Origin of the sequence: uncultured Methylovirgula sp., assembly GCF_947646745.1 — a bacterium.
In the GTDB taxonomy this organism is placed as follows: Bacteria; Pseudomonadota; Alphaproteobacteria; order Rhizobiales; family Beijerinckiaceae; genus Methylovirgula.
This window is the reverse complement of the sequence record NZ_CANSHK010000005.1, coordinates 1-56,486: the sequence shown is the minus strand read 5'-3', so window position 1 is coordinate 56,486 and position 56,486 is coordinate 1. Positions and strand designations below refer to the sequence as shown.

At 62.7% G+C, this 56,486-nt stretch carries 56 protein-coding genes; 27 read left to right on the top strand and 29 right to left on the bottom strand.

Annotated elements, in window-relative coordinates; genetic code table 11:
• Positions 1-139: 139 nt before the first annotated feature.
• The 3 genes from Q0025_RS02590 to fabD form a co-directional block, all read right to left on the bottom strand.
• A complete protein-coding gene (locus Q0025_RS02590; RefSeq protein WP_297295728.1) occupies positions 140-382 on the bottom strand; it encodes an acyl carrier protein in 243 nt (80 codons plus the stop codon).
• Positions 383-643: 261 nt separating this feature from the next.
• Positions 644-1,381 carry a 3-oxoacyl-[acyl-carrier-protein] reductase gene (fabG, locus tag Q0025_RS02585; protein ID WP_297295726.1) on the bottom strand — a complete coding sequence of 246 codons (738 nt, stop codon included), beginning with the start codon at positions 1,379-1,381 and terminating at the stop codon, positions 644-646.
• Positions 1,382-1,397: 16 nt separating this feature from the next.
• A complete protein-coding gene (fabD, locus tag Q0025_RS02580; protein ID WP_297295723.1) occupies positions 1,398-2,348 on the bottom strand; it encodes an ACP S-malonyltransferase in 951 nt (316 codons plus the stop codon).
• Between the two features lie 156 nt (positions 2,349-2,504).
• On the opposite strand from fabD, the gene Q0025_RS02575 reads away from it, so the two are divergent.
• Both Q0025_RS02575 and Q0025_RS02570 read left to right on the top strand, forming a co-directional pair.
• The gene (locus tag Q0025_RS02575; RefSeq protein WP_297295790.1) at positions 2,505-2,921 is read left to right on the top strand and encodes a hypothetical protein; all 417 of its coding nucleotides are present in this window, start codon (positions 2,505-2,507) and stop codon (positions 2,919-2,921) included.
• A gap of 132 nt (positions 2,922-3,053) precedes the next feature.
• Positions 3,054-3,302, top strand: a complete 249-nt coding sequence (locus Q0025_RS02570) for a PsiF family protein (protein WP_297295721.1) — start codon at positions 3,054-3,056, stop codon at positions 3,300-3,302.
• Between the two features lie 87 nt (positions 3,303-3,389).
• On the opposite strand, the gene Q0025_RS02565 is transcribed toward Q0025_RS02570, so the two are convergent.
• Positions 3,390-3,716 carry a hypothetical protein gene (locus Q0025_RS02565; protein WP_297295719.1) on the bottom strand — a complete coding sequence of 109 codons (327 nt, stop codon included), beginning with the start codon at positions 3,714-3,716 and terminating at the stop codon, positions 3,390-3,392.
• Between the two features lie 316 nt (positions 3,717-4,032).
• Here Q0025_RS02565 and rpsF point away from each other — a divergent pair, with 316 nt between their 5' ends.
• The 9 genes from rpsF to Q0025_RS02520 all read left to right on the top strand — a co-directional run bounded on the left by rpsF (position 4,033) and on the right by Q0025_RS02520 (position 13,039).
• Positions 4,033-4,482 (top strand): 30S ribosomal protein S6, encoded by a 450-nt coding sequence (rpsF, locus tag Q0025_RS02560; protein WP_297295717.1) that lies wholly within the window; start codon positions 4,033-4,035, stop codon positions 4,480-4,482.
• A complete protein-coding gene (gene rpsR, locus Q0025_RS02555; protein ID WP_297295715.1) occupies positions 4,482-4,727 on the top strand; it encodes a 30S ribosomal protein S18 in 246 nt (81 codons plus the stop codon). The genes rpsF and rpsR overlap by 1 nt, the downstream gene beginning before the upstream one ends.
• Positions 4,728-4,813: 86 nt before the next feature.
• Positions 4,814-5,872 (top strand): hypothetical protein, encoded by a 1,059-nt coding sequence (locus Q0025_RS02550; protein ID WP_297295713.1) that lies wholly within the window; start codon positions 4,814-4,816, stop codon positions 5,870-5,872.
• Between the two features lie 17 nt (positions 5,873-5,889).
• Positions 5,890-6,453: a 50S ribosomal protein L9 gene (gene rplI, locus Q0025_RS02545; RefSeq protein ID WP_297295711.1), complete on the top strand. Its 564-nt coding sequence runs from the start codon at positions 5,890-5,892 to the stop codon at positions 6,451-6,453.
• Between the two features lie 233 nt (positions 6,454-6,686).
• The gene (locus Q0025_RS02540; RefSeq protein ID WP_297295788.1) at positions 6,687-8,177 is read left to right on the top strand and encodes a replicative DNA helicase; all 1,491 of its coding nucleotides are present in this window, start codon (positions 6,687-6,689) and stop codon (positions 8,175-8,177) included.
• 110 nt (positions 8,178-8,287) lie between these two features.
• Positions 8,288-9,688 (top strand): DNA repair protein RadA, encoded by a 1,401-nt coding sequence (gene radA / locus Q0025_RS02535; protein ID WP_297295709.1) that lies wholly within the window; start codon positions 8,288-8,290, stop codon positions 9,686-9,688.
• A gap of 55 nt (positions 9,689-9,743) precedes the next feature.
• Positions 9,744-10,427: a CvpA family protein gene (locus Q0025_RS02530; RefSeq protein ID WP_297295708.1), complete on the top strand. Its 684-nt coding sequence runs from the start codon at positions 9,744-9,746 to the stop codon at positions 10,425-10,427.
• A 228-nt stretch (positions 10,428-10,655) separates the two neighbouring features.
• Positions 10,656-12,146, top strand: coding sequence for an amidophosphoribosyltransferase (gene purF / locus Q0025_RS02525; RefSeq protein ID WP_297295706.1), 1,491 nt, complete (start codon positions 10,656-10,658; stop codon positions 12,144-12,146).
• Between the two features lie 170 nt (positions 12,147-12,316).
• Complete coding sequence (locus Q0025_RS02520; protein ID WP_297295786.1) at positions 12,317-13,039, top strand: SDR family NAD(P)-dependent oxidoreductase; 723 nt, start codon at positions 12,317-12,319, stop codon at positions 13,037-13,039.
• On the opposite strand, the gene Q0025_RS02515 is transcribed toward Q0025_RS02520, so the two are convergent.
• On the bottom strand, positions 12,988-13,425 hold the full coding sequence (locus tag Q0025_RS02515; RefSeq protein ID WP_297295704.1) for a hypothetical protein: 438 nt from the start codon (positions 13,423-13,425) through the stop codon (positions 12,988-12,990). The genes Q0025_RS02520 and Q0025_RS02515 overlap by 52 nt on opposite strands.
• Positions 13,426-13,675: 250 nt before the next feature.
• Here Q0025_RS02515 and phaC point away from each other — a divergent pair, with 250 nt between their 5' ends.
• The gene (gene phaC / locus Q0025_RS02510; protein WP_297295702.1) at positions 13,676-15,511 is read left to right on the top strand and encodes a class I poly(R)-hydroxyalkanoic acid synthase; all 1,836 of its coding nucleotides are present in this window, start codon (positions 13,676-13,678) and stop codon (positions 15,509-15,511) included.
• A 9-nt stretch (positions 15,512-15,520) separates the two neighbouring features.
• On the opposite strand, the gene Q0025_RS02505 is transcribed toward phaC, so the two are convergent.
• Positions 15,521-15,997 carry a hypothetical protein gene (locus tag Q0025_RS02505; protein ID WP_297295701.1) on the bottom strand — a complete coding sequence of 159 codons (477 nt, stop codon included), beginning with the start codon at positions 15,995-15,997 and terminating at the stop codon, positions 15,521-15,523.
• A 72-nt stretch (positions 15,998-16,069) separates the two neighbouring features.
• Positions 16,070-16,894, bottom strand: coding sequence for an alpha/beta hydrolase (locus Q0025_RS02500; RefSeq protein WP_297295699.1), 825 nt, complete (start codon positions 16,892-16,894; stop codon positions 16,070-16,072).
• 168 nt (positions 16,895-17,062) lie between these two features.
• Here Q0025_RS02500 and Q0025_RS02495 point away from each other — a divergent pair, with 168 nt between their 5' ends.
• Positions 17,063-17,920, top strand: a complete 858-nt coding sequence (locus Q0025_RS02495) for a fumarylacetoacetate hydrolase family protein (protein ID WP_297295697.1) — start codon at positions 17,063-17,065, stop codon at positions 17,918-17,920.
• A 4-nt stretch (positions 17,921-17,924) separates the two neighbouring features.
• Here Q0025_RS02495 and Q0025_RS02490 read toward each other — a convergent pair whose 3' ends face one another.
• The 5 genes from Q0025_RS02490 to rplM form a co-directional block, all read right to left on the bottom strand.
• Positions 17,925-18,500, bottom strand: a complete 576-nt coding sequence (locus Q0025_RS02490; protein ID WP_297295695.1) for a YbhB/YbcL family Raf kinase inhibitor-like protein — start codon at positions 18,498-18,500, stop codon at positions 17,925-17,927.
• On the bottom strand, positions 18,484-19,602 hold the full coding sequence (locus Q0025_RS02485) for an AbrB family transcriptional regulator (RefSeq protein ID WP_297295693.1): 1,119 nt from the start codon (positions 19,600-19,602) through the stop codon (positions 18,484-18,486). Before Q0025_RS02485 ends, Q0025_RS02490 begins: the two co-directional genes overlap by 17 nt.
• A 110-nt stretch (positions 19,603-19,712) precedes the next feature.
• Positions 19,713-20,633 carry an N-acetyl-gamma-glutamyl-phosphate reductase gene (gene argC, locus Q0025_RS02480; protein ID WP_297295691.1) on the bottom strand — a complete coding sequence of 307 codons (921 nt, stop codon included), beginning with the start codon at positions 20,631-20,633 and terminating at the stop codon, positions 19,713-19,715.
• Positions 20,634-20,706: 73 nt separating this feature from the next.
• Complete coding sequence (gene rpsI / locus Q0025_RS02475) at positions 20,707-21,186, bottom strand: 30S ribosomal protein S9 (protein ID WP_297295689.1); 480 nt, start codon at positions 21,184-21,186, stop codon at positions 20,707-20,709.
• A gap of 2 nt (positions 21,187-21,188) precedes the next feature.
• Positions 21,189-21,659, bottom strand: coding sequence for a 50S ribosomal protein L13 (rplM, locus tag Q0025_RS02470; protein WP_297295687.1), 471 nt, complete (start codon positions 21,657-21,659; stop codon positions 21,189-21,191).
• Between the two features lie 182 nt (positions 21,660-21,841).
• Here rplM and Q0025_RS02465 point away from each other — a divergent pair, with 182 nt between their 5' ends.
• On the top strand, positions 21,842-22,282 hold the full coding sequence (locus Q0025_RS02465; RefSeq protein WP_297295685.1) for a CoA-binding protein: 441 nt from the start codon (positions 21,842-21,844) through the stop codon (positions 22,280-22,282).
• Here Q0025_RS02465 and Q0025_RS02460 read toward each other — a convergent pair.
• On the bottom strand, positions 22,279-23,358 hold the full coding sequence (locus tag Q0025_RS02460) for a COX15/CtaA family protein (RefSeq protein ID WP_297295683.1): 1,080 nt from the start codon (positions 23,356-23,358) through the stop codon (positions 22,279-22,281). The two genes, Q0025_RS02465 and Q0025_RS02460, sit on opposite strands and share 4 nt — an antisense overlap.
• Before the next feature lie 27 nt (positions 23,359-23,385).
• Between Q0025_RS02460 and Q0025_RS02455 the strand changes: the two genes are divergently transcribed.
• Positions 23,386-23,589, top strand: coding sequence for a DUF2842 domain-containing protein (locus tag Q0025_RS02455; RefSeq protein WP_297295681.1), 204 nt, complete (start codon positions 23,386-23,388; stop codon positions 23,587-23,589).
• Between the two features lie 13 nt (positions 23,590-23,602).
• On the opposite strand, the gene Q0025_RS02450 is transcribed toward Q0025_RS02455, so the two are convergent.
• Positions 23,603-24,544, bottom strand: coding sequence for a glycosyltransferase (locus Q0025_RS02450; protein WP_297295679.1), 942 nt, complete (start codon positions 24,542-24,544; stop codon positions 23,603-23,605).
• Between the two features lie 173 nt (positions 24,545-24,717).
• Positions 24,718-25,644: a polysaccharide deacetylase family protein gene (locus tag Q0025_RS02445; protein WP_297295677.1), complete on the bottom strand. Its 927-nt coding sequence runs from the start codon at positions 25,642-25,644 to the stop codon at positions 24,718-24,720.
• 200 nt (positions 25,645-25,844) lie between these two features.
• Here Q0025_RS02445 and Q0025_RS02440 point away from each other — a divergent pair, with 200 nt between their 5' ends.
• The 4 genes from Q0025_RS02440 to Q0025_RS02425 all read left to right on the top strand — a co-directional run bounded on the left by Q0025_RS02440 (position 25,845) and on the right by Q0025_RS02425 (position 29,174).
• Positions 25,845-27,116, top strand: coding sequence for a GNAT family N-acetyltransferase (locus Q0025_RS02440; RefSeq protein WP_297295675.1), 1,272 nt, complete (start codon positions 25,845-25,847; stop codon positions 27,114-27,116).
• 149 nt (positions 27,117-27,265) lie between these two features.
• Positions 27,266-28,144: an NAD(P)-dependent oxidoreductase gene (locus Q0025_RS02435; protein WP_297295673.1), complete on the top strand. Its 879-nt coding sequence runs from the start codon at positions 27,266-27,268 to the stop codon at positions 28,142-28,144.
• 103 nt (positions 28,145-28,247) lie between these two features.
• Entirely contained in the window at positions 28,248-28,496 is a 249-nt protein-coding gene (locus Q0025_RS02430) for a PsiF family protein (protein ID WP_297295671.1), read from the top strand.
• Between the two features lie 111 nt (positions 28,497-28,607).
• Positions 28,608-29,174, top strand: a complete 567-nt coding sequence (locus Q0025_RS02425; protein ID WP_297295669.1) for a hypothetical protein — start codon at positions 28,608-28,610, stop codon at positions 29,172-29,174.
• Positions 29,175-29,246: 72 nt separating this feature from the next.
• Here Q0025_RS02425 and Q0025_RS02420 read toward each other — a convergent pair whose 3' ends face one another.
• Positions 29,247-30,215, bottom strand: a complete 969-nt coding sequence (locus Q0025_RS02420; protein ID WP_297295667.1) for a quinone oxidoreductase — start codon at positions 30,213-30,215, stop codon at positions 29,247-29,249.
• A 257-nt stretch (positions 30,216-30,472) separates the two neighbouring features.
• On the opposite strand from Q0025_RS02420, the gene Q0025_RS02415 reads away from it, so the two are divergent.
• Positions 30,473-31,096, top strand: a complete 624-nt coding sequence (locus Q0025_RS02415) for a transglutaminase-like cysteine peptidase (protein ID WP_297295666.1) — start codon at positions 30,473-30,475, stop codon at positions 31,094-31,096.
• A gap of 32 nt (positions 31,097-31,128) precedes the next feature.
• Here Q0025_RS02415 and fabZ read toward each other — a convergent pair whose 3' ends face one another.
• The 9 genes from fabZ to pyrH all read right to left on the bottom strand — a co-directional run bounded on the left by fabZ (position 31,129) and on the right by pyrH (position 41,533).
• Positions 31,129-31,611: a 3-hydroxyacyl-ACP dehydratase FabZ gene (fabZ, locus tag Q0025_RS02410; protein ID WP_297295663.1), complete on the bottom strand. Its 483-nt coding sequence runs from the start codon at positions 31,609-31,611 to the stop codon at positions 31,129-31,131.
• Positions 31,604-32,680 (bottom strand): UDP-3-O-(3-hydroxymyristoyl)glucosamine N-acyltransferase, encoded by a 1,077-nt coding sequence (lpxD, locus tag Q0025_RS02405; RefSeq protein ID WP_297295661.1) that lies wholly within the window; start codon positions 32,678-32,680, stop codon positions 31,604-31,606. The genes fabZ and lpxD overlap by 8 nt, the downstream gene beginning before the upstream one ends.
• Positions 32,681-32,765: 85 nt before the next feature.
• Positions 32,766-35,174: an outer membrane protein assembly factor BamA gene (gene bamA, locus Q0025_RS02400; protein ID WP_366939376.1), complete on the bottom strand. Its 2,409-nt coding sequence runs from the start codon at positions 35,172-35,174 to the stop codon at positions 32,766-32,768.
• Positions 35,175-35,664: 490 nt separating this feature from the next.
• A complete protein-coding gene (gene rseP, locus Q0025_RS02395) occupies positions 35,665-36,792 on the bottom strand; it encodes an RIP metalloprotease RseP (RefSeq protein ID WP_297295657.1) in 1,128 nt (375 codons plus the stop codon).
• A gap of 78 nt (positions 36,793-36,870) precedes the next feature.
• A complete protein-coding gene (gene dxr, locus Q0025_RS02390; protein ID WP_297295655.1) occupies positions 36,871-38,115 on the bottom strand; it encodes a 1-deoxy-D-xylulose-5-phosphate reductoisomerase in 1,245 nt (414 codons plus the stop codon).
• A gap of 5 nt (positions 38,116-38,120) precedes the next feature.
• The gene (locus Q0025_RS02385; protein WP_297295653.1) at positions 38,121-39,023 is read right to left on the bottom strand and encodes a phosphatidate cytidylyltransferase; all 903 of its coding nucleotides are present in this window, start codon (positions 39,021-39,023) and stop codon (positions 38,121-38,123) included.
• A complete protein-coding gene (locus tag Q0025_RS02380) occupies positions 39,020-39,850 on the bottom strand; it encodes an isoprenyl transferase (RefSeq protein ID WP_297295651.1) in 831 nt (276 codons plus the stop codon). The genes Q0025_RS02385 and Q0025_RS02380 overlap by 4 nt, the downstream gene beginning before the upstream one ends.
• A gap of 88 nt (positions 39,851-39,938) precedes the next feature.
• Positions 39,939-40,499, bottom strand: a complete 561-nt coding sequence (gene frr / locus Q0025_RS02375; RefSeq protein WP_297295650.1) for a ribosome recycling factor — start codon at positions 40,497-40,499, stop codon at positions 39,939-39,941.
• Positions 40,500-40,810: 311 nt separating this feature from the next.
• On the bottom strand, positions 40,811-41,533 hold the full coding sequence (pyrH, locus tag Q0025_RS02370; protein ID WP_297295648.1) for a UMP kinase: 723 nt from the start codon (positions 41,531-41,533) through the stop codon (positions 40,811-40,813).
• Between the two features lie 360 nt (positions 41,534-41,893).
• On the opposite strand from pyrH, the gene Q0025_RS02365 reads away from it, so the two are divergent.
• A complete protein-coding gene (locus Q0025_RS02365; protein ID WP_297295646.1) occupies positions 41,894-44,227 on the top strand; it encodes a TonB-dependent receptor in 2,334 nt (777 codons plus the stop codon).
• Between the two features lie 77 nt (positions 44,228-44,304).
• On the top strand, positions 44,305-44,937 hold the full coding sequence (locus tag Q0025_RS02360; protein WP_366939375.1) for a metallophosphoesterase: 633 nt from the start codon (positions 44,305-44,307) through the stop codon (positions 44,935-44,937).
• A gap of 18 nt (positions 44,938-44,955) precedes the next feature.
• On the opposite strand, the gene tsf is transcribed toward Q0025_RS02360, so the two are convergent.
• The 3 genes from tsf to katG form a co-directional block, all read right to left on the bottom strand.
• The gene (gene tsf, locus Q0025_RS02355; protein WP_297295644.1) at positions 44,956-45,885 is read right to left on the bottom strand and encodes a translation elongation factor Ts; all 930 of its coding nucleotides are present in this window, start codon (positions 45,883-45,885) and stop codon (positions 44,956-44,958) included.
• A gap of 100 nt (positions 45,886-45,985) precedes the next feature.
• The gene (locus tag Q0025_RS02350; RefSeq protein WP_297295643.1) at positions 45,986-46,999 is read right to left on the bottom strand and encodes a 30S ribosomal protein S2; all 1,014 of its coding nucleotides are present in this window, start codon (positions 46,997-46,999) and stop codon (positions 45,986-45,988) included.
• A gap of 317 nt (positions 47,000-47,316) precedes the next feature.
• Positions 47,317-49,497, bottom strand: a complete 2,181-nt coding sequence (katG, locus tag Q0025_RS02345) for a catalase/peroxidase HPI (protein ID WP_297295641.1) — start codon at positions 49,495-49,497, stop codon at positions 47,317-47,319.
• A gap of 136 nt (positions 49,498-49,633) precedes the next feature.
• On the opposite strand from katG, the gene Q0025_RS02340 reads away from it, so the two are divergent.
• Positions 49,634-50,560, top strand: a complete 927-nt coding sequence (locus Q0025_RS02340) for a LysR substrate-binding domain-containing protein (protein ID WP_297295639.1) — start codon at positions 49,634-49,636, stop codon at positions 50,558-50,560.
• Positions 50,561-50,725: 165 nt separating this feature from the next.
• Here the strand turns inward: Q0025_RS02340 and Q0025_RS02335 are convergent, their stop codons facing one another.
• Positions 50,726-51,877 (bottom strand): choloylglycine hydrolase family protein, encoded by a 1,152-nt coding sequence (locus tag Q0025_RS02335; RefSeq protein WP_297295636.1) that lies wholly within the window; start codon positions 51,875-51,877, stop codon positions 50,726-50,728.
• Between the two features lie 431 nt (positions 51,878-52,308).
• Between Q0025_RS02335 and Q0025_RS02330 the strand changes: the two genes are divergently transcribed.
• The 4 genes from Q0025_RS02330 (at position 52,309) to Q0025_RS02315 (ending at position 56,296) form a co-directional block, all read left to right on the top strand.
• Positions 52,309-52,746 carry a DUF2214 family protein gene (locus Q0025_RS02330; protein WP_297295633.1) on the top strand — a complete coding sequence of 146 codons (438 nt, stop codon included), beginning with the start codon at positions 52,309-52,311 and terminating at the stop codon, positions 52,744-52,746.
• Positions 52,747-52,867: 121 nt separating this feature from the next.
• Entirely contained in the window at positions 52,868-53,863 is a 996-nt protein-coding gene (locus Q0025_RS02325; protein WP_297295632.1) for an aldo/keto reductase, read from the top strand.
• 520 nt (positions 53,864-54,383) lie between these two features.
• Positions 54,384-55,523, top strand: a complete 1,140-nt coding sequence (locus Q0025_RS02320; protein ID WP_297295631.1) for a hypothetical protein — start codon at positions 54,384-54,386, stop codon at positions 55,521-55,523.
• Entirely contained in the window at positions 55,523-56,296 is a 774-nt protein-coding gene (locus tag Q0025_RS02315) for an Imm52 family immunity protein (protein WP_297295629.1), read from the top strand. The genes Q0025_RS02320 and Q0025_RS02315 overlap by 1 nt, the downstream gene beginning before the upstream one ends.
• Positions 56,297-56,486: the final 190 nt, after the last annotated feature.

The window sequence follows — 56,486 nt, the reverse complement described above, 5'->3', positions numbered from 1 at the left end:
GAGATCGTCCACTCCTTCGGGCGCCTGCCCGCGTGGCCTTCTATTCCATTGCCGCGGCCGATTTGCAAATTGCACAAGCGGCCCGGCAAAACTTGGGGAAATCGCCGCCGTCAGAATCGCGGCGGCTGACGTGTGGCGATCAGCTCGCCGCGGTCGCCTTGTCGAGGAAGCGGATCGCGTCGCCCACCGTCACGATCGATTCGGCCGCATCGTCGGGAATCTCGACCCCGAATTCTTCCTCGAACGCCATAACGAGTTCAACCGTGTCGAGCGAGTCGGCTCCGAGGTCTTCAATGAAATTCGCGTCGTCGGTGACCTTGTCGGCGTCGACGCCGAGATGTTCGATGACAATCTTTTTCACACGCTCGGCGACATCGCTCATATTGTTCAACCCTTCGTCCTTAAACTTTAAAGCTGGCGCCAGCCGTTACCAAAAGTACATCTGAAATCAAGCCCCCCGAAAGCCGGCGCCTTCGTCGCCTGATCACATTCCCACGGGAATCCCATAGGACTGCATGAACTCTTTTGCGGCGCGGCGCCGCGATTTGACCGGCTGCCCCGCAAGCTGACCTGCGGTTGGTAACACACTTCATTCGGGTTGGCGAGAGCCGGGCAGCGGTCCTCCCATCACCTTATAACGGCTTCAAATCATTGCCATTCCGCCGTTTACATGAAGAGTCTCGCCAGTCACATAGGCGGCCTCGGAACTGGCCAGATAGACCACTGCCGCGCCGATGTCCGTGCCCGCGCCGAGCCGGCCCGCCGGCACGGTCGAAAGGATCGCCGCCTTCTGCGCCTCGGTCAGCACATCGGTCATCGGGCTTTCGATAAAGCCGGGCGCGACACAATTCACCGTCACGTTGCGGGCTGCGACTTCACGCGCGAGGCTCTTCGAAAAGCCGATCATTCCGGCCTTTGAAGCTGCGTAATTGGCCTGGCCGGCATTGCCGGTGACGCCGACGACCGACGTGATGCCGATGATCCGGCCATAGCGACGCTTCAGCATCGATTTCAACGCCGCGCGGGCGAGCCGGAAGGCGGCGGTCAGATTGACCGCGAGCACGAGGTCCCAATCGGCATCCTTCATCCGCATGGCGAGGCCGTCGCGCGTCAGGCCGGCATTGTTGACAAGAATGTCGAGGCTGCCCATCGCCGCTTCGGCGCCCGGCACCAATTGCTCGACGGCGGCGGTGTCGGCGAGATCGCAGGGCACGACATGCACGCGCTCGCCCAATTCTCCCGCCAATGCGTCGAGCGCCTCTTTGCGCGTGCCGGAAAGCGTCACCACCGCACCTTGCTGATGCAGAGCGCGGGCGATCGCCGTGCCGAGGCCGCCGCTGGCGCCTGTGACAAGGGCCGTGCGGCCGGAAAGGTCAAACATGACGGACCTCAAACTTTCATGCGGGGATGGATTGATAGGCGGTGATTTCGTCGGGCGTGCCAATCGCAAATCCTTGCGCTTCGGCGACGATGCGCTTCAGCAGCCCGGTCAGGACTTTGCCGGCGCCAAGCTCGATAAAAACATTGGCGCCATGCGCGGCCATGTAGACGACGCACTCGCGCCAGCGCACCGTGCCCGTGACCTGCTCGACGAGGCGTTGACGAATGTCCTGCGGGTCGGTGAGCGGCGCCGCCAGGACATTGGCGACGAGCGGCACCTTCGGCGGCGCGATCGCCACCTCGGACAAGGCGGCCGCCATAGCCTCGGCAGCAGGCTGCATCAACGGACAATGAAACGGCGCTGAAACGGCGAGCGGCACGGCGCGCCGCACGCCGTTGCCTTTGGCGATCTCGATCGCCGCGTCGACAGCGACCTTGGCGCCGGAAATCACCACCTGGCCGCCGCCATTGTCATTCGCCACGGCACAGACCGCGCCGGTCTCGTTCGCGGCAGCCTGCGCAACGGCTCGGGCACCGTCGAGATCAAGGCCGATCAGCGCCGCCATCGCTCCGGCGCCGACCGGCACCGCCTGTTGCATGGCCTCGCCGCGTTTGCGCAGCAGGCGCGCCGCGTCCGTCACCGAGAGCGAGCCAGCCGCGGCCAGAGCCGAATATTCGCCGAGCGAATGGCCGGCGACAAAGGCAGCATCGACGACAAGGTCGAGGCCGGCTTCCGCTTCCAGCACGCGCAGGACCGCAAGGCTCGTCGCCATCAGCGCCGGCTGCGCATTGGCGGTCAAAGTCAGCTCGGCCTCGGGCCCCTCGAACATCAAAACCGAAAGCCTTTGCTGCAAGGCTTCGTCCACTTCGGCAAAAACGTCCCGTGCCGGGGCAAAATTTTCGGCCAGGGCCTTGCCCATGCCGACCGTCTGCGATCCCTGCCCCGGAAAGACAAATGCCTTGGCCATGCGCGCGTTTCATCCTCTGCTTCGGGGCTGCGACTCGCATTGCCGGCGCGGCGCTGTCAAGTTTCCCGCGAAGATCGGGCAACCGCTCAATTTCTGTTGCCTCGGCGCTGCGACGCGGCATGATGCCGAATCTGCGGCGCATTGCTGCACGGAGAGATCATGGACATTCCAGGCAAGGCCTGCGGCACGTGCAACATGTGCTGCAAAGTGCTCGAAATCGAAGAAATCAAAAAGCCGGCGGGACCCTATTGCCCGAATTGCAATGTCGGCGCGGGCTGCGCCATCTATGCCACGCGCCCGACGGTCTGCCGGGATTACGAATGCCTGTGGAAGGGCGATCGCGGCATGAGCGTTCAAATGCGGCCGGATCGCATCGGCACCATCCTCATGGAGGATGAGGATTCCGAGGAATATCGCGCCGTCTGCGATCCCGAGAAGCCCTTTGCATGGCGCAATCCGCTGGTCTTCAAACATCTGGTCGCCATCGCCAAGACCGGCCGCGTCGTCGTCGCCAAAGCCGGGCTTAAGTCCTGGCGCATTCGCGAGACCGGCGAATGGGGGCCGTGCATCTAAGCGCAAGCAGCGCCGCGGGCGTATCGATTACGCCAGCCGCGCGCCTGCAATTTCATGATGCGTTCATTTGCGAAGGTGGATTCTCCGCCTCCCGATCCGTGGCGAAAAATGCCACTCAACGAGGAGGTTCGCGTGAAAAAGATTTCCATGCTGGCGCTTTGCGCCGCGTTGGCCGGTTTCGGCGTGTCGCCGGTTCTGGCGCAAAGTTCCGGCTCTTCGGCATCGACGACAATGACGGCAAAGCCGGCGCATACGGCGAAATCGCTCGAATGCTCGAAGGAAGCCGACGCCAAGGGCCTGCATGGCAAGGCGCGCAAGAAGTTCCGCTCCGCCTGCAAGCACGGCAAAATGGCGCCCGCGGGCAGCATGGACAAGAATTGATCGATCCTGGCGGCGGCCAAGCGCCGCCGCGTCAATATTTGGAGCGGGATCGAGCGAAAATAGCGAACTGCGTTTTCGCGTCCCGCTCTAGTGCCGAATCGTGCTGTCGATCATCACCGCGCCGGCGGCGTGGATGCTGAACGCGGGCCCACCGTTCGGCTTGAAGGGGCGCGGCGCGCCATCCGCCTGCGGTTTTTGCGAACGGATTACCCGGGCAAGGCCATTGGCCGGCGGGGCCGTCACCGCAGCCTCGTAAGGCTTGAGTTTGGTCAGCCCATAGGCGTCCTGAGCCAGAGACGGGCCGGCGGCGAGGCCGCAGGACAGCCCGCCAAGGCCAAGAGCCAGAAACGACGCGACGGATTTCCTCGGACGGGCCATTGCGCGAACATACCGGCGCGCGAAAATGCCGGCCATCGCTTTTGGCAGGGGCCCGGCGCAAGATTTCTTGATTTCAGCGCAATTCTCCGTATAAAGCCCGCTTCCCGCGGGCATGGGCTCGCGGCCAGCGGCCTCGGCCGGGGGCTGAACGGAAGACGTATCGCACATCGTGCCGAAAAGCTGCAAAGCTCCGGGCCGAATGCAAAAAGCGATATGGTGAATTCTCGAAATTGAATTCTTCGAATTGAATTCTCGAAAATTTCGCCTTCCCGTGTCTCCGCCTTCGTTCATTCGAGCCTTTCCGAGGGCTCGAAGGGCTTTGCGCCGACCGCACAACAGGAAAGGCAAGATCATGGCTCTTTACGAGCATGTATTTCTTGCTCGCCAGGACGCCTCGCCGCAACAGGTCGAGGCTTTGGCCGAGCAATTCAAGGGCGTCATCGAGGCGCACGGCGGCAAAGTCGAGAAGACTGAATATTGGGGCGTGAAATCCGTCGCCTACCGGATCAAGAAGAACCGCAAGGCGCATTTCACGCTGCTCAACATCGACGCGCCGCCGGCCGCGCTGACCGAGGTTGAGCGTCAGGAAAGCATCAATGAAGACGTGCTGCGCTTCCTGACGGTTCGCGTCGAGGAACTGGAAGCAGGCCCCTCCGCCATGCTGCGCAAGCGCGATGACGACGACCGAGGCGAGCGTGGCGACCGCGGCGACCGCGGTGGCCGTGGCCCCCGGCCGGATCGCGGTGATCGTGGCCCGCGCCGGCCACGCGACGAAGCCGGCCTTGATGAGGGAGCTCTGTGATGACGACCGCTGCGACGCCAGCCCGGCGCCCCTTCTTCCGCCGCCGCAAGACCTGCCCGTTCTCCGGCCCCAACGCGCCGAAGATCGACTACAAGGACACGCGGCTGCTCTCGCGCTATATCTCCGAGCGCGGCAAGATCGTTCCCTCGCGCATCACCGCTGTTTCGGCCAAGAAGCAGCGCGAATTGGCGAAGGCAATCAAGCGGGCGCGGTTCCTCGGGCTTCTGCCCTACGTGATCCGCTAATCTTTCGACGCAAAAAGCCGCCGGCAGAGCCCGGCGGCTCGGCTGGGACGATCAATCCCTAACCGCGCAGGCGGGACAGCTCGACGATGGCCACGAAGCAAGCGCAAACACCCGATATTCGCGGCGGCATCGCCTTTGGCAGCGGTCTGGCGGCAACCTTGTTGCTGCTGGCCGCCTTCCAGGGCTCGGTGCCGGCGATGATGCTCGCCTATCTGTCGCCGCTGCCGCTGATGATCGCAACGATCGGCTTCGGCCACGTCACCGGGCTCGGCGCGGTGCTCGCCGCCTTCATCACGCTCGTCGCCTTGCTGGTCGCCGCCAATCCGCAGGACCTCAGCCCTTCGGCTTTCCTCGATGCGGGCTTCGAAGGCCTGGTTTTCGTCGTTTGCGAAGCGCTGCCGTCGTGGTGGCTGGCGCGGATCGCGGCCCTTTCGCCGAGTGCGCCGGTCCTGCCCTTTCTCGCTGCGTCGGCGGCCAGCGGCAAAGACAGCAAGGCGGGCTCGCGGCTCGGTCTTGTGATCGTCACTGCGGCGGCTTTCGCCTTTCTCCTGGCAGCCGGCACGCTGGCCGTGATGGCATTTGAGGGCGAGAACTTTGCCGCGCTTGCCGACAAGATGGCAGCGAACATCAAGCCGGTGCTCACGCAGCAGGCCGGCGTCGATCTGCTGCATGCGCGCCAGATCGATGCCTTCGCACACGCTCTGGCGACGGCCCTGCCCGCCGTCGCGGCGGGGGTGATTTTCCTGGCTTTTTTGGTCGATCTCTGGCTCGCCGCTCGGGTCGTGCTGATCTCGCAACGGCTGCAGGTGCCGTGGCCAAATATCGCCCGCGAATTCCGCCTGCCGCGGCTGTTGGCGCTGGCCTTCTTTGCTGCGGTCGGCCTGATCTATCTCGGCGGCACCGTCGGTCTCATCGCCAGTCTTGCGGCGAGCGTCCTCGGCGTCGCCTTCGCGCTGCAGGGACTCGCGGTCGTCCATGTCGCGACGCTTGGTCTGCGTTTTCGCGCCAATCTGCTCTTTCTCGTCTACCTCGTCGTGGTGCCGCTGGCGCCGTGGTCGCTTCTCCCTTTCACCCTGCTCGGCTTGCTCGAAGCCGGCTTTTCCCTGCGCGACCGGAAAGCTCCCGTCGCCGTTTCCCCGCAATGAACTGAAGGAATTTTCTCATGGATGTCATTCTCCTCCAACGTATCGCCAAGCTCGGCCAGATGGGCGACACCGTGCGCGTCAAAAACGGTTATGCGCGCAACTTCCTGCTGCCGACCGGCAAGGCGCTACGCGCCACCGAGGCCAACAAAAAGCGCTTCCAGGACCAGAAGGTCGAGCTCGAAGCCCGCAATCTTCAGCTCAAGAGCGAGGCGGCGGGCGTCGCCGAAAAGCTCGACGGCCAAAGCTTCGTCATCGTCCGCCAGGCGGGCGAAACGGGCCAGCTCTACGGCTCGGTTTCGGCGCGCGACATTGCCGACGCGGTGACCGCTGGCGGTTTCAAGGTCGGCCGCGAGCAGATCGAGCTCGTTGCACCGATCAAGACGCTTGGTCTGCACCCGGTGCCGGTGCATCTGCATCCCGAAGTCGAGGCGAAAATCACCGTCAATGTCGCCCGCACGCCGGAAGAAGCGGAACGCCAGGCCAAGGGCGAAATGATCACGGTCGTCGAGGAAGCATCGATCCAGGATCTCGGCCTCGAAGTCGGCGCGGCGCTGGCCGAAGCCGGCGGCGACGAGGGCTAAATCCCGTCAAGTCCAATTCGGCACGGCCCGCGCCGCCAAAGCGCGGGCTTTCGCCCAAATCGCGCGCCGGATCAAAGCCCTTCCGGCGAATGGCGACCGCGGCGAAATCTTCGCCCCGGTGTGGATTATGAGCATAGCGGGCGAAGGCCAGGTCGCATAAAAATTTAGCTGCGCCGGGCATGGGCCGCGTGCAAAAACAGGCGTCCGATTTTCCCGATTCGCTCATCCGGACTATGGCCGCCAACCTCTCGACCGCTCTCGCCACCACCCCGCACAGCGATCCCGCCTATCGCGTGCCGCCGCATAATATCGAGGCGGAGCAGGCGCTGCTCGGCGCCATCCTGGTCAACAATGACGCCTTCGACCGCGTCTCGGATTTCCTCAAGCCGCAAGATTTCGCCGAGGAATTGCACCGGCGCATTTTCGATGTGGCCTCGCAACTGATCCGTGCCGGCAAGCTTGCGACGCCGATCACGCTGAAGACATTTTTGGGTGAGCACGATCTCGGCGGAATCAGCATTGCGCAATATCTCGCCCGCCTCGCCGCCGAGGCGACGACGGTCATCAATGCCGCCGATTATGGCCGCACCGTGCATGATCTCGCCGTCCGGCGCGAACTGATCCTGATCGGTGAGGAGATCGTCAACACCGCCTTCGATGCGCCGATCAATGCGATGCCGCGCGACCATATCGAAGAGGCCGAGCGCAAGCTTTATGCGATCGCCGAGGCCGGCCGCTACGACGGCGGTTTCCAGCGCTTTTCCGACACGCTCGCCATCGCCGTCGATATGGCGGCAAAAGCCTGGGAGCGCGACGGGCGGCTGTCGGGCCTCGCCACCGGCTTCTACGAATTGGACAACAAGCTCGGCGGCCTGCAGGCCTCCGACCTCATCATCATCGCCGGCCGGCCGGGCATGGGCAAGACCGCCTTCGCCACCAATATCGGCTTCAACATCGCCAAAGCCTACCAATCCGAAGTGCGGCCGGACGGGACGCATGCGACGACCAACGGCGGCATCGTCGGCTTCTTCTCGCTCGAAATGTCGGCCGAGCAATTGGCGACCCGTATCATCGCCGAACAGGCAGCCGTGCCGTCGCACAAGATCCGTCGCGGCGACATCACCGAGGCGGAATTCCACCGCGTCGCGCAGGCGGCGCGCGACATGCAAAGCGTGCCCTTCTATATCGACCAGACCGGCGGCATTTCGATCGCCCAGCTTGCGGCGCGGGCGCGGCGGCTGAAGCGCCAACGCGGCCTCGATCTGCTCGTCGTCGATTATCTGCAATTGCTCTCGGGCTCGAAGGCGCGCAGCGACAGCCGCGTGCAGGAACTGACGGAGATCACGACCAATCTCAAAGCGCTCGCCAAGGAGTTGAACGTGCCAATCCTGGCGCTGTCGCAGCTGTCGCGCCAGGTCGAGTCGCGCGACGACAAGCGGCCGCAGCTTTCGGACCTGCGCGAATCCGGTTCGATCGAACAGGACGCCGACGTCGTGATGTTCGTCTATCGTGAGGAATATTATCTCAAGAACAAGCAGCCGCGCGAAGGCACGGAGGAGTTCTTGACCTGGCAGGCGCAGATGGAGGATGCCTTCGGCAAGGCGGAAGTCATCATCGGCAAGCAGCGCCACGGGCCGACCGGCACGGTCGAGCTCGCCTTCGAGGCGGAGATGACGCGCTTCGCCAATCTCGCGCATGAGGAGGATTTGCCGGCGCGGATTTGAGTCCGTCGCGCCGACGTCATTGCGAGCGGAGCGAAGCAATCCAATTTATTTCCGGATTGCTTCGTCGCTTAAGCTCCTCGCAATGACGGCAACCGTACATTGGAGCACAAGTGGCGAAGTCGAGAACAACTTTCGTCTGCCAAAGCTGCGGCGCGGTCGCGCCGCGCTGGCAAGGGCGCTGCGATTCCTGCGGCGCCTGGAACTCGATGATCGAAGAGACCTCGGGCGTCGCCACACCGCCGGCGCTCGCCGGCGGCAAGGGCCGCGTCTTTGCCCTTTCCGATCTCGGCGGCGCCAGTGAACCGGCACCGCGCATCACGACGGGGATCAGCGAATTCGATCGCGTCACCGGCGGCGGCTTCGTGCCGGGTTCGGTGCTGCTGCTCGGCGGCGAACCGGGCATCGGCAAATCGACCTTGCTGATCCAGGTCTGCGGCGCGCTCGCCGCGCAGGGCCTGGGCGTCGTCTATATTTCCGGCGAAGAGGCGCTCGATCAGGTGCGGCTGCGCGCCGAGCGCCTCGGCCTCGCGCAAGCGCCGGTCGCCTTCGCGGCGGAAACCAAAGTCGAGGACATCGTCGTCACGTTGCGGCAGAGCCGGCCGCCTGCCCTGCTCGTCATCGATTCGATCCAGACGATGTGGACCGATGCGGTCGAATCGGTTCCGGGCACAGTCACGCAAGTGCGCGGCGCCGCGCAGGCGCTGATCCGCTACGCGAAGACCACCGGCGCCGCCGTCATTCTCGTCGGCCATGTCACCAAGGACGGCCAGATCGCCGGCCCGCGCGTCGTCGAGCATATGGTCGATGCGGTGATTTCCTTCGAAGGCGAAGGCGGCCGCGATTTCCGCATTTTGCGAGCGCTCAAGAATCGCTTCGGCGCGGCGCATGAGATCGGCGTCTTCGAAATGACGGGACGCGGCCTCGCCGAGGTCGTCAATCCGTCGGCTCTGTTTCTGTCCGGCCATGCCGAAGCGACGCCCGGCACCGCCGTCTTCGCCGGGCTTGAGGGCACGCGGCCGCTGCTGACCGAAATTCAGGCGCTGGTTGCGCCGAGTCCGCTGGGCATGCCGCGTCGCGCCGTCGTCGGCTGGGATCAGAACCGGCTCGCCATGATCATCGCCGTGCTCGAAGCCCGCGCCGGACTGCGGCTTGGCCAGCATGACGTCTATCTCAATGTCGCGGGTGGCCTGCGCATTGCCGAGCCTGCCGCCGACCTAGCCGCCGCCGCGGCGCTCGTCTCGTCGCTGACCGGACAAAGCCTGCCGCCGCATTGCGTCTTCTTCGGTGAGATCGGCCTCTCCGGCGCGATTCGTCCGGTTGCCCATGCGGCGACGCGGTTGAAGGAAGCGGCCAAGCTCGGCTTTACGCAGGCGATCGTGCCGCCCGCGCAGGAGAGCAGCGCCGCCGACGCTATGCTGTTGAAAAGCTGCGCCGAAGCGGCCGATCTCGTTGCCTTTATCGCGGCACCAAGACCACAACAGGCGCGGCGCAGAGAACCGACCGCAGGGTGACGCGGGACGCGTGCTTCGCTATAAGCGGGGCCAGTCGGGCGCGCATGAGGCCATAATGCCATCTTATCTCGATCTCGGCGTCATCGCCATCATCCTGATCTCGGCAGTTCTCGCCATGGTCCGCGGCTTCACCCGCGAAGTGCTGGCGATTGCCTCTTGGGGTGCGGCGGCGGTGGCGGCCATCTACTTCCATCCGTTGGTGCTGCCCTACGTAAAGCCCTACATCAGCAAGGACACGGTGGCGCTCGCCGCAGCCGCCGCGCTGGTTTTTTTCGCGACGCTCATCATCGTCTCGATCATCACCGTCAAAGTCTCCGACGCCATCCTCGATTCGAAGGTCGGCCCGCTCGACCGCTCGCTCGGCTTCGTCTTCGGCGCGCTGCGCGGGCTTTTGCTCTGTGTCATCGCCTTTGCCTTCTTCAATTGGCTGGTGCCGGAAAAAGCGCAGCCCGTCTGGGTCAAGGACGCCAAGATGAAGCCGCTGCTCCAATCGACCGGCGAAGAGCTGATGGCGATGCTGCCCGACGATCCGGAGGGGCTGCTCAACAAGCTGAAGAAGGCGAAGCCCGCGAGCGAAGAGCCGGTGCCGGACAGCGACGCGCCGCTTTCGCCGAACCCGGCGCCGGGCGCCCCAGCTCCGGCCCCCGCGCCCCCCGGTTCGCCGCCCCCGGCGGCAGGAGGCGGCACCGCCCCTGCGACACCATCGCCCACACCACCGGCACAACAGAACAAAATCTAAGGAATTGCCGCGTTATAGATTGTTCCGCAAGGAACTTCAGATCAGGACCGCGGCTTAGAGGCCAGCAAAGCGTTGACGATATCTGGGTTTAAGCGTCGTTCTTCGCTCAAAATTATTGGTATTTGGCGGCGTCCATATTATGTGATTGCCGTGACAATCCAATGAATCGTCTGCGACGACGCAAGTCGGTCCGCTGCGAAACGCGGGGCAGGTCCAATGGATGCGGCGATGGAAGGTCTGACCGGAACGGTAGAGGCAGAGGCGGAATGTTTTCCGCTTCTCGATCTTGAAGCCGACCGGCTTCGCGAGGAATGCGGCGTCTTCGGCATCTTTGGCCACCCCGCCGCGGCGGCGATCACCGCGCTCGGCCTACACGCCCTGCAGCACCGCGGCCAGGAAGCCGCCGGCATCGTCAGCTTCGATGGTCACAGGTTCAATTCCGAACGCCGGCTCGGCCTTGTCGGCGAACATTTCTCCAAAGCCTCGACGATCGAACGCCTGCCCGGCAAGCGGGCCATCGGCCATGTGCGCTATTCGACGACCGGCGAAACCATCCTGCGCAATGTCCAGCCGCTGTTTTCCGAGATTAGTTCCGGCGGCTTCGCCGTCGCGCATAACGGCAATCTGACCAACGGCCTGACGCTGCGCCGCAATCTCGTCAACGACGGCGCGATCTTTCAATCGACGAGCGACACCGAAGCGATCCTTCACCTCGTCGCCCGCAGCCGCCGCCCGCGACTGATCGAGCGGTTCATCGAGGCGCTGCGGCAGATCGAAGGCGCCTATTCGCTGGTCTGCCTCTCGAACAAAAAGCTGATCGGCGCGCGCGATCCGCTCGGCATCCGCCCGCTGGTGCTGGGCGAACTCGACGGCTGCTATATTCTCGCCTCGGAAACCTGCGCGCTCGATATCATCGGAGCGCGCTTCATCCGCGACATTGAGAATGGCGAGATCGTCGTCATCTCCGAGAATGGGATCGAGAGCCTTCATCCCTTTCCCAAACGGCCGATGCGGCCCTGCATCTTCGAATATATCTATTTCGCCCGGCCGGATTCGATCGTCCACGGCCGCTCCGTCTATGAAGTGCGCAAGGCCATGGGCAAAGAGCTCGCGCGCGAGACGGCGCTCGATGCCGATGTCATCGTGCCGGTGCCGGATTCGGGCGTGCCTGCGGCGCTCGGCTTCTCGCAAGAGTCCGGCATTCCGTTCGAACTCGGCATCATCCGTAATCATTATATCGGCCGCACGTTCATTCAGCCGACGCAATCGATCCGCGAACTTGGCGTACGCCTGAAGCACAGCGCCAACCGCGCGGCGATCGCCGGCAAGAAGATCGTCTTGATCGATGATTCCATTGTCCGCGGGACGACCTCGGTGAAGATCGTCCAGATGATGCGCGAGGCCGGCGCGCGCGAAGTCCATTTCCGCATTTCTTCGCCGCCGATTACCCATCCCGATTATTACGGCATCGACACACCAGAACGCGACAAACTGCTCGCCGCGACCCATTCGCTCGAGGAAATGCGCGATTATATCGGCTGTGATTCGCTTGCCTTCCTGTCGGTCGACGGGCTTTACCGCGCCATGGGCGAAGCGGGCCGCGATTCGGCACGGCCGCAATTCACCGACCATTGCTTCACCGGCGATTATCCGACCAATCTCACCGATGTCGCCGGCGAGACCAAATCGCAGCTCTCGCTGCTGGCGGAAGTCGGCTAGACCGCCTCGATCTTAACCGGTGACTCATGGCTGAGCCCGATCCTTTCGCCCGGCCGTCGGCGCCCACTAATTCTGGATCCAACGTGGGCGATACTCATCGTTTTGAGCGGGATTTTCGCGAAAAACCGGATTCCACTTTTTCGCCTCCCGCTCTATCCGGCCGCGTCGCGCTGGTCACCGGCGCATCGCGCGGCATTGGCCATGCCATAGCCCTCGAACTGGCGCGCGCCGGCGCCCATGTCATCGCCCTCGCCCGCACCCAGGGTGCCCTGGAAGAGCTCGACGATGCCATCCGCGCCGAGCGCAGCGAAGCGACGCTGGTCCCGTGCGACATCACCGATTTCGAAGCGCTCGACCGTCTCGGGGCTGCCATCTACGATCGTTGGAAAAAGCTCGATATTTTCGTCGGCAATGCCGGCGATCTCGGCGCCGTCACGCCGCTCGCTCATCTCGATCCGAAAACCTGGGACCAGGCCATCGCGGTCAATCTCACCGCGAATTGGCGGCTGATCCGCGCGCTCGATGCGCCGCTGCGCGCCGCCGAAGCCGGCCGCGTCCTGTTTATCACGTCGGGCGTGGCGCATCTTGCCGAATACCGGCCCTATTGGGGCGCTTATGCCGTCTCGAAAGCCGGCCTCGATGCTCTGGCGCGCACCTACGCGGCGGAAACGGCAACGACCTCGAACGTCAGGGTCATGCTTGCCAACCCAGGGCCGTTGCGCACCCGTATGCGGGCCAAGGCCATGCCCGGCGAAGACCCGCTGTCGCTCAAGACGCCGGCGGATTTCGCCCCGAAGCTTATTCAGTTCCTCGTCCCGTCCTGGACGCAGACCGGCAAGCTTTACGACTTTCCGAGCGACCGCGTGCTGAGCTTCGGCGCCCCGCGGACGTAGGATCCCTGGAGTTTGGGCTTTTTTGGCCGTTTCTGGGCCTGAAAATGCCGCGTCTTGAAGCCCGCGGCGGCTTCATTATGGGCGCCGGCATTTTCGAGCTGATCTTCCATCTGCTGAAGTTCGGTGGTGGTGCGCAGCGGCGGACGCTTCGGCTCGGTTCCGCTGGTCGGCGTATAGTTCAGCGTGTCGGTCGAGGGCCGGGCCTCTCGTACGAAGGGCGCCATTTGCGGCGGATCGACCCAGAATTTCGAATGCATGATGACATCGAGCGGCGTGCCGCCGCCATAGGGCTGCGGCGGCGGCTTGGGCGCCGGATGGGGGGGCCGATTGTCCGGTATGCTTTCCGGCGAATTGTCTTGCGCCAGCGCCGGCGTCAGCAGAAACACCCCGCAAAGAGCCAGCGCGCGCCCTATTTGAAAAGCCGTCCGCGAAGTCCACATCTCTCTGCGTGTCCGACCTGTTGCGCGGTTGTCGCCCGTCCCCGTCCGCCCTATTCCCTAACCTCGGAATAAAGCCCTATCATGGCGCGGTGAGAGCGTGGTTAAAACGGCAGCGGTCAAGGGACGGCGGGCGCGCAGCCCGAGCCAGAAGCGGGCGCCCAGTGGGTCGCAGCGAGCCGCCGGGAGGAAAGCGTCGTTGAGTGAGGCCGTGTTACCGCCGGAATTGGCCAAGCCCGCCGCCGCGCCGGAGCCAGTCGTTCCCGACGCGCCGAAGCTCGATTTCACCCGTCTCTCGCAGAACCTCGCCGTCTTGATCGAGCAAGGCGGACGCGTTCTCTCGACCCTGCTGCAGCCGCAGCCCGATCGTTCCGCCGGCAGCTTTTCCGAGAGTGTTGCCGACGCGGTCCAAGCCTTCGGCCGCATCGCTGAATATTGGCTCTCAGATCCCACGCGCGCGCTCGAAGCGCGGACCTCTTTGTCCGAGCATTTTCTATCGCTTTGGGCGCAGACGTTGCGCCGCCTTTCGGGGGAAGCCGTCGCGCCGATTGTGCCCGTCGAGCCGGGCGACAAGCGCTTTGCCGCGCCGCAATGGCATCAAAGCCCGCTGTTCGATTTTCTGCGCCAGGCACATGCGATTGCGACGCACTGGGTCGAGGACCTCGTGAGCCGCACCGAAACCGACCCGATGACCAAGCTGAAGGCGGAGTTCTACCTGCGCCAGCTTTCGAGCGCCTTGTCGCCGGCCAATTTCGTCGCCACCAACCCGGAGCTGCTGCAGGAGACGCTGGCGTCAAGCGGCGACAATCTTGTCCGCGGCATCGCCAATCTCTCAGCCGACATCCAAGCGGGCAATGGCGCGCTGCGCATCCGGCAGAGCGATTCCTCGAAATTCGTGCTCGGCGTCAATATGGCGGCGACCCCAGGCAAGGTGATCATCCGCAATGATCTGATGGAATTGATCCAATATACGCCGACGACGGAAAAAGTGTTCAAGCGGCCGCTTTTGATCGTCCCGCCGTGGATCAATAAATATTATATCCTCGACCTGAACCCCGACAAAAGCTTCGTCCGCTATGCGGTCGAACAGGGCCACACCGTCTTCCTCATCTCCTGGGTCAATCCCGACGCACGCCACCGCGACAAGGATTTCGAGGCCTATATCGACGAGAGCATCATGACGGTGCTCGACGTCATCGCCGAAGTCACCGGCGAGACCGAAGTCAATGCGCTCGGCTATTGCGTCGGCGGCACGCTGCTGGCGATCGCGCTCGCCTCTATGGCACGCAAGAACGATCGCCGCATCGCCAGCGCGACCTTTTTGACGACGCAGACGGATTTTGCCGACGCCGGCGATCTGCGCGTCTTCATCGACGAGGCGCAGATCAGCGCCCTCGAAGAGAGCATGGCCGAGAAAGGCTATCTCGAAGGCGCCAAGATGGCGAATGTCTTCAACATGCTACGGCCGAACGATCTGATCTGGTCCTTCGTCGTCAACAATTACATCCGCGGCCAGTCGCCGATGCCGTTCGATCTCCTGACCTGGAATTCCGATGCGACGCGGATGACGGCGGCCTGCCATTCCTTCTATCTGCGCAATTGCTACCTCGAGAACAAACTGAGCCGCGGCCGGCTGAAAATCCGCGGCGTGCCGGTCAATCTGCGCGACATCAAAATCCCGGTCTACAGCCTGGCGACGCGCGAAGACCATATCGCGCCGGCAAGCTCGGTTTTCGCCGGGATGAAATTGTTCGGCGGCGATGTGCGCTTCGTCGTCGCCGGCTCCGGCCACATCGCTGGCGTCATCAATCCGGCGCGCAAGCCCAAATATCAATATTGGACCGGTGGCCCGCTGACGGCCGATTACGACGACTGGCTGCAAGCAGCAAAAGAGCATCCGGGAAGCTGGTGGCTCGATTGGGCCGCGTGGATGGCCGCGCAAGCGCCGGAGAAAGTCGCCGCGCGTGAGCCGGGCGGCGACAAGCTCATGCCGCTCTGCGACGCGCCGGGCACTTATGTGCGGGTGAAGGCCTAAAAACCAAAGTCAAGAAACGCGGGCGCGAACTGCCTGCGCGAGCGCATCGAGCTTGAGGGCTGCGGTGCTGGAGCCGACTTCGCGCGCACTGAAGTGTGCTGTCGCGACCGGCGCGTGTCCTGTCAGCCTTTCGACTTCCTCCGCCACTGCAGCGAAGCGAAGGCCGCTCCCCGAGACATAAAGAAGAGCGCACCGGCGCAATCCCGATCGCGAAAGATAGGCGCGGATCGGCGCTGAAAGACCGCCCACCCAAATCGGCGTCGCGATAATCACAAAGTCATAGTCGGCAGGATTATGCCGGTAGCTGATTTCCGGATTATGCCGGCGCAGCGAATGCCAAATCCCGCGCCAATATCCAACAACACCTCCATAGTTCGTCGCCGATTTCACCGTCTCGAAATCGGCCTCCAATCGTTCCGCGAGCTGGCGCGCCAATTGCGCGGTCGCGCCGCTTCGCGAAAAACAAACCACCAGAAATGTCGTCATGCCGGCGCTCCGCCGGGTCTTATTTATCCAGGCAGAGCGCAGCGCCTTGATCTGGCGCAAGCCAAGACCAGCCTACGCCTTCAGGAACGCCAAAAGATCGGCATTGATCGTTTCCGCCTGCGTCGTCGGCATGCCGTGCGGAAAGCCCTGATAGGTCTTCAGCGTTCCATTCCTGAGCAGCTTCGCTGACAATGGCCCGGCGTCGGCATAGGGAACGATCTGATCGTCTTCGCTATGCATGACCAACACCGGAATGCTGATCGTCTTGAGGTCCTCGCTGAAATCGGTCTGCGAGAAAGCGACGATGCCGTCGTAATGCGCCTTGGCGCCGCCCATCATGCCTTGGCGCCACCAATTGGCGATGACGGCTTCGACCGGTTTCACGCCGGGCCGGTTATAGCCATAGAAAGGCCCTTCCGGCAGATCGCGATAGAATTTTGAGCGATTGGCGGCGAGCTGCGCCTGCAAGTCATCGAAAACGGCTTTCGGCAGACCGCCGGGATTCGCCTCCGTTTTCATCATCAGGGGCGCCACGGCGCAGAGCAGCGCTGCCTTGACGGCGCGGCTTTCACCGTGGCGCGCAAGATAGCGCACCACTTCGCCGCCGCCAGTCGAATGGCCGACATGAATGGCATCCTTCAGATCGAGATGCGCGACTACGGCGGCAAGGTCATCGGCATAATGATCCATGTCATGGCCCTCGCCCGTCTGGCTCGACCGGCCGTGGCCGCGGCGGTCGTGGGCGATGACCCGGTAGCCGTGATTGAGGAAGAACAGCATCTGCGCATCCCAATCATCCGCCGACAATGGCCAGCCATGGCTGAAGACGATCGGCTGGCCCCTGCCCCAATCCTTGTAGAAAATCTGCACGCCATCCCTGGTGGTGATCGTATTCATGCGCTCTACTCCGAACTTGCTGGGCTTTCCCGGCTTCCAGGCGAGTATCGCGTGCGCCTTTGACATTTTCTATCAAGTTCGCCCGTTCCAGCACGCGTTCGGCGGCCTCGACGGCCCGCTCCGGGCGGTCTATGGAACAACAGACCGGAATCATTGGGGGAAACAGGAATGAAACTCGTCCGTTACGGCGCGCCAGGCAAAGAAAAGCCCGGCCTCATCGATGAAGACGGCAAGATCCGTGACGTGAGCGCCATCGTGCCGGACTTCGCCGGCGATTATCTTGGCGACAAATTTCTCGAGAAGCTCGCCCGCACGCGCCTGTCGCGTCTTCCGCTGGTGCGCGGGCGCCCGCGGCTCGGCGCGCCGATCGCCCGGCCCGGCAATTTTATTGGCATCGGATTGAACTACGCCGATCACGCCGCCGAAGCCGGCGCGCCGATCCCGAAGGAGCCGATCGTTTTCTTCAAGGCGGCGAATTCGATCTGCGGACCGCATGATCCAATCATCCAGCCGAAAGGCAGCGAGAAGCTCGATTGGGAAGTCGAGCTTGCGATCGTCATCGGCGCGCGCGCCCATTACATCGGCGAGCGCGCGGCGCTCGATCATGTTGCCGGCTATTGCCTCGCCAATGATGTGTCCGAACGCGGCTTTCAGATCGATCGCGGCGGCGGCCAATGGGGCAAGGGCAAGGGCGCGCCGACGTTCGGACCGCTCGGGCCGTGGCTTGTGACCCGCGACGAGATTCCGAACCCGCAGCGCATCGCTCTCTGGCTCGACGTCAATGGCGAGCGGCGGCAGACCGGCAATACCAAGACGATGATCTTCAATGTCCGCAAGCTCGTCTCTTATCTCTCGCATTTCTTCGTACTGGAGCCGGGCGATGTCATCGTCACCGGCACGCCGCCCGGCGTCGGCATGGGTATGAAGCCCCCCGTCTGGTTGAAGCCCGGCGATGTCGTGACATTGGGCGGCGACGGGCTTGGCGAACAGCGCGCCGAAGTCATCGCCTGGCGGCGGGGTTTGTGAGGGCTTACGGTCGCTCGTAAGTGCCGACGAGAACGCCGCGCGCGAGCAGCATGTCGGCCATGCCGGCGAGCACCAGATCGAGCTTCGGCAGCGCGGGCAACGCGAGGCCGCGGTTCAGCGCGAAAATCTGGAACACGTAGCGATGCGGCCCGTGTCCGGAGATCGGCCGCGGCCCGGCATAGCCCGTGCGCCCGAACGTGCCGCGCACAAAGGCGAGCGGCGGCCCGGCGGTCGCCGCAAGCGCGCCTTCGGCCAATCCGGTCCAGCCGATCGGAATGCCGGCGACCGCGAGGTGCGTCACCGGCCGCGGCAGCGGCGCATCCGGATCCTGCATGATGAGGACGAGTTCGCGCGTCGCCGCCGGCAGATTGCTCCAGCCGAGCGGCGGCGAAATATTGTCGCCCGCCCCTGGGCCGGCGTAGCGTTTCGGCATCGGACCGCCGCCGATAAAGGCGGAACTTGTCAGCGCAATGGTCATCGGCGCGGCTGAGAAGCGCGGATCGGCAAAGGCAAGGTGTTTTTCGCCGGCGCGGATGCCGCGCAGCCAAGTCCCCAGCGTATGCTCAAGCTTTGGATTCATGCCCTTTCCCCGCCAATCCGGTGCGCTCGGCGACGAACCGCGCAAGGCGCGGACCGATAAGCAGGACGATAACGACACGCGCCGTCTGCAGTGCCATCACAAACGGGACATCGACCTTGCTCGATGCGGCGATGATGGCAACGGAATCGGCGCCGCCCGGACTGGTCGCGAGATAGGCCGTCAGCGGATCGACATGCGCCGCCTTTGAAAGAATAAATCCGAACAAAGCGCAGATGGCGATCAGAGCGAAAATGGACAGCAGGATGCGCGGCAGCGCCCGCGCTGCATAGACGAGAGTCGGGCGGGTGAAACGCAAGCCGATGCTCCAGCCGACGACCGCATAGCTGATGGCGAGCAGCCAGGGCGGCAGCTCGAGCGTCATCAGATGCCGACCATTGAGGACGGCGCCGAGCACGAGCGGCAGGAGCAGCGAGCCGGCGGGGATGCGTAATTTGGGCGCGATCAGCGCGCCGCCGAAAGCGAGCAGCAGCGTCTCGGCGAACGGCCACGGCGCGAGCGGGGGGAACCATTCGACCGGCGGCGGACGGCCGCCGCCATTCGCCCACAGCGCTGCGACGATTGCGGCGGTCGAGGCGACGCAGACGACGCGCAGATATTGCATCAGCGCGACGAGGCGGATGTCGGCGCCATAGGCCTCGGCCATGAGCGCCATCACCGTGGCGGCGCCGGGGAACGAGCCCCAGAGCGCGGTCGACCCGGGCAGCACACGCCGCACGGCAAGAAGCCAGCCGAGCGCGGCGCTTGCGGCAATCACCACGAGGACGGCGATGATGAAAAGAAGCCACTCGGAACGGATCTCACCGAGGATCGACGGTTTTAGCGCCCGCGCCACGAGGCAGCCGACAAGGCCCTGGGCGAGGACGAAGGCAAGCGGCGGCACGCGGATCGAGCCTTCTTGGGCGGCGACGAGAACCGCCCCGACCATCGCACCGAGCATCAGCGCCGCCGGCAGATGCACGCTCTGCAACAGCGCGACCGCGATGAGCGATGCGAGAACGAGGACGAACCATTGAACGGCCGGGGCCCGCCCGGCGAGCAACGGGATGCGGATGCGTCGGGAGCGCAAGGGATTTTGCTTCATGCGCATGGTCTAGCATATGCAAAGGAAAACTACAAAGTTTTCCTTTGCATATGCGCAGAGAGTTCCACACCCCGTCAGGGAGCACAAGGCACCTCTCTTTGATCCTTGGCCTATTCGTCCAGCCCGAGCATCAGCCGCAGGTTCTGGACCGCCGCACCCGAGGCGCCCTTGCCCAAATTGTCGAGCTTGGCGACGAGCACGGCTTGTCGCCGTGCCGGATTGGCGAAGACGCGCAATTCGAGATCATTGCTGCCGTTGAGCGATTCCGGCTCGAGCGTGGTCTCGCCGTCCGGCCGCAGCACGCGAATATTGGCGGCCTCGGCATAATGCGCGGCAAGCGCGGCGCCCAATTCCTCCGCCTCCGGCTTTTCCGGCAATTCGTCGAGAAACAGCGGGATCGAGACGAGCATGCCTTGCGCGAAATTGCCGACGCTTGGCACGAAGATCGGCCGCCGCGTCAGCCCACCGTAAGCCATGATCTCCGGCACGTGTTTGTGTTCGAGCTCCAGCGCATAAAGCTCGAAATGCGGCGCGCGGCCGGCTTCGAAATCGGCGATCATCGTCTTGCCGCCGCCGGAATAGCCGGAAACGGCATTGATCGAGAGCGGAATATCGGCCGGGATCAGGCCGGCATCGACGAGCGGCCGCAGCAGCGCGACGGCGCCCGTCGCATAGCAGCCGGGATTGGCGACGCGTTGGGCGCCGCGGATCTTGTCGCCCTGCTCCGGCGTGAGTTCCGGAAAGCCATAGACCCAGCCGGGCGCAACCCGGTGTGCCGTCGAAGCATCGAGAACGCGCGGCGCCGCATTGCCGAGCGTAGCGATGAGCGCGACGCTTTCCTCCGCCGCGGCATTCGGGAGGCAGAGAATGGCGAGATCGACGCTGCGCAGAATATCGGCCTTGGCCGCCGGATTCTTGCGCTCTTGCGGCGGCAGTTCGACGAGAACGACGCCGGGCACGGCTTCGAGCCGCGCCTGGATGCCCAGGCCCGTCGTGCCGGATTGCCCGTCGATAAAGACGCGTGCGTTCATGCTCGCAGCCTCGAAAGAAACCCCAAAGCTCTATGCGGCCGCCAGATGGCAGCCGCATGAAGCCGTAAGATAATCAGCGTTTCGAGAACTGGAAGCTGCGGCGGGCTTTCTTCTTGCCGTATTTCTTGCGCTCGACGGCGCGCGAATCGCGCGTCAGGAAGCCTTCGTGCTTCAGCACCGGACGCAGATCGGGCTCGTAATGGGTCAGCGCCTTGGCAAGGCCGTGACGCACCGCGCCCGCTTGACCCGAGAGGCCGCCGCCGGCGACGCTCACAGTCACGTCATACTGGCCATTGCGCTTGGCGACGCCAAGCGGCTGCTGCAGGATCATCCGCAGCACCGGCCGGGCGAAATAGACTTCGAGCGGCCGGTCATTGACCGTCACCTTGCCGGTGCCGGGCTTGATCCAGACGCGCGCGACGGCATCCTTGCGCTTGCCGGTAGCGTAGGCGCGGCCCTGCTTATCGAGCTTCTGCACATAGATGGGCGCGGCGGGTTGCGCCTCGACATTCGCTGCCGCCAAATCCTGCAGCGAGGAAAGGGTCTCCGCCATTGTCAGGCGCTCCTTGCATTCTTGCGATTGAGGCTGGCGACGTCGAGCGTCACCGGGTTCTGCGCCGCGTGCGGATGCTCCGCGCCTTTATAGACGCGCAGATTGCCGAGCTGCTTGCGGCCGAGCGGGCCACGCGGAAGCATGCGCTCCACCGCCTTCTCGATGACGCGCTCGGGAAAGCGGCCCTGAAGGATGAACTTCGCCGAACGCTCTTTGATGCCGCCCTGGAAGCCGGTGTAATGGTGATAGACCTTGTCATCGTATTTGCGGCCAGTGAAGACCACTTTCTCCGCATTGATGACAATGATGTTGTCGCCGTCGTCGATATGCGGCGTAAAGCTCGCCTTGTGCTTGCCGCGCAGCCGGAGCGCGATGAGCGTGGCCAGCCGGCCGACGACGAGGCCCTTGGCGTCGATCAAAATCCAGTTTTTCTGGACATCGGCCGTCTTGGTCGAATGGGTTTTGCCGAACATATTAGACTCGTTTGATGGGGCAGAGCGGGACGCGAAAAAGTGGATACCCGGTTTTTCGCGAAAATCCCGCTCTCGACGATTAGAATTGCCGAAGCCGGTGCTTCTACGCGGCGAAGCTCAGTTCGTCAATTGGAATAGCGCCGAAATTGACGAAAAAACAATCCTCTTGATAATGTGGTAATATGATACCTCATAACGCCGTCGCCGACGATGACATCCGTGCCATTCTCCGGAGCGTGCGCACGATCGCGCTCGTCGGCCTCTCCGCCAATCCAGGACGCGATTCTCATGTCGTCTTTGGTTTTCTGTTGAGGCACGGCTATCGCGCGGTTGGCGTCAATCCGGGGCTCGCCGGGCAGACGATCCATGACGCGCCGGTCTATGGCCGCCTCGCCGACGTGCCGTTCGCCATCGACATGGTCGATATTTTCCGCAATTCCCAGGCGGCCGGCAGCGTGGTGGATGAGGCGCTGGCGCTGCGGCCGCGACCGAAGGTGATCTGGATGCAGCTCGGCGTGGTCAATGACGCAGCCGCGGCTAAGGCGAACGCGGCGGGCATCACGGCCGTGATGGACCGTTGCCCCAAGATCGAGATCACGCGGCTTTCGCTGCCACCGGTTTAGGGGCGCGCCGAAGCCTTGTCTTTGCCGGCCGCCAAGCCTTGCAGATAACGCACGCTGGCCAGCAGCACGAGCATCGCAAAAGCCTGATGCACGAGGCCCGCCCAAAGCGGCACGACCAGCAACAGCGTGACGATGCCGAGCCCTGCCTGCAGCGTGACGAGGCCGGCGAAATGGGTCGTCCGCTTCGCCGCCCGGCTGCCGGGCGCGGCGCGCACGGTCACGATCGCTTGAACGACGGCAAGTGCCAGCAAAGTATAGGCGACCATGCGGTGCTGGAACTGCACCGTTGCGATATTATCGACGAAATTGCGCCACCAAGGGGAAAGCAGCATCACCACGTCCGGAACGAAATGCCCGTCCATCAATGGCCAGGTATTATAGGCGCGTCCGGCGCGCAGCCCGGCCACCAGCGCCCCGAGGAATATCTGCAAAAGAGTGACGAGTACGATCGCGCCGGCAAAGCGCCGCTGCCAGCGCTCCGAGCGCATGGCATTGCCCTCCCCGAGCGAGGCCGCAATCCACACCGTCGCAGCGAAGGTGATCGACGCCAGCAGCAGGTGGATGGCAAGCCGCTCTTGCGCGACCTCGATCCGGTTGACGAGGCCGGACGAGACCATCCACCAGCCGACAAAACCCTGAAGACCGCCAAGCGCTAGAAGGCCAACGAGCTTGAACTTCAAGTCGCGCGTGAGCGAGCCGCGCCACCAAAAGAAAACAAGCGGTAGCGCCACCGCAAGGCCGATCACCCGGCCGAGTAGCCGATGACTCCATTCCCAAAAGAAAATGAACTTGAAGCCATTTAAATCGAGATTTGAGAAAATTGCCTTATATTGCGGAATTTGCTTGAATTTATCGAATTCAAGAACCCACGCAGCTTGGCTCAGCGGCGGGATGACGCCGGAGATTGGGTGCCACTCGGTAATCGACAGGCCGGACTCGGTGAGCCGCGTTGCGCCGCCAACGACGACCATGCAGAAGATCAGCGCCGCGACGCACCAGAGCCAGACCTGGATCGCGCGGCGATCGGACGGGATGGCTTTCGTTGTGGCGGAATTTGTGGAAGTGAGAACGCTCATCAGCCAATTGAAGAGTTGGAGGATTTGTTGCGCAAAAGTCAGCGCAAATTCGTCGGCAGCGTCGTAATGCTCGCCTTTGTCCTTGTCTACGCGCTAATTGTCATGGTGCTGGCGCAGGCGCCGGCAATCCAGCATGCCCCCGGCTATGTGCAGTTTTTCGCTTACGCCGTCCTCGGCCTCGCTTGGGTGATCCCGCTGATGCCGCTCATCAAATGGATGGAGCGCGACTGACGGAGCCCTCCCCCTAACCGTGCTCGACACGGGCCGCGGCGACCGGCTCGGCAGGCTCAAACTTTGCGAGCTGGTCGTAATAGCGGCTGATCAAAGGCCAGCCGAGCTTCGGCGCCAGCGAAAGCAGCAGGGACTTCGTCGCGTCGGGATCGCCGATCGACCTCACGCCATCGCATTCGATCGACAGAGAGTGAAAAGCCTCGCGCTCGTCCTCGCTGAGCGTCGGCCATAGATCCAGGGCGCAGGCAATCCGCTCGCGCACGATCCTCGTCTCCAAGGCGATCTGCGACAGTTCGCGCGGCCCATGGCTCGAATGATGGTGGCGATAGGCAATGAGCGGCTCCGGCAGATTGGCCACCATCCCGGCTTGCGCGGCCTGCCAGTTGAACCACCAGTCCGAGCACGTCTTCAAGCTGTCGTCAAACCTGAGCTTGAGCGCGCGCACCGCCGCGCCATTCAAAATCACGCTGGCGACCGAGAAACACCACCAAAAGCACAGCTGGGACATGATGGCGTCGTGATCGGCGGGATAGGTCTTGCGGCCCGAGTAATGATCGATGTCGAGCGCGCCGCTTTTCTCATGCAGCCAGAAATGCGTGTCCGAACCCGACATGACGAGCGCCGGGTTGGCGGCCATGAAGGCGACCTGTTTGGCCAGGCGGTGGCGCACGCTGACATCGTCGGCATGCGCCATCACCAGATAATCATGGCTCAGAGTGTCGAGCGCCTCGTTGATCCGGCGCGACGGACTTGTTCCCGGCGTTGAAATGATGCTGATGCGCGTGTCGCGTCTTTGCAGCGCCTTGGCGATGTCCAAAGTGGCATCGTCCGATCCGCCGTCGAGGATCAGCAGATCGAATGCCGTCAAGGACTGATCCAGAATGCTTTCGATAGCCTCCGCCAAATAGCGCTGGGCATTGAGCGTCGGCATCAAAACGGCGCACTGACTCCCCATGGTCGATTCGGTCCCGGATTGATCGTTTGAATCAGATGGGCGCGGCGCCGATCGGCGGTATTCCCTTCTTTTTTCTGGATCAGAAGAAAGAAGACGCTCATCGAAGCGATAGAAGACTTAATTATAGGGCTCAAACCGAAAGCGGGAACCGGGACAATCCGACGCTCCGCCGGCTAGGCCACCAGCCTGCCCCTGTTCCAAACCGCGAAGGGCGCGCCGGAAAGCAGGATTTCAACAAAATCGAGCGACTGCCAATGGCCATTGATCGAAAGCCGCGGGAGCGCTGTGCGGCGCGCGTCATGCGCTGGAAAGATCATGCCCGGTCGTGTCGTCACGGCACTTTTGAAGCCAAGCTCGACCGCAGCTTGAAATTCGCGCGCGCCGGCGGCGATCGGATTGCCGACCGGATAAGCAAGGTGAACGGCCGGCCGGCCGATATGCGCCTCGATCGAAGCACAGCTGTCGGCGAGCTCGCGGCGCATCTCCGCCTCGTCCAATTTACCAAGCCGCGGATGGGTAAGCGTATGCACGCCAATTGTGCAAAGCTCATGGCGGGACATCGCCTCGATACCAGCCCAGTCGAGACAGAGATTGTCGGGGATAGACCGCGCATCGATCCCCGCAGCGCGGACGAGGTCCGCAACGGTCGCAAGCAAGCGCTTTTCCGAGCCCGCGATCAGATTGGCATATAGCGTCGCGAAGGCGGCATTCTTTTCGGCCGCGCTCGCTGCCGGGAGATCGAAGCCCGCAATGCGGATATGCGGCAGACGCGCGATCGCCTCTTCAAGCTCAACCCACCAAAGCCGCGCCGTGCGCTCGGCAAAACCGGTCGTCGCATACATGGTAAACGGCGCGCTATGCTTTTCGAGAATCGGTAGAGCGAAGTCGCGCGTGTCCTTGTAGCCATCGTCGAAGGTCAAAACGGCGAAGGGCTTCTCGGCGCCCTCGCCAATCATGGTTAACGCGCGGTCGATATCAACGATCACAAAGCCGAGAGCTTTTAGCCGCACGATGACGGCATCGAGGAAACCAGGCGTAATTTCCAAAAGCCGGTTTGGGGCGAAGCCGCGCTCGGCCCAAGGACGCACCTGATGGAACATCAGAATGGCCCCTGCGCCACGCGTAAAAGGGGCCGCAAGCCGGTGCAGCCCGGTCCGCCGAAAAAAACCAAAACCCGAAGAAATTATTCGGTTTTTCAAAACGACCCCATGCCACTCCCAAGAAACCTTGTTATTCTGGCAAGATAGCGTTGACCTTTCGTTGCTAGCGTTTCGTATCAGGTTGATGTGGGGCGCGTACCTTGCCGAATGTCATTGGGTTTATTTCACCGCCTGTCGCACGTCGCCTTCCGATCGAGGAAGAGCTGACGAGCCGGGCTTTTGTCAAAGTCGAAGTCCATCGCGACATCGACGCGATTGCCGCGGATTGGGCCGAACTCGAAAGGCTCGCCCCGGCCTCTATCTACCAGACGCGCGCCTTCGTCCTGCCTTGGCTCGCAACTCTCGGCGCGGCGCGCAAGATCACGCCGTTCTTCGTCGTCGCGAGAGATTCGCTCGGTCGCGCCACGGCTCTGCTCTGCCTCGGCTTGCGCCAATTCGGCTGGTTTCGCACCGCCTCGTTTCTCGGCGATAAGGAAGCAAATTTCAACCTCGGACTGTTCCGGCCCGGGGTGAATTTTCGTGCCTCGGATTTGCGCCGCCTGCTGCGCGACGCTGCCAAAGCCGCAGGCGCTGATGCGCCGGATGTCTTCATCCTCAAAAATCAGCCTTACGACTGGAACAGAACCCAGAACCCCTTCGCGCTTCTGCCGCGCCGCCAGAGTCCAAGCTTCGCCTATGCGACGAAGCTTGCAGACGACGCTGCGGCGTTCCTCGAGACCAAACTCTCGAAAGACACACGCAAGAAGCTGCGCAAGAAGGAGGCACGGCTCGCCGAAATCGGTCAATTGGCTTTGATCACCGGCGACGACCCGGATGACGCGCGCAAGATCCTCGACGCGTTTTTTACCGATAAAATCCGGCGTTGCGAGGAAAAGTCGATCACCTCGGATCTTGCCACGCCGGCCATGCGCGCGTTCTTCGATCGTCTCAGCCGCCAGAAGACGGCGGCCGGAAAGCCTTGGCTCGAGCTCTACGGATTATCGCTCGGCGGCCGGGTCATCGCGACTTATGTCGGGGCGGCGCATTCCGGCCGCTTCAGCGCGATGGTCAATTCCTTCGACGGCGATCCCGTCATCTCGAAATCGAGCCCCGGCGATCTTCTTCTGATGAAGCTTGTGGCGGCACAATGCAGACTGGGGCGCGCGAGCTTCGATCTCGGCATCGGCGAGGGGCGGTACAAGGAAACCTATTGCGACACGACCGTTCCGCTGTTCGATCTGGTGATGCCGCTCGGGCCTAAGGGCGCCGTCCTCGCCGTGCGCCAAGCGTTTTGCTCGCGCCTCAAGCTCGCGATCAAAAAGAACCCGCAGGCTTTCGCCGCCTTTCGCAAGATCACGCATTTCGCTTCGCGCCCGCGGCTCGGCGGACTGCGCAAGGCAGAGCCGGCCCCGGCGCCCATCGTCTCGCGCTGAGTTCAAAATTCCGCGCGCACCGCGTCTGTCCGCCGACGCACGCGCGGCTTTTCTGGCCCCGCCGCGTTTTTCGTCCTAAAGCTCAGCCCCTCTCGGCACGCAGCGCGGCCGCGAAAAGGATTGGCCGGATCGGCCAAAGGGGATCAATTATGACGAAAGTCGCATTCATCGGGCTCGGCGTCATGGGCCACAACATGGCCCGTCATCTGAAAGAAAAGGGTCACGACGTCACCGTCTATAACCGTACGCGAAAGCGCGCGGAGGCCTGGATCGCGGAGAATGGCGGTCGGCTCGCCGAGACGCCGCGCGCCGCGGCGCAGGAGCAGGCGATCGTTTTTGCCTGTGTCGGCAATGACGATGATCTGCGCGCCGTGACCCTCGGCCCGCAGGGCGCTTTCGGCGCGATGAAGCCTGGCGCGATCTTCGTCGATCACACCACAGCGTCCGCCAAGATCGCGCGCGAACTCTATGCGGCGGCAAAACAAGCCGGCTTCGGCTTTCTCGATGCACCGGTCTCCGGTGGCGAGGCGGGCGCGCAGAAAGGCAGCTTAAGTGTGATGTGCGGCGGCGACGCCGAGGTCTACGCCGAGGCCGAGCCGGTCATCACGAGCTATGCCCGCACCGTCCGGCTGATCGGTTCGGCCGGTGCTGGGCAATTGACCAAAATGGTCAATCAGATCTGCATCGCCGGTGTGGTCCAGGGGCTTGCCGAGGCGCTCGACTTCGGCCGCCGTGCCGGCCTTGATATGCAAGCCGTCATTGACGTCATCTCGAAAGGAGCGGCGCAGTCTTGGCAGATGGAGAACCGTACCAAGACCATGCTCGCCGGCCAGTTCGACTTCGGCTTTGCCGTCGATTGGATGCGCAAGGACCTCGCCATCTGCCTGGATGAGGCGCGCGGCAATGGCGCGAGCCTGCCGGCGGCGGCGCTGGTCGATCAGTTCTATGCCGAAATCCAGACCATGGGCGGCGGCCGCTGGGACACATCGAGCCTCATAGCGCGCCTCGCTGCGAAGCAACAAAGTTAATCGCGTGCGACACGGCACAGGGGGCAAGCGATCGCGATTGACCGGGCGCTTTGACGCCGCCTAGATTCCCCTATCGGTTCACAAGGATCGCGGGGAACTCACCATGACGAAAATCTTCTCGCTTGCTTTGGCACTCTCGCTTTGCACCGGCGCCGCCATGGCGCAAATGTCGACGTGTCATTCGCGCGCGGCGGAAAAGAAACTCGCCGGCGCGGCCTATACGAGCTTTATGAAGAAATGCGAGCGCGACGCAAAGGGCATGTGCGACATGAACGCGGAAGACAAGAAGCTGCATGGCGCCGCGAAGACGAGCTTCACCAAAAAATGCGTGCGCGACGCCATCGGCAGTTAGCCGAGCCGGAACGTTCAGGCAAAGTTCATCGCCGAGAACTTATCTGCACGCCATAGGTCAAAGCGGTTTCCCGCGGCGCCTCGCTGACGCGCCCATCACCAGGAGGAATTGATGTCGAATCATGTTTGGCGTCCGGCCGTCGCGGTTGCCGGCTTCGCCGTCGCCGCCGCTCTCGCCTTCGGCGGAACGGCGCAAGCGGAATCCATTCAGAAACAGTGCAGCGTCAAGTATCAGGCCGCGAAGGCTGCGAATTCGCTCAATGGCGAGACCTGGAACCAGTTCTACAAGCAATGCGCGGCCGAGCTGAAAGGCGGCGGTAGCGCCGCGGCGCCCGCACCGGCTGCCCCGTCCGCGACAACGACGACCTCCGCTCCGCCCCCGGCGAGCACGACAGAAGCGGCCCCGACGGAGAAGAAGAAGAAACATTGGTGGCAGGGCGGCAACAACAACCAGGCCGGCGCGCCGTCGGCGACGCCGCCTATGAGCTCGGCCAACGTCGTCTTCCCGACGGCCGTTTCGCCGCAATATGCCAAACTCAGTGCCGGCCGCGCGCGCCTGAAGACCTGCGCGGACCAATACCGCGCCAACAAAGCAACCGGCGCCAACGGCAATCTGAAATGGATCGAAAAGGGCGGCGGCTATTGGAGCGAGTGCAACAAGCACCTGAAGGGCATGTGAGCGGCCGCTTCATGGCTCCGCAGATTAAGAATGGCCGGGTTTCGCCCGGCCATTTCGTTTTTCGCACAGGCTTTAAGGGATCAGCACGGTTGCGCCGGTCGTCGCGCGCGATTCGAGTGCCTGATGTGCGGCCACGATCTCGGAAAGCGGCCGGGTGACAAAGGGGATTTTCACCGTCCCGTCGGAGACGACGCGGATGAGGTCGCGGGCCATTTTGTGCAGATCCTCGTCCTTCGCGGTGTATGTATTGAGCGACGGCCGCGTGACATAGAGTGACCCTTTCTGCGACAGGAGCCCGAGATTGAAAGCTTCGACCGGGCCCGAGGACGCGCCGAAACTGACCAAGAGACCAAACGGCCGCAGGCAATCGAGCGAAGCGGGATAAGTGTCCTTGCCGATGCCGTCATAGACGACGTCGCAGAGCTTGCCTTTGGTGATCGTCTTCACGGCCTCGACGAAATTTTCCTCGCGATAAAGGATCGTGTTCCTGGCGCCGGCCTTTTTGGCCAATTTGGCCTTCTCGGCCGAGCCGACCGTGCCGATGACATGCGCGCCGAGCGCCTTGCCCCATTGGCAAAGGATAAGGCCCGTGCCGCCCGCCGCCGCATGGACAAGGATCGTGTCGCCCTTCTTGACCTTGTAGGTGCGGCGCAAAAGATAGTGCGCGGTGAGCCCTTTCAAAAGCATCGCGGCGCCGGTCTCGTAGGAAATCGCCTTGGGCAATTTGATGAGACGGCTCGCCTTGACGGTTTGGGCTTCGGCATAGCCGCCAAGGGGCGTGAGATAGGCGACGCGGTCGCCGACCTTCACATCCTTCACGCCCTTGCCGATTTGAATCACTTCGCCGGCGGCCTCGCTGCCGGGGACGAACGGCACCTGCGCCGGATAGAGGCCGGATCTGAAATACGTGTCGATGTAATTGAGCCCGATCGCATGGTTGCGCACCAGCGCTTCGCCCGCGCCCGGCTTCGGCATTTCGATTTCCTCGAGATGCATGACGCCTGGTCCGCCGACCTGATGCACGACGACTGCTTTGATCATTTCACCCTTCCCCGCTGTTGCTGCTTCGCGCTGGGCGCCCGGACGTCCGTGCCGCGCGATGTTCCGGCGAAGCCCACGCCAAGGCGGCATGGGTCTCGGCGCATGTCGCGTTTCGTTTACCAAGATAGGCCCGGGGCGGAAAAAACCCCCAGATCGATAAAATTCGAACTTTTCTTTTGCGACCGCGGCAAAGGGCCGCCGGGCACATTCGCCCCTGCAAACGCGGGACACGCCGCGCCTTTGGCTGGGGCAATGGAATGGGCTTTAACAAGATCGCGCAAGCTTTGTCGGTCACCCTTATCCTCGCGGGTGTGAGCTTTGCCTATGCGCAAAACGCAGGCACGCATGAGCTGCGGGCGAGCACCGCGACGCTGAACGGGCCGACTTCGGTGCCCTATGGCTGGGTCGATTTCTGCGGCCGTGAACCGCAGGAATGCAATCAGCCGGCCCTGCCGGCCGTCGATCTCGACCTGACGCCGGCCGTCTGGCGCATGCTGAACAAAGTCAATCTTCATGTGAACCGCACCATCGTGCCGATCTCCAATTTCGACCATTGGGGCACGCTGCTCGATCATTGGGATTATCCCAAGGACGGCAAAGGCGACTGCAAGATCTACGCACTGTGGAAGCGCAAGATCCTGATGGATGCCGGTCTGCCGCGCCAGGCGCTGCTGATGACGATCGTCCGTGACCTCAACGGCGAGGGCCACACGATCCTGACCGTCAAGACCGACCGTGGCGAATTCATTCTCGACAATCTGCGCGACGACATCCGTCCGTGGGACGCGACCGGCTATCATTTCCTGAAACGTCAGTCGCAGCAAAACCCCAACGTCTGGGTCGGCATTGCGCAGGAGGCGAAGGTCTCGAGCCTGAATTGAGCGCGCCGGACGGCCGCCGCTCCGGCGTCCGTTCACTTCTCTTTGGCCGGCTCGTCGAGCACGAGCATGGCGGAGATCTCTGCCTCGCAGACGAGTACGCCATCGACCAGTGCGCGGCCGCTGTACCACCAGATCGTGCGGCGCTGATTGAGCTTCCTCATGTGATATTCGATCCGATCGCCGGGCAGCACGGGCTTGCGGAACTTGGCCTTTTCGATTGTCATGAAATAGACGAGCGGCGGCTTCTGCCCGCCGGCCACCGCATTGATGCACAGTGCGCCCGCGGTCTGCGCCATGCCCTCGATCATCAGCACGCCGGGCATGACCGGGCGTTCGGGAAAATGACCCTGGAACTGCGGCTCATTGGCGCTGACGTTCTTAATGCCAATACAGGACTCATCGCCCCTCGCCTCGATGATGCGGTCGACGAGCAAAAATGGATAGCGATGCGGCAGCAGCTTCAAAAGCCGCTCGATATCATAGGTCTCAAGAACGCTCGCCACCTTCTCATCCATTGGCTGGCTTCACTCCGGTTGACGCATGCCTATGCCGGCGTCGGGCCTCGCGCGCAAGCCAGGCTTCGCCGCGCAGCCAGGCGCGAAACGCCCGCGCCGGCGTGCCGCCCACATGCGCTGCGGGCCGCAAATCGCTGACGACACCCGATTGCGCGGTGATCTGAGCGCCATTGCCAATTTCAAGATTACCGGCAAAGCCCGCCTGACCGCCGACGCCGACGAAATCGCCAAGTTCCGTCGAACCGGAAATGCCGGCTTGTGCTGCGATCAGGCAGTGGCGGCCAATGCGGACATTATGGCCGATCTGGACCAGGTTATCGATCTTGGTGCCTTCGCCGATGACCGTGTCGTGTGTCGTGCCGCGGTCGATCGTGGCATTGGCGCCGATCTCGACATCGTCCTGGATGATCACCCGGCCAATCTGCGCCACCTTCATATGTCCATGCGCACCGGCGATGTAGCCGAAACCGTCTTGGCCGATTTTGGCCCCGGCGTGAATGATCACGCGGTTGCCGATCAGCGCATTGGCGATAACCACGCCCGGACCGATCGCACAGCCGCGCCCGATCCGGACATTCGGACCGATGACCGCATTGGCACCGATCATGCTGCCGGTGCCCACCTCGGCTCGCGGGCCGACGACGACACCCGGATCGACGATCACGTCAGGCTCGAGCCGCGCCTCGGGATGGATGTCGGCGCCGGGGCTTTCCCCTTTCGAGTCGAACATCGTGCCCGGACTCAGAGCGTCGGGATAGAGCTGTGCCAGCACGCGGGTAAAGTCCCGCGCCGGCGTCGGCGTGACCAGGGCTAAGGTTCCGCGCGGCACCCGAGGCGCAAAACGCGGCGCGACGAAACAGGCCATCGCATGAGTGGCGACGAGGTCGGCGAGATCTTTGGGATTGTCGAAGAAGGCAAGCGAGCCCGGCCCCGCCTCATCGAGCGGCGCGACATTCTCGACGAAGAGCCCGCCGAGATCGGCCGGCGCACCCGGAGCGGCGCCGGTCCAAGCGATGACCTCGGCGAGGCTCGGGCGAATCGCAGGGCGAAAGAAAATTGGCTCGTTCATGGGGGCGCAGGCTGAAACGGCGCCACCCTCGGCGGGCCGGACGCAACGACCCTAGCCGATTTCGGCGTTGCCGTCCCGTCCCGGTTTAGAAGGTGGTGCCACCGGTGAAGTTGAAGATTTGCGTCTGGTCCCACCGGTTCTTGAGCACCGCCTTGGCGAAGTCGAAACGAATCGGACCCATCGGCGACGACCAGATTAGCGAGACGCCGACCGATGCGCGGATATCCGTCGAATCGCCACCCACGGTGATCGTATTGCCCTGGAACGTTCCGACCGGCGCGCCGCTCGTCACGACCGGGCTCGAGGCGAATTGCGGGAAGAACGTCGCCCCTTGATAGCCCCAGAGCGCGCCGAAGTCGGAGAAGACCGCGCCCCTGAGACCGACTTCTCGCGGCAGATAGGGGATCGGGAAATCCGCTTCCGCCGAAGCGCCCCAGAATTTGGTGCCGCCCAACGGATTGCCTGCCGGATCCAAGCCCGGCGACACGTCGCGCGGGCCGATGCCGTCAGGCTGGAAGCCGCGAACCAATTCCGGGCCCATGTTGAAATTGTCGACGATCTTTGCCTCGCCCCCGCCGAAATGGTTCAGAATACCGCCCTGGAAGTGCAGCACGCCGACAATTTCGTCATAGATATCATGATAATAGTGAAGGTCTGCGGTTGAACGGACATAACGCTCGTTGCCGCCGGCGCCGGCGATATCTTCGCGCCATTCGGCGTGGATGCCGTCCGTCGGATTGCGATTGTTGTCGAGCGAATTGTACGACAGCGTAAAGCCCGGCATCGAGGTCAGCGTCACGCCTTGCGCCTGTTTCAGGGCCAGCGAGGCTTCGCCGTTCGTCAAGCAGTTGAAGTTGAAGCCCGCCGCCGGAAAACCTCTGGCTTGAATGGCCGGATCCCAGCTCGGCGTGATCCCCCAGATCGGATTTGTACAGTCGTTATAGGGGAAGGCCGAACTGTTCGGGATCGAAATGTCCGACGAATAGATCGAATACCGGGGCGAGAAGGTGATCTCGTCGGTCACCGGCAAGCCGCCGCGCAGCGTGCCGCCGACCATGAAGTCGTTATAGAATGCGTATTGCGACACCATGCTGTTCTTGGCGAAGACGTCGAAGCCCGCAGCAATCCGGTGATCGAGGAAATAGGGCTCGGTGAAGGAGAAGGTCACGCCTTCCGCATATTGCCCGAGTTGCACCGACAAGCGGGCAAACTGGCCGCGGCCCATGAAGTTCGTTTCCTGCACCGCGACTTCGCCGATAATGCCTTCCGCCGTCGAATAACCGCCGGAAACCGAGAACGAGCCGGTCGGCTGATCTTCGACTGTGACGACGACGACCACGCGGTCCGGCGCCGAGCCGGGCTCGTTGGTGATCGTCACCTTCTTGAAGAAGCCGAGATTATTCAGCCGGCGTTCGGCGCGGTCGATGACCGCCTTGTTATAGGCGTCGCCCTCGCCGATATCGAATTCGCGGCGGATGACATAGTCGCGGGTTCGCGTATTGCCGCGAATATCGATGCGTTCGATATAGACGCGCGGCCCTTCGTCGATGACAAAGGCAAGACGAACCGTGCGGGTGACCGGATCCCGATCGCCGCGCGGATGAACCTGTGAAAAGGCATAGCCGTGGCGCATCACCTGCGTGGTCAGCGCATCGACGGTCTTTTGCACCTGATCGCCATTATAGATCTCGCCTTGCGACACGCGCAGATAGCCGCGTAGCGCATTGCCGTCGATGGCCGGGATGTGCGATTCGATATTCACCGCGGCGACGCGATATTGCACGCCTTCTTCGACGGTGATGGTGACGACATAGCCCTTCAGCGTCGGATCGTAGCGGGCGTCTGAGCCGATGACGTGGAAATCGGCATAGCCGTTTTTCAGATAGAAGCGACGGATCGCCTCGAGATCCGAAGCAATCTTGTCCGGATCATAGACGTCCGAGGATTTGAAAAACGACAGCCAGTCCATCTCCGTCGTCTGCATCAGATCGCGCAGTTTGCCGGACGAATAGACGTGGTTGCCGACGAAGTTGATCTGCTTCACGCCGGTCTTCGGACCTTCGTCGATATGAAAAACGACGTCGACACGGCCATTCGGCAGATTGACGATTCGATAAGTGACGGTCGCAGCCGCCTCGCCGGCGCGCCGGTAGAGGTCCTTGATGCGCTCGACGTCGGCATCGACGATCGTCTTGTTGAACGGGCCGTGATCCTTGGACTGGATCTCGCTCTGCAACTGCTCGGATTTGACCTTGCTGTTGCCCTCGAAGGCGACGCGATTGATGAGATTGTTTTCCGACACGCGAATGACGACGGCACGGCCTTCATGCACGACCTGGATGTCGGAGAACAGGCCGGTGGCATAAAGCGCCTTCACGCCGGCATTGATCGAAGCCGGATCGGCGCCGGCGAAATAGGAGGCGATCGTTTCGCTATCGACGCGATGGTTGCCCTCGACCTCGACGCCGGCGGCAAGAGCGGGAAGCGACGCCAAAAGCGGCGCCATGAGCACTACGGCGAGAAACCACCGGAACAGTTGACCCCGAATAAATCGCATCTACGCCCGGTCCCCGCATTTCGATCTAACTTTGCTGCCGATGGCCATCTCAAGCGCCAACCCGCAACACCCACCCAAGTCAGTCTTCGGACTACCTCCCGGCGCTTGCGACGGGCTGTCGGTCCGGAACGCGGCCTCAAACTTGGCCGCGCGCTTTGTTCTGGCGGCTTTTTCGCCCGCCATCCTGCCAGCCCCAAGCTCCGCTTCTACAGGGTTTGACATTTACCCTGCAAATGCCGTTTGGCGGTGCGGCGTCGTTTTCGGAACTGCGTGGCGAGTAAGACACGCTTAATCCTCTCAGCGTCGCGTTAAGAGGCATGGTTAACTGCGCTTTTCGGCGCACGTCGTCCCCACGCCAATCACCCTCCGACAAACGACGGGCAGCCCCCAACGGCCTTGTGCCGCAAGCGCAAGGCACGGCTTAGAATCACTTCGTCAGCCGCAAGATATCGTTGTATGTCGCCAAGATCATCAGACCCAGCACGAAGGTCAGGCCGATTCGAAAGCCGACCTGCTGGATCTTTTCATTCAGTGCCTTCCCCCGAACGGCTTCGATTGCGTAATAGACCAGATGCCCGCCATCGAGCAGCGGGATCGGCAACAGGTTGAGGATTCCAATTGAAATTGACAAAACCGCGGCAAGATTAAGAAGCGCTGCGAATCCGACCTTGGCCATTTCCCCGGAGACCTCGGCAATCCGGATCGGCCCGGAGAGTTGATCGGTCGATTCACGGCCGAGAATCAGCCCCCGCGCATAGGCTCCGGTCTGCTCGATGATGTACCAGGTTTCGCCGGTGGCGAGTTCGAAGGACTGGACGACGCCATAGCGCTGGATATGCCAATTGTCCGACGTTGCCTTGGCCTCGACGCCGAGCACGCCCACGTCCGACAGGCCGATCGCCGTCGTCATGCTGCGCCGGCGCGGCGTCGCGACCAAAGTGACGTCCCGCCCCTGCCGTGCGACGACGAAGCTCAGCGGCACGCCGCTCGAGCCTTGGACGATGCGCTGCACGTCCTCGAAACTGTCCACCTTGCGGCCGTCGACGGAGACGATCACGTCGTCGGGACGGAAGCCCGCAGCTTCGGCGGCACTGTCATGCGAGATCTTGGCAACCTGCGGCACCAGTACGCCGCGGCCATGGATGGCAAAAATTCCGGTGAAGATGACGATCGCCAAAACGAAATTGGCCAGCGGGCCGGCCGCGACGATGGCCGCGCGCTTCCATACGCTCTGGCCGAAGAACGTGACTTTCTTCTCCGCCGCCGGCATCGCCGTCACGGCCTCGGTATCGGTCATCGAGGCGCCGTTGGCGTCGCCGTGGAACTTCACATAGCCGCCGAGCGGCAGCGCGGCGAGCCGCCAGCGGGTGCCCCAGCGATCAATGAAATGAGCGATTTCCGGTCCGAAGCCGAGCGAGAACGTATCGACCTTCACGCCGCAGAGCCGGCCGATGAGGAAATGCCCCATCTCGTGAAAAAAGACGACGATGCTGAGAACGAAGAGAAACGGCAGGATCGAGCCGGCGGCAGAAGCGAGATGGGCCGTGATGGACATTTCATTCCTTTTTCGCGCGCCGCGGCAGGTTTCGGCCCCGACGCAACCAGGGCGAGCATCAGTGCCGGCCCTTTTTGGTTAGCAAGTCGTTAACATGCCGAAACCGCGCCCCTCCGCCAAGAGGGTCCGGGCGCTTTCTCTTGCGATATGGTCAACGGCCAGAGCCTCTTCCACGGACGAAGGCTCGCTCGCCGTCCCGTCGCGCAAGGCCGCCTCGCAGCAGGCCTCGACCAAGCGGGCAATATCGTGAAACGAAATGCGGCGGTTGAGGAAGGCTTCGACGGCGATCTCGTTGGCGGCATTGAGGACGGTCGGCAGGCCCCGTCCCGTGCGCAAGGCATCGAGCGCCACCCGGAGCGCCGGAAACCGGGCAAAATCCGGCCGCTCGAAGGTCAATTGTCCGACGGCGGCGAGATCGAGACGGCGGGCGCCGGTCTTCAGCCGCTCGGGATAAGCAAGACAATGTGCGATCGGCACCCGCATATCGGGCGCGGCAAGGCCGGCGGTGACCGATCCGTCGCGGAAGGCGACCAGACCATGGACCACCGATTGGGCATGGACAAGGACATCGAGACGCTCCGCCTCGATTCCAAAAATATGATGCGCCTCAATGATTTCCAAGCCTTTGTTCATAAGACCGGCGGAATCGACCGTCACTTTCGGACCCATCGCCCAATTGGGATGTTTCAGCGCCTGCTCCGGCGTCGCCTTGGCGATCGCCTCGGCGCTCCAGGCGCGGAACGGTCCGCCCGAGGCGGTGAGCGTCATCATTTCGATCGTCTCGGGCTCGGCGTCGCCCAGAGCCTGAAAAATCGCATTATGCTCGCTATCCACCGGGAGGAGTTGCGTGCCCATCGCCTTAGCCTGGCGGATGAAGGCGGCACCGGCGCAAACGAGACATTCCTTATTGGCGAGGGCAATGGTCCGCCCGGCCGACAGAGCCGCATAAGTCGGCTCGACCCCGGCCGTGCCGGCGATGGCGCCCATCACAATATCGGCGGGATGCAGCGCCGCCTCGACCACCGCGGCGCGGCCAGCCGCGGCTTCGATGCCGCTGCCGTTCAGGGCCTGCTTCAAAGCGTTATAACCCGAATCGTCCGCCAGAGCCGCGAATCGCGCGCCGAGCTCTCTCGCGACCCTGGCCAACGCGATCGGATCGCGGCCGCCGGCGACCGCGACGACATCGAAAGCACCGGCGGAATTCTTGATGATGTCGGCCGTCGAGGTGCCGATCGAGCCGGTGGCGCCCAGCACCACAATACTGCGCGGCGGCGCCTTCGGCGGCAGGCGGCGCGGATTTTCGACGTCAAGTCCCAGGGTCATACGCTCTACATCCAATGAAACAGGCCTTCGGCCGGCGTCGGAAAAGCCCGCAGCACGCCGAGCACGGCCGCGAAGACGACCGTGGCGGTGAAACCGTCGACACGATCCATGAGGCCGCCATGGCCGGGAATGAAATTACTCGAATCCTTTGCCCCGAAGCGGCGCTTCATCCAAGATTCAAACAGGTCGCCAAGCTGCGAGACCGTCGCCAGAACCAGGCCGAGGCAAAACAGGGCCGGGCTTGGCGCCAGCGTCTCAAGCTGGCTGTACTGCGCGGCAAAAACGAGAAAGCCAAGGCCGATCAAGGCCCCAGCGAGAATGCCGACGCCTGTCCCGGACCAGGTCTTCGACGGCGAAATATGCGGCAGGAATTTCGGGCCGCCGATCAGCCGGCCGGCGAAATAGGCGGCCGCGTCGGTCCCCCAAACAATGGCGAAGAGCCAGCCGATCGACCAGCGCCCGAACGGGAAGGAGCTGCGCAGCGTCAACACGGCAATGAGCAAGGCGCCGGCGTACAAGACGCCCAGCGCCGCCCAGCGCCGCCGCTCCGGTCCCGCCCGATAGCCGGTCACCACTGCCCCGCCTAGCAGGATCAAGGCCCCAAGCGCCGGCGCCTGCGAGCGAACCGCAACCGCCGTCGCGATCAGCGTGGCTGAGCCGATGAGGAGCTGTGCCGACGGCCGCGCCCCGCCGATGATGCGTTGCCATTCAAAATCAACGACAAGCGCGGCGATCAGCCAGACGAGGAAAAAGACGATCCCGCCGAGCCACCAGGACAAAGCGGCGACGGCGATCAGCACGGCGGCTGAGCCCAGCCGCGGGCCGAGGTCGGCGAGCCGCGCGCCCAGCGTCGGCGGCGGTCGGGACCGCGCCGTCGTTACCCCCGACGCCTCTTCGGAATGGCTCATCGGCCGGGCATAACACTGCCCGGCGGCAAGGTCACGCCGCCGAAGCGGCGTTCGCGGGCAGAAAACTCCTCAAGCGCGGCAGCGAGCGCCGCGCGGTCGAAATCCGGCCAATGAATCGGCAGAAAGACGAATTCGCTATAGGCGGCCTGCCACATCAGGAAATTCGACAACCGCTGCTCGCCGGAGGTGCGGATGATGAGGTCGGGATCGGGGATTCCGGCGGTATCGAGGTGCCGGGCAAAAAAATCTGCGTCGATCTTTGCCGGATCGAGCGTGCCCGCCGCGACTTTCTCGGCGATGAGCCTTGCGGCTGCGGCGATTTCCTGCCGCCCGCCATAATTGAAGGCGACGACGAGATTGAGCCCGCTATTGGCGGCGGTGGCGGCTTCCGCCTCCTCCAGCAGCGCCAGGATGTCGGGCTTGAGGTTGGCGCGCGTGCCGATCACTTTGATTTTGACGCCGGCGCGGCCGAGTTCGGCGAGATCGTTGCGGATGAAGAGCTTGAGCAGCCCCATGAGATCGCTGATCTCCTCGACCGGGCGGCTCCAGTTCTCCGATGAGAAACTATAGACCGTAAGATAATCGAGACCGAAATCGATCGCCGCGCGCACCGCCGCCCGCAAAGCCTCGACACCGCGCCGGTGACCCTCGATGCGCGGCAGGCCGCGGCGCGAGGCCCAGCGGCCATTGCCGTCCATGATAATACCGACATGCCGCGGCACGCGGCCCGGCCAGGTTCCGACTTCCGGTGGCTTCGGCTGCGAAGCCGCTGTCTGGGGCGTTGTCTGGGCCGGCTTGACGTGCGCTGCAGTCTTGGCGCCGATCATCTCCGCATCATCCCTGCCTGCAATCCGCCGCAATGGTTCTCGATTCCGACCCCTGCCCAAAGGCGCCCGGCGCTTTTCGGATCGTCGCTCAAATCTGCATAATTTCCTTTTCTTTTGTCGCTAGAGCGACATCGATCTCACTGACGTGCTGATCAGTGACCTTTTGCACCTCGCCCGCATGGCGCTTCTCGTCGTCCTCGCTGATCAGCTTGTCTTTCAGCAGGCGCTTCAAATGATCGATGCCGTCGCGGCGGACATGACGGACCGCGACGCGCGCTTCCTCGGCATAGCGGTGCGCCACCTTCACCATTTCCTTGCGGCGCTGCTCGTTGAGCTCGGGAATACGGATGCGCAGCGTCTGGCCCTCGGTCACCGGCGAGAGGCCAAGATTCGAATCGCGAATCGCGCGTTCGACGGCGCCGACCATGCCCTTGTCCCAAACCTGGACCGACAACATCCGCGGCTCCGGCACGCTGATCGTCGCGAGCTGATTGATCGACATCGATTGTCCATAGGCATCGACATGCACCGGCTCGATCAGGCTGGCCGAGGCGCGCCCCGTCCGCAGTCCGCCAAGCTCATGCTTCAGCGAAGCGATCGCGCCCTGCATCCGGCGCTTCAAATCAGAAAGATCGAACTCGTCCGTCATTTTGAACCTTGCCGGATCGCGATACGTTTGAGCCCCCTCGACCTAACGCACAGAACGCGATCGATTATCGTAATTGGCAGCGGATGTGTCTGCGAAAAATCGGAACTGATCTTTTCGCATTCCGCTCCCGAAGAAATTTGCGCCGCAGGCCGGCTCGCCACGCCTCCTGCACATCCGCCTTGCGACACCGGTCCGGCGGGATTGCGGCGGGGGCGGATATGATCACAGAATCTTTCGCTTTGCTATGCTATTTCCCCGCCCGCGCCAAGTTACATACCCAGGAACTGGCTAAGGAGCGGGCCATGTTACGCCTAGGGCGTGACCAGCGTCGCGCGGCCCTTGCCTTGAAGGGCGGCGCAGATGGCGCCCGGCTCCTTGATCGAAAAAACCAGAATCGGGATTTTCGTCTCTCGGGCCAGGGCGAAAGCGGCCGTGTCCATGATGGCGAGGTTCTTGGCGATCGCCTCGTCATGCGTCAGCGTTTCGTAGCGCTTGGCATCCGGATTGCGCTTGGGATCGTCGGAGTAGACGCCATCGACCTGTGTCGCTTTCAAGATCACATCGGCCGAAAGTTCCGCCGCCCGCAAAGCCGCGCCGGTGTCGGTCGTAAAAAACGGATTGCCGGTGCCGCCAGCGAGCACAACGACGCGTCCCTTGCCAAGATGATGCAGCGCCGCTTGGCGCGAATAAGGCTCGCAGAGCGACGGCATGGCGACGGCGGACAAGGCGCGCGCCGTCTGGCCTTGTTTTTCGATCGCGTGCTCCATAGCGAGCGCATTCATGACCGTCGCCAGCATGCCGATCGAATCGGCACGCGCGCGCTCGATGCCTGTCTCGGCCCCGGCAATGCCGCGGAAGAAATTGCCGCCGCCGACGACGACACCGGTCTCGACCCCGAGCCGCGCTGCCGCGGCGAGATCGGCGGCAATCGCTTCGACCGTGCGCGCATCAAGCCCGTGGCTCGCCTGGCCCATCAAAGCCTCGCCTGAAAGCTTGACGACGACCCGCCGCCATTTTGGTTTGTGATTGTTCATGGATCGTCCGTCAAAGGCCTCGGCGGCGCCTTTCTAACCGAACAAAGCCCGGTTCCGAAGCTGAAAACCGCACGTTTCACCAAACTTTCGCAATCGGTGAAGGCCGCGGAGGCCGTCGCTGCGCGCTGCGCGCAAGTTCAAAATTTGGAAGTCTCAAGCGCCGCGTTTTCCCGGAAACGGCGAGATTTTTTCCAATTAGAGCGCGACATTTTCTAAATAATATCAATGTTTTACGTGACGATGTTGCGGGATTGCACTAGCGGCGCCCGGGGCCCGTGTTTACCCTTCGCAATCGAGAAAGCGGCGAGGCGGCGGGGATTTAGCGCCGCCGCGATCTGCGCTCATGCTGTGGGGGGATTTATGTCGATTGATCTCGCGCATTCGCGCGCTTTATTTGCATCCGTGTTTCTGGTCGGGTTTTCATCGAGCCTTGTCTTTGTGCCCCGGGCGCTTGCGCAGCAGGCCGGCGGCGAGCTTCCGACGGTTGAGGTCGTCGCGACGACGCCGCTTGGCGCCGGCACCAGCGCGTTGAACGTGCCCAACGAAACCCAGACCCTCGACAGTCAGCAGATCGAGACTCTCAGTCAAAGCACGATCACCGAGGATATGGCGCGCCGGACGCCCGGCGTCTCGACAACCGATTCGATCGGCAGTCCTTTGGCCCAATCGCTCAACTTTCGTGGCGAGACCGCTTCGCCGGTGCCGGGCACGCCCCAGGGTCTCGCCGTTTATATGAACGGCGTGCGCATCAACGAATCCTACGGCGACGTGGTCAATTGGGACCTGATCCCGACCGTTGCGATCGATACCGCGCAGATCGTCACCGGCAATCCGGTCTTCGGCCTCAATGCGCTCGCCGGCGCCGTGGTCATGAACATGAAGAACGGCTTCACCTTGCAGGGCACCGAATTCGACCTGCAGGGCGGCAGTGATTACACGGTTCAAGGCTCGGCCCAATATGGCGTCAACAAGGGCAATTGGGCCTATTACGTCGCGACCGAAGGCGTGCGGACCAACGGCTACCGTTACTTCGGCCAGTCGGATGTCGAGCGCGCCTATGGCGACGTCGGCTATCGCGCCGAAGGCAACGAAGTCCATTTGAGCATGACGGGGGGCGCCGATGGCCTCGGCGTCGCCGGCTCGACGCCGCTGATTTTATCGCAGCAAAACCCGGCCTCGGTTTTTACGACGCCGCAGACGACCAATACGACGGCCGAGATGATCACGCTCTCGGACGAGTCGCACATCAACGACAAGCTCAAATTCAATGGCGACATCTATTTTCGCAATTACGGCCAGGCGCATGTCGACGGCAACATCAGCAATTTCCAATCCTGCGGCGGCGCGACGCTTTGCAACAACGGCAACCCGACCGCCATCCCCGACACCCTGCCCGCCGGCTCGCTCTACGGCGAGATCGACCGCAACTGGACGCATACCGAAAGCACCGGCGCCACCGCGCAATTGACCTATGACGACAAAATCTTTGGCCACCACAATACGTTGACAGCCGGCGTCAGCGTCGATCACGGCTGGACGCATTTCGTCGGCAATAGCGAGATCGGCTCGCTTGCCACGAATTTCGTCGTTACGGGGCTCGGAACCTATATCAACGAGCCGGCCTCCGACGTTTCGCCCGTCAATCTCAACGCGCAGAACACCTATCTCGGCATCTATGTGCTCGATGATTTCGACATCACCGATCGGTTGACGCTGCACGCCGGCGCCCGCTTCAACGATGCGCAGATCAATCTCAACGATCTGACCGGCGCAAGCCCGAACCTCAACGCAAACAACAATTTCAATCGGATCAATCCCGTCGTCGGCGCGACTTTCAAGATCACGCCGGACATTTCGGCCTACGCCAGCTATTCGGAGGCCAACCGCGCTCCGACGCCGCTTGAACTTGGCTGCTCAAGCCCCTCGCAGCCCTGCATGATCGACAATTTCCTCGTCTCCGACCCGCCGCTGAAGCAGGTCGTCGCGCGCACGGTCGAAGCGGGCTTCAAGGGCGACAATCCGATCAGCGGCCCGATCCCCGGCCGGCTCGACTGGAGCGCCAACTTTTACCGGACCGAGAACCAGAACGACATCTATAACGTGCAAAGTCAGGTCACGGGCTTTGGCTATTTCACCAATGCCGGCGACACCCTGCGCCAGGGCGTCGATCTCGGCGCGACCTTCACGACGGACCGGTGGGACGCCTATGCGAGCTATTCCTATATCCAGGCGACCTTCCTGACGCCGGTTCAGCTTTCCTCGCCGAACAATCCGAATGCCACCTGCAACGGTGCGACGGGCGTCGAATGCGTCATGCCGGGCGACAACCTGCCCGGCATTCCGCGGCATAAATTCAAGATCGGCTTCGATTACGAGATCCTGCCCAAGTGGAAGGTGGGCGCCGATCTCGTCTATCGTTCGGGTCAGTATTATGTCGGCGACGAGATCAATTCGCTGCCGCAGGTGCCCGGCTTCGCGACGCTCAATCTGCGGACCTCGTATCAGGTCAACAACAACGTCCAGGTCTTCGGCCTGGTCAACAATGCGCTCGATTATCGCTATAATACGTTCGGGGCATTGTTCGAGACCGACTCAACTGCCGGCTTCGCCGGTTTCCCGCAATTCAACGATCCCCGCTCCGTCACCGTCGGGCCGCCGCTCGAAATCTACGTCGGGATCAAGGCGACCCTGTAAGCCAATCCGAACGAAACGCGGCATTCCGTGTTAAAACGAGTCGCTGCCCCCGCAACGACTCGTAACATCGGGATGTCATGGCGGTCTTTTTTACGAGCGATACGCATTTCGGCGATGCGCGGCGCATCCGCATCGACAAGCGTCCGTTCAAGACGATCGCTGAGCACGATGCCGGGCTGATCGCCCGCTGGAACGCCATCGTCGGCCCCGACGACGAGGTTTATCATCTCGGTGATTTTGCCGTGACGATGGATGCGACGGCCGTCGAAAGATGGCTCGCCGCGCTCAACGGCCGCAAGCATCTCATCATCGGCAACAATGATTCTCCCGCGGTGACCGCGAGCAGCGCCTGGGCCAGCATATCCTATTATGCCGAACTCGTCCTCGACGGCCGCTTGGTCGTCCTCTGCCATTATCCGTTCCGGACCTGGCATCTGAGTACCAAGGGCTCAATCGACCTTCACGGCCATTCGCACGGCAAGCTGAAGGAACTGCCGCGCCAATATGATGTCGGCATCGATGTCTTCGATTACCGGCCGGTGACGCTTGCCGAAATCCTGGCGAGCCGCCGCCGCGGCCGCAAGGCGGTGAGCGCCAAGCCGGTGAATAAATCCCGCGTGAAGAAGAAATCGCGTGCCGCGAAGAAAACGGCGAAGCCGACGAAACGACCGGCCAAGTCGGCAAAAAAGCCTGCCAAAAAGCGCCGGTAAGACGGCCCCCCGGCCGTCCTATCCCTGCCCTGAGGCGGCCGCGACTTCGGCGGCGAAATCGGTTTCCTGCTTCTCGATGCCCTCGCCCAGCGCATAGCGCACGAAGCCCTTGAGCGTCACCGGCGCGCCGGCGGCCCCTTCGGCCTCTTTCAGCACCTGACCGATGGTCTTGTTGCTGTGCTCGGCATGGATCGAGGGCTGTTCGAGCAACGTGACCTCTTTGTAATAGGTCTTCAGGCCCGATTCGACGATCTTCTCGAGCACGTGCGGCGGCTTGCCGGCATTCTTCTCGGCCAGCACCTTCTTCTCGCGCGCGATGACATCCGGATCGATGCCCGATGCATCCACCGCGAGCGGGCTCGCCGCCGCGACATGCAGTGCAATGAGACGGGCGAGCGGCGCCAGAACGTCGGTCTTGCCGGTCGATTCGAGCGCCACGAGCACGCCGATCTTGCCGAGCCGGTCGGCGACCGGCGTATGCACGTAAGAACCGATCACGCCCTGCCCGACCGCAACCGAGGCAGCACGGCGCAGATTGAGATTTTCGCCGATCGTGGCAATGCCATTGGCAATCGCCTCGGCGACCGTGCCGCCGCCCGGATAGGCGGCTGCCTTCAAGGCTTCGGCATCGGTCAAGCCTGACTTGACCGCGACCTCGGCGATGTTGCGGGCGATCTTCTGAAAATCCTCGTTGCGGGCGACGAAATCGGTCTCGGAATTCAGTTCGACGGCGACGCCCTGCAGCGGCTCGACGGCGAGCGCGATGAGGCCTTCCGCGGCAATACGGCCGGATTTCTTCGCCGCCTTCGACAGGCCCTTCTTGCGCAGCCAATCGACCGCCGCGTCAAGATCGGCGTTCGACTCCGACAGCGCCGTCTTGCAATCCATCATGCCGGCGCCGGTCTTTTCGCGCAGCTCCTTCACCAATGCCGCCGTGACATTCGCCATCGCGTTCATCCTTCAGTCGATTCGAAAAGAGCGCAGCCGATGCGGCGCACGCATCGGCCGAGTATTGCGACGGGATCAGCCCGCCCGGCCCAAGGGCCGTTTATTCCGCTGCCATCAGGCCCTTGGCCTGTTCGGCCCAGCCGTCACGCTCGACGCGGCCGCCAAGCTTGAGATCCTGATCGAGCTTTTTCGCCTCGTCCGGCGTCAGCGCGGCGATCTGCCAATAATGGAAGACGCCGGCGTCGTTGAGCTTCTTGACGACCTGCGGGCCGACGCCATGCAGCTTCGCCAAATCGTCCGGGGCCCCGCGCGGCGCGGCGAGCAATTCGAAATGCTCGGTCTGCGTGTCGGCCTCCGGCGCGACCGCCTCCGGCAAATCTTCGGCGACCGGCGCGGCTTCCGCGCCGAGATCGATGCCCGATTCACCACGGCTGCGGGAAATGCCGTCGAGCGCTGCGCGCGCGACGAGATCGCAATAGAGGCTGATGGCGCGCCCCGCATCGTCATTGCCGGGAATCGGGAAGGTGATTCCGTCCGGATCACAATTGGTATCGAGAATGGCCGCGACAGGAATATGAAGCCGTGCCGCTTCCTTGATCGCCAATTGCTCCTTGTTCGTATCGATGACGAAGATCAGGTCGGGCGTGCCGCCCATTTCCTTGATTCCGCCGAGCGCCTTCTCAAGCTTCTCGCGCTCGCGCGACAGCATAAGCCGCTCTTTCTTGGTCAGGCCCTGGCCGCCGCTGTCGAGCGTCTCGGTGAGCTTGCGCAGCCGCTGAATGGACGCCGAAATCGTCTTCCAATTGGTCAGCATGCCGCCGAGCCAGCGGGAATTGATATAATATTGCGCCGAGCGTTTGGCGGCGTCGGCGATCGCGTCCTGCGCCTGGCGCTTGGTGCCGACGAAAAGCACGCGGCCGCCGCGCGCCACCGTATCCGATACCGCCTTCAGCGCCTGGTGCAGCAGCGGCACCGTCTGGGCGAGGTCGATGATGTGGATATTGTTGCGGGTGCCGAAAATGTACGGCGCCATTTTCGGGTTCCAGCGGTGCGATTGATGGCCGAAATGGGCGCCGGACTCGAGGAGGCCGCGCATCGAAAAGTCAGGTAGCATAGATCAGTCTTTCTCCGGTTGAGCCGCCGCGGAAAATCAGGCTGGCCGGCGTTGCCGCCGGAAGCCACCGGGTGCGGGCCTTAAGGCAGGACCGCGAATTCCGCGTGTGGAATGGGGGCGCTTATAGAGTTCCCGATGTGGGAAGGCAAGCGACCAAAAGCAACAGCCGCGGGGGGACGACCCGCGGCTGTCTGCCGCCATAGGCGGGCGGCACACGCCCGGCGGACCTTCGGCGGGTCCTGACCGGACGTGGGGGGCTATGCGGCACCCGTTACGGGACGCCAATTCCGAGGGCCACGCCGGAGCGAGGTCCAAAATCAAGCCAAATCGAAGCGGTCGGCATTCATCACCTTGGTCCAGGCCGCGACAAAGTCGTCGATGAACTTCTCCTGCGAATCGGCGCAGGCATAGACTTCCGCGAAAGCGCGCAATTGCGAATGCGAGCCGAAGATGAGATCGACGCGCGTGCCGATCCAGCGCGGCGCGTTGGTCTTGCGATCGCGGCCCTCATAGACGCCCGCCTCGCTGCCGGAGGGCTGCCACTGCGTGCGCATGTCGAGAAGGTTGACGAAGAAGTCGTTCGTCAGCTTCCCCGGCCGGTCGGTGAAGACGCCATGTTTGGATTGCCCGGAATTGGCGCCGAGCACCCGTAATCCGCCGAGGAGCACCGTCATTTCCGGCCCGGTCAGCGTCAGCAATTCTGCCCGGTCGATGAGAGCCTCTTCCGGCGCCATGAATTGCTTGCCGCTGAGGTAATTGCGGAAGCCGTCGGCAAGCGGCTCGAGCGGCGCGAAGGATTGGACATCCGTCTGCTCTTGCGACGCGTCCATGCGACCCGGCGTGAACGGCACCGTTACCTCGGTCCCGGCGTCTTTCGCCGCCTTTTCAATCGCCGCGCCGCCGCCGAGAACGATCAAGTCGGCAAGCGAGACTTTCTTGCCGCCTTTTTGCGACGCATTGAACTCCTTCTGAATCGCCTCGAGCTTTTCCAGAACCCTCTTGAGTTGCGTGGGCTGGTTCACCGCCCAGTCCTTCTGCGGCGCGAGGCGGATGCGCGCGCCGTTGGCGCCGCCGCGCTTGTCGGAACCGCGGAAGGTCGACGCCGAGGCCCAGGCCGCCGCGACGAGCTCCGAGACCGACAGGCCCGAAGCCAGAATCTTCGCCTTCAGCGCCGCAATATCCTGGTCGCCGACGCGCTCATGATCGACCGCGGGGATCGGATCCTGCCAGATCAGTGTCTCTTTTGGGACGAGCGGGCCGAGATAACGCTGGATCGGACCCATATCGCGATGCGTGAGCTTGAACCAGGCGCGGGCGAAGGCATCGGCGAAAACATCCGGATGCTCGTAGAAACGCCGGGAGATTTTTTCGTAAATGGGATCGAACCGCAGCGAAAGATCCGTCGTCAGCATGGTCGGCACATGTTTCTTCGACCGATCGTAAGCGTCGGGGACCGTCGCTTCCGCTGCTTTCGCCTTCCACTGCCAGGCACCGGCCGGGCTCTTCTCCAGCTCCCACTCATATTTGAACAGGTTGTCGAAGAAGTGGTTGCTCCATCGCGTCGGCGTCTGCGACCAGGTGACTTCCGGGCCGCCGGTGATCGCGTCGGCGCCGACGCCGGTGCCATAGCGGCTCTTCCAGCCGAGGCCCTGATCCTCGATGACGGCGCCTTCTGGTTCGGCGCCGAGAAATGACGGATCGCCGGCGCCATGCGTCTTGCCGAACGTGTGGCCGCCGGCAATGAGCGCAACGGTCTCCTCGTCGTTCATCGCCATGCGGAAGAATGTCTCGCGGATATCCTTCGCTGCCGCGACCGGGTCCGGGTTGCCGTTCGGGCCTTCTGGATTGACGTAGATCAGGCCCATCTGCACGGCGCCCAAAGGCTCGGCCAGCTGGCGCTCGCCGCTATAGCGCTCGTCGCCGAGCCAGGTCCCTTCGGGACCCCAGTAAAGTTCTTGCGGCTCCCAGGTATCGACGCGACCGCCGGCGAAACCGAACGTCTTGAAGCCCATCGATTCCAAAGCGACATTGCCGGTCAGGACAAAGAGGTCGGCCCAGGAGAGTTTGCGGCCGTATTTCTGCTTGATCGGCCACAACAGGCGGCGCGCCTTGTCGAGGTTGGCATTATCCGGCCAAGAGTTCAGCGGCGCAAAACGCTGCTGGCCGCCGCCGGCGCCGCCGCGGCCGTCGGTGATCCGATAGGTGCCGGCACTGTGCCAAGCCATGCGGATGAACAAGCCGCCATAATGGCCGAAGTCTGCCGGCCACCAGTCCTGCGAATCCGTCATCAACGCATGCAAATCCTTGATCACCGCATCGAGGTCGAGACTCTTGAACGCCTCGGCATAGTCGAAGGCTTCGCCCATCGGATCGGACAAGGACGAGTTCCGATGCAGCACCTGAATGTCGAGATGGTCCGGCCACCAATCGCGGTTGGTATGGCCATGGCCTCCCGAAAACGGGCATTTGCCCGCGCCGTCATCCGTCTTTGCGTCCATCGCTCCCTCCGCATGCTTTTATCTGGTGCGCGGTCAAGCTAGGTCAGCCGAGGAGATTGATCCAATCGATAGTTCCGTTTAATTTCATAGGCAGCGCCAATGGCCGTCAAAATAGTTTCAAACTTCATCCTGGCTCATGAACCTTCGCGATCTCCGCTACATCGTTGCCGTTGCCGATTTCGGTCATTTCGGCCGCGCGGCCGACGCGTGCAACGTCAGCCAGCCGACGCTCTCCGGCCAGATCCGCAAGCTTGAGGAAGAACTCGGCCTCGCCATCTTCGAGCGTGTCGGCCATACGGTGCGGCCGACTGCACCGGGCGAACAAATTCTCGCCCATGCCCGCCGCGCCCTGGCCGCTGCGGAGGACATCGTCTCTGTCGCAGAATCGGCGCGCGATCCGCTGGCCGGGCCGTTGCATCTGGGCGTCATCCCGACGCTCGGGCCCTATCTCATGCCCTACGCACTGCCGGCCGCCCAGAGCGCGCTGCGGTCGCTGCGGCTCGTTCTCGTCGAAGATTTGACCGTGCGCCTGATCGAACTCGTGACCGCCGGCAAGCTCGATGCGGCGATCATCGCCTCCGACCCCGAGACACCGGCGCTCAAGGCCGAGACTTTGTTCGATGAGGATTTCTGGCTCGTGCTCGGACAAGCCAATGCGCTCGCTGCACGAAACCGGATCACCATCGCCGACATCGACGCACAATCGCTGCTGCTTTTGACCGACGGCCATTGCCTGCGCGACCAGGCGCTCGAACTGTGCGGGCCGCCGAAGAATGCCGGCGAGGCGATCGCCGACATGCGCGCGACCAGCCTCAAAACGCTGCTGCACATGGCGGCCGCCGGCTATGGCATGACGCTGATTCCAGCCCTGGCGCTCAAGCAGGAACAGCCCCTGCCCGGCGGCCTCGTGGCGCGGCATTTGAGCGGCACGAAGGCGCGCCGCCGTGTGCGGCTCATCTTCCGGCCAAGCCATCCGCGCCGCGCCGCGCTTGCGGCGCTGTCGAAACTCATCCGCGCCAGCGTCAGAGATGTGCTGGAGAATGCGAACGAAGCTGCGGCTTAGATCACGATGATTTCGGATCGAATCGACGTGATCGATTCTAAAAGTGTAGAGCGGGATTTTGCAAAAAACCGCTGGTCCTTTTTCGCATCCCGCTCCAGGATGTAAAAATCATCTTAACGCAACGCCTTGTCGCTATTATGCGCGATGCTTTCGGCGTGTTACCTGTCAGGGTTTGAGCACGAGAGCCGGCGCTTCAGGCCGCGGCACGAGCGGCGCCGAGAGTAGGTTCGGGGCGTCGAGGTTGAGACTCTTGAGATCGATGCGGCGCAAGACCTGATCGTCATAGGTTTTGACGTAGAAGACCCGGTTGGTGAGATCTGCGATCGTCGACCATTGGGTGAACTCCCATTGGGTGGCGTCTCCCGCGCGGGGCCGCACCCAGCCCCTGGGAATGTCGAAATTGTTGAGGATATGTTCGGCCGCGCGCACGCTGGCGATGCCGTCGGCCTGTGGCTCGGCCAAGGCCGCATAGGCCAACACCCGGACGAAACGGGAGGGCGGGGTCGGATCGCCGGGGATTCCTAACAGCCCGGACCCTTGGCCGATCGGTGTGAGGGTCTGCCCGGCGATATGGAGGGGCGGTGCATTGATCGCCGAGATTTTGACGTAGTTTTTCAGATTCGTCACTTGCCAGTCGAAAGGCGGCGCGTTGGTCATGACGCCGAACGGATTGTCGTAGACCTTCAGCACCCCGCCGATGGGTTCGACCACCAGTGAGGCACCCGAGGCGTCGTGCAAAACATAATGCAGCGGCGGGACCAGGCCGAGATGGGCTTCCTTGAGGCCGACGACGGCGATCCGCGGCAAGGCCGCCTTGACCTCGGCGACGGTGGCGAAATTGGTCAGCGCCCAAGTCAGGACGTCCCACGGGGCAAGCGCCCTGGCGGGATCGGTCTTGGCCGGGTCGGCGTAACCCGCATAATCTGGGAAGTAGAGCGCGCCGCCGACAAGCCCTTTCTCGTTCATGCCATCGATGATCGCCGGCATGTTCAAAGCATTGAGGCCGAGGGCGGCATATTTGGCCGTCCATTTCAGAGCGCCTGGCTTATCGCCGGGACCGGTCGCGTGCAGCGCGATATGGCGCGGAATGAGAATGACGGCGGATTTGAGCGGGAAACCGAATTCCATCGTCCGGCCGTAAACAACGCCTCCGGTTCGCGTACGAAGGATGAAGCTGGTGCAGGCGCGCGCCGCATCCGCGCCGAAGGCCAGCGTTGCGATCAGCAGAATTGCCATGCCGCCGCGGACAAGCTTGGACGTTGACTTGGCGATCGATCCCATCTTGATCTCCGTCTGCGCGCTACCGCCGCTCGACATGATCGATTCTATTGAGTTCGGCGGGATTGACCCGAAGACCGCGCACGTTTCCGCATCCTCCAGCGGCTCAAAGTAGGGCATCCGCCAAAGGGGAGGTTGAGCTGGATCAAAGGACCGCCGTCGCCATCTTTGAATTTCAATATTTCCCTAACCGGCGCTTTCGCGATTGCATCAAAACGCCGGCATTCGCGCCGGTACCGCGCGGGGCAGGCTTTTGCGTATCTGTCGCGGCGGCAATGGCTCGGCACCCGACATCAGCCGGCTTAGATCACGCTGCATTGAGGCCGAACCGACCTCAATGCACGAACGTGATCGAGTCTCATAAGTTGGAGCGGGATTGACGCGAAAAACCGCTTGATCAACACGGATACTCTCGCTTGCCTCGCGGCTGCGTCGCATTACAATCCCCCCTCCTCGCGCGGGTCTTCGCGATGCTCGATCTCTGGCTTGCCATCCTTCATCATCTCTTCGTCTTCAGCCTGTTCGGCATTGTCTTCGCCGAATTTTTCGTGACGCGGCCTGGTCTCGGACGCGATGCGGTGGCGCGGCTCGCAAGGCTCGACCTCTTCTATGGGATCCTCGCCGGCCTTGTCGTGATCGTCGGCTTCGCGCGCGCGATCTTTGCGGCCAAAGGCTGGCACTATTATTCGCACAACGCCTTCTTCTGGGCGAAGATCGGCACATTCGCCGCGATCGGCCTGTTATCGGTGCCGCCCACGCTCGCCTATTTGCGCTGGCGCAGAGAGGGCGTGCCGCCCGCCGACGCTGAGGTCAAACGCGTCCGGATCTATCTCCACGTCGAGCTTGCGCTGTTCGCCCCACTGCTCGGTTTCGCCGCGGCCATGGCGCGCGGCTATGGCGAGTTCTAGGACGCCTTCAAGAAAGCCGCAGCCGCGTCAGCGGCGTTTTGAGACAAAGCGCTAGCGCCGACGTGATTTCGGCATGCGCGCCGAAGCGGATATCAGTGCTGCAGCAAATGCGGAGTTCATGATGCAAAAACGTCGTCTCGGAAACAACGGCCTTGAAGTCTCGGCCCTCGGCCTCGGCTGCATGGGCATGACCTGGGCCTATGGCGCGCCCGGCGATCATGCCGAAATGGTCGCGCTGATCCGGCACGCCATCGATCTCGGGATCACCTTCTTCGATACGGCCGAAGTCTATGGCCCCCGAACGAACGAGGAGCTGGTCGGCGAGGCTTTGGCGCCGGTCCGCGATAAGGTCGTGATCGCGACGAAATTTGGCATGGCGCTCGACCCTAACGGCGGTGCGCGGCCGATCGGCCTTAACAGCCAGCCGGCGCATATCAAGGCGGTCGCCGACGCGTCGCTGAAACGCCTGCGCACCGATCATATCGATCTTTTCTACCAGCATCGCGTCGATCCCAATGTGCCGATCGAAGAGGTTGCCGGCGCCGTCGGCGATCTCGTCAAAGCCGGCAAGGTGAAATATTTCGGCCTGTCGGAAGCCGGCGCCGCAACCATCCGCCGCGCCCATGCGGTGCATCCTCTTGCGGCGGTTCAAAGCGAATATTCGCTTTGGACGCGCGAGCCGGAGCAAGACATTTTGCCGGTGCTCGAAGAACTCGGCATCGGCTTTGTCCCCTATAGCCCGCTCGGGCGCGGGTTTCTGACCGGGGCGTTCGCGGCCGGAACCGAGCTTGCCGATGACGACTGGCGCAAGACCAATCCGCGCTTCCAATCCGACGCGATGCAAAAGAATGCGCCGCTCGTCGAGAGTTTGAAATCCATTGCCGACACGAAGGGCGCGACGCCGGCGCAGATCGCTCTCGCTTGGCTATTGGCGCAAAAGCCCTGGATCGTGCCGATTCCCGGCACGACCAAGCGCGCGCGGCTCGCGGAAAACATTAAGGCCGCCGATGTCGTGCTGACGCCTGCCGACATCGAAGCGATCGAAAGCGCTGTCGCATCGCACGTGATTGCCGGCGAGCGCTATGACGTGCGCGGCATGGCGATGGTGAATTTGTAGGGCGATCTGATTCGCAATCGTACGCGTTCCACACGATAACCTGTAAGACGCTTGTTCTCTATTTGTTCTTTACATCGTTTGGCGCTTCGCCTAAGCTTTTTCCGTCAGCCAAGGGAAAAAGCGGGTGCAAACTGCTGCGGCTCTCCGCAAACAATTCGAGGGCTATCGCCTTCGAGGCGCGATCACGCGCGAAACGATAATGACCGATGCCGGCTTGGTCGTCGGCGCCGGAACTTCGCTGATGCGCATGCGGGAGGATTGGTTCGGCCATCCGCAGCTTGCGCTGGCGGAAGATCGAGAACGCGCCCTCGCGTTATATTGTGTCGCCTTTCAGCGTCGACCGCCGCCCAATTTTCTGCGCCATCTCGCCAGCGCATCCGGCCATTGGCCGCATGACAAAGCTCTCGCAAATCTGCGCCTCGTCTTCGCGCAATTGCCGAGGCTCGCGAACGAAGCCGATGCCTGGCGTCTCCATCTCGCGGCGGCGCTTCTCGACGACGACTTTCCGCCAAGCCGCTTATTGAGCGAACTCGGCTTCGCGCCCCTTGATTTCCGAAAATACGATCCCGATCAGCCTCGCGTTGCCGCCGGCAATGGCCGTCAAAGCGGCGAATGGGGATCAACCGGCGGTGCTGCCCGCCCTCCCAAGGTGCCGGCGCCCCACGTCACAAGTTCTCCAGACGGCGCTGCGCCGCGCGAGCCAAAGACCGAGCAGAGCAGCGCTTCGACCGCGCTCGTTGGAGCGGGTCTCGGTACGCGAGTCTCTGGTTCGTTTCTCGGAGACATTGGTCCCGAGGCACTTACAGGACTGACCGAGTTCGCAAGTAAAATCGCGGAACCGGCGATTTTCTTCGGCGCTATCTTCATTCCTTCGCCGAATGAAGGCATCCGCTCGGAAGGAACATTGCCGGGGTCGCCGGGCATAAACTACAGCGCCGATCACGACACCGGCGCGCTCGAACTTTCAGCCAGAGACACCGATGGCCGCGCAACGACGGTTCGCGCTCAGTTGCGAAACGGCGTCTATGTCGATGTTTCGACGGGAACGCCGCTCGGCCGTGACCTTGACGGCGTACTCTATATCGATCGCGACGCGGCAACTGCGGCTTTACGCGCCGCCAAGGGCGAGCCGCGCGAAGATGCGCAGGCCGCACGCGCGTCTAAAGATGACGAGCCGAAGCTTTGCCCGGCTCCGGTTATTGACAATCCCGGTGCGACGAACAATGCGAACGCCGTCAGATACGCACAATATGTCAGCCGAAGAATCGTCAATCCGCATCGTCATCCGCCGCTGGCGCCGGGCCTCGCCTTTGGCCTCTTCAACCCCAGGACTGGGAGGATCATCAAACTCGACGATTGCCAGGACACGACCGGTATCATGCAAGAGTACAAGGCTTTCCACGCGTGGCGGTTGAAAAATAAAAAGCTTAGGGAAGACATGGAAGAGGAATTTCTCGACCAAGCCGCTCGCCAAATTGAAGCGAATGATTTTCGCAATTTGCAAACCGGAATCGTTCGACCGATCGACTGGCATTTTCAGGACAAAGAGATCGCCATGTTCGCTTTGAAATTGTTTGGCGACGCAGGCTTTTTACCCAAGGTCCGTATCTTTTATACGCCCGAAGGAACCGGCACTTCGGAAATCATATGGGGCTTCTAATGAGCAACGAAGGTTCGAAATTCGAGATAAAAAATTACTTTGCGGCGGATTCCTTTTGGGGGCCGCGGCGCGAGACGCCCGCGGCGCTCGCCGCCCGCTTCGTCGATCTGCTCGATCGGCTGAAGGCGGTCGATCCCGTCTTCGACGGTTGGCTTTGGACCGACAAAAACGATCAGACCGTTGCATTTGAGGAGATCAAGCGTGAATTGCCCACGGAGATCGCGGCAAAAATCTCGCGCGACGATGATGGTGACCCTGACCCCATCTATGGTTATAGATTCTATGTCTATAATTCGATCGAGGACCAGCCGCGCGGGCTGAGCATCAGTGTGCACGGCGGCTGCTGGTCCAATTCGGATCTCATCAGTAATAATGTGTGGATTTCAACAGAAGAGTATATTGATCCAGATCCGGCCATTATCACCTTCCCGATCTTTAAAGGCGCCGTCCTGGCCATGGCCGAAACTTTCGATCCCGTGTGGAGCATGGCCTATCCCCGCGATCTCGCCAACCTCTGGGACTGGCGAGATCCCACCTATTACCGCCTTGGATGGATCACCTATGTTGGGCCGCGCTTCGCGCATTTGATCACGCCGCCGCCGAGCGCAATTGTCGAGCACAGGCCCGACGGCGGCTTGCTGATGGCGGCGACCGACGAAACGTTTTCTGTTTCAAACCCGGCGCATCTCGCTGCCGCGCGGGACATCTTGGCGGCCGTCGCGCCGCTCAAAGCGCTGCCCTGGCAGCCGGACGCCGAACCGGAAGATGCCTGAACCGGACGGCAAGCGCGAAAAATCTCCCCGAAACAGGTGATGTTCCGGGGAGAAGAGTCGGTCTGCGGGGATGAGCTTGAGGTGGCTCGCAGTGAGCTGGCTTAGAACCCGCCGTTGCCCGGGATCCAATTGGTACCTGCGAGGGGGACGCCGGCCATGGCGGCGGCCTCGACGGTCAGGGCCACCAAAT

Bases quoted from the DNA above. Each gene is read 5' to 3' on its own strand.
- Q0025_RS02590 (WP_297295728.1), bottom strand. From the start codon at position 382: ATGAGCGATGTCGCCGAGCGTGTGAAAAAGATTGTCATCGAACATCTC.
- fabG (WP_297295726.1), bottom strand. From the start codon at position 1,381: ATGTTTGACCTTTCCGGCCGCACGGCCCTTGTCACAGGCGCCAGCGGC.
- fabD (WP_297295723.1), bottom strand. From the start codon at position 2,348: ATGGCCAAGGCATTTGTCTTTCCGGGGCAGGGATCGCAGACGGTCGGC.
- Q0025_RS02565 (WP_297295719.1), bottom strand. From the start codon at position 3,716: ATGGCCGGCATTTTCGCGCGCCGGTATGTTCGCGCAATGGCCCGTCCG.
- rpsF (WP_297295717.1), top strand. From the start codon at position 4,033: ATGGCTCTTTACGAGCATGTATTTCTTGCTCGCCAGGACGCCTCGCCG.
- rpsR (WP_297295715.1), top strand. From the start codon at position 4,482: ATGACGACCGCTGCGACGCCAGCCCGGCGCCCCTTCTTCCGCCGCCGC.
- Q0025_RS02550 (WP_297295713.1), top strand. From the start codon at position 4,814: ATGGCCACGAAGCAAGCGCAAACACCCGATATTCGCGGCGGCATCGCC.
- rplI (WP_297295711.1), top strand. From the start codon at position 5,890: ATGGATGTCATTCTCCTCCAACGTATCGCCAAGCTCGGCCAGATGGGC.
- Q0025_RS02540 (WP_297295788.1), top strand. From the start codon at position 6,687: ATGGCCGCCAACCTCTCGACCGCTCTCGCCACCACCCCGCACAGCGAT.
- Q0025_RS02530 (WP_297295708.1), top strand. From the start codon at position 9,744: ATGCCATCTTATCTCGATCTCGGCGTCATCGCCATCATCCTGATCTCG.
- purF (WP_297295706.1), top strand. From the start codon at position 10,656: ATGGAAGGTCTGACCGGAACGGTAGAGGCAGAGGCGGAATGTTTTCCG.
- Q0025_RS02505 (WP_297295701.1), bottom strand. From the start codon at position 15,997: ATGACGACATTTCTGGTGGTTTGTTTTTCGCGAAGCGGCGCGACCGCG.
- Q0025_RS02500 (WP_297295699.1), bottom strand. From the start codon at position 16,894: ATGAATACGATCACCACCAGGGATGGCGTGCAGATTTTCTACAAGGAT.
- Q0025_RS02495 (WP_297295697.1), top strand. From the start codon at position 17,063: ATGAAACTCGTCCGTTACGGCGCGCCAGGCAAAGAAAAGCCCGGCCTC.
- Q0025_RS02490 (WP_297295695.1), bottom strand. From the start codon at position 18,500: ATGAATCCAAAGCTTGAGCATACGCTGGGGACTTGGCTGCGCGGCATC.
- Q0025_RS02485 (WP_297295693.1), bottom strand. From the start codon at position 19,602: ATGAAGCAAAATCCCTTGCGCTCCCGACGCATCCGCATCCCGTTGCTC.
- argC (WP_297295691.1), bottom strand. From the start codon at position 20,633: ATGAACGCACGCGTCTTTATCGACGGGCAATCCGGCACGACGGGCCTG.
- rpsI (WP_297295689.1), bottom strand. From the start codon at position 21,186: ATGGCGGAGACCCTTTCCTCGCTGCAGGATTTGGCGGCAGCGAATGTC.
- rplM (WP_297295687.1), bottom strand. From the start codon at position 21,659: ATGTTCGGCAAAACCCATTCGACCAAGACGGCCGATGTCCAGAAAAAC.
- Q0025_RS02465 (WP_297295685.1), top strand. From the start codon at position 21,842: ATGATACCTCATAACGCCGTCGCCGACGATGACATCCGTGCCATTCTC.
- Q0025_RS02460 (WP_297295683.1), bottom strand. From the start codon at position 23,358: ATGAGCGTTCTCACTTCCACAAATTCCGCCACAACGAAAGCCATCCCG.
- Q0025_RS02450 (WP_297295679.1), bottom strand. From the start codon at position 24,544: ATGGGGAGTCAGTGCGCCGTTTTGATGCCGACGCTCAATGCCCAGCGC.
- Q0025_RS02445 (WP_297295677.1), bottom strand. From the start codon at position 25,644: ATGTTCCATCAGGTGCGTCCTTGGGCCGAGCGCGGCTTCGCCCCAAAC.
- Q0025_RS02435 (WP_297295673.1), top strand. From the start codon at position 27,266: ATGACGAAAGTCGCATTCATCGGGCTCGGCGTCATGGGCCACAACATG.
- Q0025_RS02430 (WP_297295671.1), top strand. From the start codon at position 28,248: ATGACGAAAATCTTCTCGCTTGCTTTGGCACTCTCGCTTTGCACCGGC.
- Q0025_RS02425 (WP_297295669.1), top strand. From the start codon at position 28,608: ATGTCGAATCATGTTTGGCGTCCGGCCGTCGCGGTTGCCGGCTTCGCC.
- Q0025_RS02420 (WP_297295667.1), bottom strand. From the start codon at position 30,215: ATGATCAAAGCAGTCGTCGTGCATCAGGTCGGCGGACCAGGCGTCATG.
- Q0025_RS02415 (WP_297295666.1), top strand. From the start codon at position 30,473: ATGGGCTTTAACAAGATCGCGCAAGCTTTGTCGGTCACCCTTATCCTC.
- fabZ (WP_297295663.1), bottom strand. From the start codon at position 31,611: ATGGATGAGAAGGTGGCGAGCGTTCTTGAGACCTATGATATCGAGCGG.
- lpxD (WP_297295661.1), bottom strand. From the start codon at position 32,680: ATGAACGAGCCAATTTTCTTTCGCCCTGCGATTCGCCCGAGCCTCGCC.
- rseP (WP_297295657.1), bottom strand. From the start codon at position 36,792: ATGTCCATCACGGCCCATCTCGCTTCTGCCGCCGGCTCGATCCTGCCG.
- dxr (WP_297295655.1), bottom strand. From the start codon at position 38,115: ATGACCCTGGGACTTGACGTCGAAAATCCGCGCCGCCTGCCGCCGAAG.
- Q0025_RS02385 (WP_297295653.1), bottom strand. From the start codon at position 39,023: ATGAGCCATTCCGAAGAGGCGTCGGGGGTAACGACGGCGCGGTCCCGA.
- Q0025_RS02380 (WP_297295651.1), bottom strand. From the start codon at position 39,850: ATGATCGGCGCCAAGACTGCAGCGCACGTCAAGCCGGCCCAGACAACG.
- frr (WP_297295650.1), bottom strand. From the start codon at position 40,499: ATGACGGACGAGTTCGATCTTTCTGATTTGAAGCGCCGGATGCAGGGC.
- pyrH (WP_297295648.1), bottom strand. From the start codon at position 41,533: ATGAACAATCACAAACCAAAATGGCGGCGGGTCGTCGTCAAGCTTTCA.
- Q0025_RS02365 (WP_297295646.1), top strand. From the start codon at position 41,894: ATGTCGATTGATCTCGCGCATTCGCGCGCTTTATTTGCATCCGTGTTT.
- Q0025_RS02360 (WP_366939375.1), top strand. From the start codon at position 44,305: ATGGCGGTCTTTTTTACGAGCGATACGCATTTCGGCGATGCGCGGCGC.
- tsf (WP_297295644.1), bottom strand. From the start codon at position 45,885: ATGGCGAATGTCACGGCGGCATTGGTGAAGGAGCTGCGCGAAAAGACC.
- Q0025_RS02350 (WP_297295643.1), bottom strand. From the start codon at position 46,999: ATGCTACCTGACTTTTCGATGCGCGGCCTCCTCGAGTCCGGCGCCCAT.
- katG (WP_297295641.1), bottom strand. From the start codon at position 49,497: ATGGACGCAAAGACGGATGACGGCGCGGGCAAATGCCCGTTTTCGGGA.
- Q0025_RS02340 (WP_297295639.1), top strand. From the start codon at position 49,634: ATGAACCTTCGCGATCTCCGCTACATCGTTGCCGTTGCCGATTTCGGT.
- Q0025_RS02335 (WP_297295636.1), bottom strand. From the start codon at position 51,877: ATGTCGAGCGGCGGTAGCGCGCAGACGGAGATCAAGATGGGATCGATC.
- Q0025_RS02330 (WP_297295633.1), top strand. From the start codon at position 52,309: ATGCTCGATCTCTGGCTTGCCATCCTTCATCATCTCTTCGTCTTCAGC.
- Q0025_RS02325 (WP_297295632.1), top strand. From the start codon at position 52,868: ATGCAAAAACGTCGTCTCGGAAACAACGGCCTTGAAGTCTCGGCCCTC.
- Q0025_RS02315 (WP_297295629.1), top strand. From the start codon at position 55,523: ATGAGCAACGAAGGTTCGAAATTCGAGATAAAAAATTACTTTGCGGCG.